Origin of the sequence: Janthinobacterium aquaticum (assembly GCF_009208565.1) — a bacterium.
GTDB lineage: Bacteria > Pseudomonadota > Gammaproteobacteria > Burkholderiales > Burkholderiaceae_D > Janthinobacterium.
Genome location: NZ_WFLK01000002.1, coordinates 57,672 through 115,342, shown reverse-complemented (window position 1 = coordinate 115,342; position 57,671 = coordinate 57,672). Strand labels below are relative to the sequence as shown.

Here is a 57,671-nt window from a genome sequence, read left to right as displayed (position 1 = left end):
GCACCGCTTTGGCCGGCGAGCAGACGCCGTGGGTATTCGGTGCTTCGCCGGTGGCATACGACGACAGCGCGCAGCGCCCTTCGACCATCACGCACAGGCTGCCGAAACCGAATACTTCGATCTCCACCGGCGTTTTGGCAATCAACTGCTCGACCTGCGTCATCGACAGCACGCGCGGCAGCACCGCACGCGCCACGCCGAAGTGCTCGTGATAGAAATTGATCGCTTCAAAGTTGGTGGCCGAGCCCTGTACCGACAGATGCAGGCGCAGATTCGGATGGTGCTGCGCTGCATACGCCATCAGGCCCGGATCGGCCACGATCACGGCGTCGATGCCGGCCTCGGCAGCGCGGTCGATGGCGCTGCGCCAGATGGCCCAGTTATGCGGCTGCGGATAGGTATTCAAGGCCAGCAGCACCTTGCGGCCCAGCTGGTGGGCATAGCGCACGCCTTCGGCAATTGCCTTTTCATCGAAATTGAGGCCGGCGAAATTGCGCGCATTGGTGGCGTCGCGAAAGCCCAGGTAGACGGTGTCGGCGCCATTGTCGACGGCCGCCTTCAGGGCCGGCAGGCTGCCGGCCGGGCAGACCAGTTCCAGCGGTCCGGCTGCATAGCTGGTGCGGTTTTTTTCAAGCTGCATGTGATGGCTTTCCTGTAACGGCTCAGGGAGCGAACTATAGCCCCGCGTCATGCGTGCAGTCCTTGACGCAGGTGAAGGAAAGGCGCCTTTGTACCCCCTACTTCCGCTGTAGAATGCCCCCTGCCATTTTGCCTGAACCCTATCTACTTGAGCCACTCCGAGACCATGCCATGACCCGCAAACCGCTGCTGATACTGCTGATGATCCTGTTCCTGACCGCCCTGCAAGTGCAATGGGCTTCGCCCGTCGAAGGCTATGACGCCGACAACATCAACGCCCTCTCACCCGAAGTGCTGGGCCTCTATCCGGGCGTGCTGATCGTGTTCCTGCTGGCCGTCTTTGCCCGCCGCGGCATGGCGCTGGTGCGCCAGGCAGGCATCTGTACGGCGCTGCTGGCCGTGTACTGGCTGCTGGCCAACTACGTCACGTTCGAGCTGCGCGTGGCCAGTTGGTCCACCTTCAGTACCGCTGAAGCCTGGCTGCATGTGCTGCCCGTTTCGATCTTCAGCATCCTGGCCTGCGGCGGCGCGTTTTTTACCACCACGCTGTTCATCCTGCGCCAGCAGCGCTGAAAACCGGGCTTTTTTCACCTGGATCAAGGATCGCGCAATCGTCGTGACGCGCGCTTTGACGCCACTACATTTAGTCGATAGTCTTTAATAAAACACCGCATGTTGTGTTTATTGGAGCTTACATGACGACGAATGCAGCAGCATCCCCACCCCGCAACGCCAGCTCGGTCGACGTGGCCGCGTCCATCAACGAATACCTGGAGCGGCGCGACTGGCGCGTCAACGCCAATGCCAACCAGGGCTATTCGCTGGGCGGGCTGATATTGAATGTCTCGGGCAAGGTGATTGCCAACTACTGGCTCGACCAGGTCTATCCGCTTGACGTAGGCGCCGCGCATCGCGAAGCGGCGCTGCATATCCACGATCTCGACATGCTGGCCGGTTATTGCGCCGGCTGGTCGCTGCGCACCTTGCTGCATGAAGGCCTGAACGGCGTGCCGGGCAAGGTCGAATCGAGCCCGCCCAAACATATGTCGTCGGCCATCGGCCAGATCGTCAATTTTCTCGGCACGCTGCAAAACGAATGGGCCGGTGCGCAGGCTTTCAGCTCGTTCGACACCTATATGGCGCCGTTTATCCGCAAGGATGGCTTGCGCTATCCTGAGGTACGCCAGTACATGCAGGAGCTGATCTACAACCTCAACGTCCCTTCGCGCTGGGGCACGCAAACGCCGTTTACCAACCTGACCTTCGACTGGGTCTGCCCGGAAGACCTGCGCGAACAGGTGCCGGTGATTGCCGGCGTGGAGATGGATTTCTGCTACGGCGAACTGCAGCAGGAAATGGACATGATCAACCGCGCCTATATCGAAATCATGATGGCCGGCGACGCCAAGGGGCGCGTATTTACCTTCCCGATCCCGACCTACAACATCACCGAAGACTTCAACTGGCACAGCGAGAACGCCGAGCGCCTGTTCGAGATGACGGCACGCTACGGCCTGCCTTACTTCCAGAATTTCATCAATTCGGAACTCAAGCCGAACATGATCCGATCGATGTGCTGCCGCCTGCAGCTGGACCTGCGCGAACTGCTCAAGCGCGGCAACGGCCTGTTCGGGTCGGCCGAGCAGACCGGCTCGCTGGGCGTGGTGACGATCAACTGCGCGCGCCTGGGCTTTCTGTGGCGCGGCGACGAGCCGGCGCTGCTGCGCGACCTGGACCGGTTGCTCGAACTGGGCAAGACCAGCCTGGAAATCAAGCGCGCCACCATCGAAGAATTGATGCAGCAGGGCCTGTTCCCGTACACCAAGCGTTACCTGGGCACGCTGCGCAACCATTTCTCCACGCTGGGCGTCAACGGCATCAACGAGATGATCCGCAATTTCAGCGGTAACACCTGGGACATCACCACACCGGACGGCCACGCACTGGCGATCCGCCTGCTCGACCATGTGCGTGCGCGCATGGTGCAGTTCCAGGAAGAGACCGGCCATATGTACAACCTGGAGGCGACACCGGCCGAAGGCACGACGTATCGTTTCGCACGCGAGGACCGCAAGCGCTATCCGGCCATCCTGCAGGCCGGCACGCCCGACAACCCGTATTACACCAATTCCTCGCAGCTGCCGGTCGGCCATACGGACGATCCGTTCGAGGCGCTGGAACTGCAGGACGCGCTGCAGCGCAAATACACGGGCGGCACCGTGCTGCACCTGTATATGACCGAAGCGCTGTCGGACGCCAACGCCTGCCGCGAGCTGGTGAAACGCGCCTTGAGCCGCTTTTCCCTGCCTTACATCACCGTCACGCCAACCTTTTCGATTTGCCCGCGCCATGGCTACCTGGCCGGCAAACATGAATTTTGCCCCACCTGCGACGCGGAGCTGCTGGCCCGCAAGCAGGCCAACCTTGCACTTGCTCTGGAGGAAACACCATGAACGCACGCCCTAAACTCACCCTCCCCCTCACCCTCGCCCCCGCCATCACCCTGCTCGACAGCGAACGTCAGCGCTGCGAAATCTGGACCCGCGTGATGGGCTACCATCGCCCGGTCGCCTCCTTCAATATCGGCAAGCAGGGCGAATTCCACGAGCGCCAGTACTTCAGCGAAGCGCGCGCCGGCGTCAATCTGCCCGCGTGCCACCGCTAGACTGTGGCAGCTGAATTGAAAGTGGGCGGCCTGACGCCCTTTTCCGCCACCGACTATCCGGGCAAGCTGGCCGCCGTGGTCTTCGTGCAGGGCTGCCCGTGGCGCTGCGGCTACTGCCACAACCCGCATCTGCAGGCGCGCACGCCAGAGGGCGTAATGCCCTGGCGCGACGTGCTCACGCTGCTGCGCCGGCGCGTGGGCCTGGTCGATGCGGTGGTGTTCAGTGGCGGCGAAGCGTGCATGGACCCACAACTGGCGCGCGCCATGCTGGACGTGAAACAGTTGGGCTTTCAGATTGGCCTGCATACGGCCTGCATTTATCCGCAGCGTTTGAACGAGGTACTGCCGCTGGTTGACTGGGTGGGTTTCGATATCAAAGCTGCTTTTGCCGATTACCGCAGCATTACCCGCGTGGCCGGCAGCGGCAATCCGGCGCGCGACTGTGCGCGGGCGATTATCGCCTCGGGCGTGGCGCACGAATGCCGCACCACCATCCACCGGCAGCTGCACTCGGAAGAACAGCTGCTGGCGCTGGCCGCCACGCTGGCGAACATGGGGGTGCAGGACTATGTGCTGCAGGCGTTTCGCGCCGAAGGCTGCAATGACGCCAGCCTGGCTGACGACAGCATGATCGGCTATCCGGCAGCGGCCACGCTGGCGCAAATCGGCGCCATGTTTCCGCGTTTTACATTCCGTAACCACGCGGTTTGACCCCGGACGCAAATAAATAGCAGAACACCAGCAAAATGGTGTGAGCGCACGACGCCAGATTGCCGCGCTTGCTGTAATGTATTGACTGCGCCAGCACTGTAGCTGGCGCATTTGATTCCTCTTGCCAGCAGCCGACCATAGCGTTATCCATGAACGATTTCACCGCCAACGAACCACCCAAAACACCCGGCCGCCACGCCGATATCCTGTACGGCGCGCCGCGCCCGGATCTGCTGCGCGGCGAAGTGCTCGCCGATATCCTTGAAGCGACGGCGCGCCGCTGTCCCGAACAGACGGCGCTGATCGAAGGGGCCAACGGCAACCACCGCATCAGCTATGCCGAACTCGATGCGCGCGCTGGCCTGGCCGCTTCGCGCCTGATCGCGGCTGGCGTCAAGCCCGGCGATATCGTCGGCCTGTGGCTACCGCGCGGCGCCCATCTGCTGCTGATGCAGGCCGCCATTGCCAAGGCCGGCGCGGCCTGGCTGCCGGTCGATGAAGATACGCCGGTCGAGCGGCTGCAGGTCTGCCTCGATGACGCCAATGGCGCAGGCGTGATCAGCTGCGAAGCCTTCGGGCCACGGCTGCTCGATGCCGGCTTTGCACAAACCGTGTGGACGGCTGAAAGCCTGCTGGCGCCGCAACGCGACGGCGAAGTGCTGCATGTGCGCGGGCCGGTACTGCCGGAACACCCGGCCTATGTGATCTATACCTCGGGCTCGACCGGCAAGCCCAAGGGCATCCTGATCAGCCAGCGCAGCATTTGCCATTTCCTGCGCAGCGAAAACGCGGTGCTGCAGGTGGCGCAGGGCGATACGGTCTATCAGGGTTTTTCGGTGGCCTTCGACATGTCGTTCGAGGAAATCTGGATCGCCTATCTGGTCGGCGCCACGCTGTGGCTGGGCCCCAAGGATATCTCGGGAGACCCGGAAGCGCTGCCGCGCGCGCTGGCCGCCAACCACGTGACCGTGCTGCATGCGGTGCCCACGCTGCTGGCGCTGTTTGCCGAGGACGTGCCGAGCCTGCGCCTGATCAACCTGGGCGGCGAAATGTGCCCCGAGTCGCTGGTCGAGCGCTGGTCGCGCCCGGGCCGCGCCATGTTCAATACCTATGGCCCGACCGAAGCGACGGTGTCGTGCAGCCTGGCGCGTCTGCAGCCGGGCGAGGTGGTGACCATCGGCACGCCGCTGCCCAACTATGGCCTGCTGGTGATTGCAGTGTCGGAGACGCCTGGCGCTTTGCAGCTGCTTGCGCGTGGCGAAACCGGCGAATTGTGCATTATCGGCCCGGGCCTGGCCGAGGGCTATCTGGGCCGGCCCGACCTGACAGTGGAAAAATTCCTGCCCAATCCATGGCAGACGGGACTTGACGATGCGCGCCTGTACCGCACCGGCGACCTGGCGCGCATCGACGCCGATGGCCAGGTGCTCTGCCTGGGCCGCGCCGACGATCAGGTCAAGATCCGCGGCTTCCGAGTTGAACTGGGCGAAATCGAAGCGGTGCTGGCGCAGCAGCCTGGCGTGGGCACGGTGGCGGTGTTGCTGCGCAAGGACGACGGCATCGACCAGCTGGTGGCCTATATCGTGGCCAGCGACGATGCGCCGCCTGACGCGCTGGCGCCAAAAACGCTGCGCGCGGCGCTCAATGTGCACCTGCCGCCGTATATGGTGCCGGGCCGTTTCGAGCTGCTGGCCGTGGTGCCGCGCCTCACTTCGGGCAAGATCGACCGCAAGGCATTGAAAGCGATGCCGCTGTCGGCGCCGCCGGCAGGCGAAGCTGGTGAATCGGATCTGCCGGAAACGCCGGGCGAAACGGCGCTTTTTGCCGCGCTGGCGCAGCTGTTCCCGGGCCAGCCGATTTTACGCAACGCGGACTTTTTCAGCGATCTTGGCGGCCACTCCTTTTTGGCCGCGCGCCTGGCGTCCACCCTGCGCGCCGATCCGCGCTATGCGCACATGACGGTGCGCGATATCTACCAGAACCGCCAGCTCGGCAAGATCGCGCTGGCGCTCGGTGAAACGCAGGAGGCGGCGGCGCCGGAGGCCGACTGGACGCCGCCATCGAGCGTCAAACGCTGGGTCTGCGGCGCGGCCCAGGCGGCGGCCGTACCGGGCCTGGTCACGCTGCGCATGGCGCAGTGGCTGGCGCCCTTCTTTACCTATCACTTCTTTACGGGCGACCCCGGCGACACGGTGGCGCGCGCGATTGCCGCCTCGATCGGCGTGTTCCTGCTCGCTACCCTGGGCGAATTTGCTATTGCGATTGCCGGCAAATGGCTGATCGCCGGCCGCCTGAAAGCAGGCAGCTATCCGCTGTGGGGCCTGACCTATTATCGCTGGTGGCTGGCCGACCGGCTGGTTGAATCGGCGCCGGCCTATCTGCTCAGTGGCTCGTCGCTTAACAGCTGGTGGCTGCGCGCGTTGGGCGCCAAAGTCGGCAAGGAAGTGGTGATCGGTTCGATGACGCTGCGTTCACCCGACCTGCTGCAGATCGGCGACAACGTCAGCGTCGGCAACGCCGTCAATTTTGAAAACGCACGCGTCGAGCGCGGCCGTCTGCTGCTGGGGCAGATCACGGTGGGCAATGATGCCTGCATCAGCTCTTATGCGATTTTGGAAGGTAACACCAGTATTGGCGACTTCGGCCACCTGGAAGGCCAGTCGGCGCTGGCCGATGGCGCCGCAGTGCCAGCCAACCGCATCTGGACCGGCTCGCCGGCGCGCGATATCGGCCAGTTCGATCCATCGCGCCAGCCGGCCAGACCAGCCGTGTCGCGCCGTCGCCTGACGGCTGAAACACTGTTCTTCTGCTTTGGCATGATCCTGATCGCCGTGCTGTTTTTTATGCCGGTGTTCCCCAGCTTTGTGCTGATCGACTGGTTCGACGAGCGTGAAATGATGCCGTGGCTGCAGGGGCGCGATGTGACCACCCAGCTGGCGCGCTACTTCCTGCTGGCCTTCCCGGCCAGCGCCGTGCTGATTGTGCTGACCGCCCTGCTGTCGGCGGCGATACGCTGGGGCGCGCTGCCACGTTTGAAGCCGGGCAGCTCGCCCGTGCACAGCAATATCTATTGCGCCAAGTGGCTGGTCAGCCATATTCAGGAATCGAGCCTGCAGGTGCTGCACGGGATTTACGCCACCGTGTTTGCGCCCTACTGGTACCGGCTGCTGGGCGCCAAGGTCGGCAAGGGTGCCGAGATTTCCACCGCGCTGGGCGTGGTGCCGGACATGCTGACGCTGGGCGACGATACCTTTATCGCCGACGCCGTGATGCTCGGCGACGAGCAGATCGACGGCGGCTGGATGACCATGCGCCCGACCGTGGTATCGCACCGCAGCTTTGTCGGCAACGGCAGCTATATCCCGGACGGCACGGTGCTGCCCGAGCATGTGCTGATCGGCGTGCATACGCATGCGCCGCGCAATGAGCAGATGCACAGCGGCGACACCTGGCTCGGCTCGCCGCCGATGCACCTGCCGGCGCGCGAACAGGTCAGCGGCTACGCCGAACACCTGACGTTTGCCCCTTCGCTGGCACGGCGCCTGGGCCGCAGCCTGATCGAGGCGTTTCGCATCGTGGCACCGCACGCGGTGGTCATTGCAGTGGGCTATACGCTGGTACTGGACGTGATGCCGCTGGCCGGCGCCGGGCGCTGGAGCGAAGTGGTGTTCGACCTGGCGGTGGCCGGCGTGGCTTACGGCATCGGCAACTTCGTGGTGGTGCTGCTGTTCAAATGGCTGCTGCTGGGACGCTACCGCAAGCACGCCGCACCGATGTGGACGCCGTTTGTGTGGATTTCGGAAGGCGTGACCAATCTGTACGAAGGCATCGCCGTGCCCAACTTCATGCGCTACCTGCGCGGCACGCCATGGCTGCCGCTGGCGTTTCGCCTGCTGGGCTGCAAAATCGGCCGCGGCGTCTATATGGACACCACCGACATTACCGAATTTGACTGCGTGCAGATCGGCGAGCACAGTGAGCTGAACGCCCTGGTCTGCCCGCAAACGCATCTGTTCGAAGACCGCGTGATGAAGATCGACCATGTGGAAATCGGCGCGCGCGTCTATCTGGGCCCGCGCAGTTCGGTGCTCTACAGCGCCAAAGTGGGCGACAATGCGCGCCTGGGACCGTTGACGCTGGTGATGAAGGGCGAGCATATTCCCGCTGGCAGCAACTGGGCTGGCTGCCCGGCGGCGCCGCTGCGCAAATGAGTCAGAAATGAGTCAATCCTCTCCGTCGCGCTCGGCGCGGCGGCAACCCACCTGGATCAGGATCACCTTGACGGCAACACTGACAACGGCGCCCACAACACCAATCAGTTCAAGCATGCTGTTTCCTTTGCAGTGATAATCGATGGAACCACTGTAATGTGTACAGGCAGGCAAATCTAATATCAAATTAGGCGCTCAAGCATCTCAAAACGGCATACACATGATTTCACTCAAGCAGTTCCGCTACTTTGTCGAGATTGTCGACGCTGGCAGCTACTCGCGCGCGGCCGAAAAACTGTATATCGCCCAGTCGGCGCTGAGCCGCCAGATCAAGGAGCTGGAAAACGAAGTGCAGGCGCTGCTGCTCACGCGCGATGCGCGCCATATCGAACTGACGCCAGCCGGCCAGCTGTTTTACGAGCGCGCCAGACGCATTTTGGACGAGATCGAGGAAACGGTGCGCCAGACACGCCATGTGGGCCAGGGCGCGCAGGGCATTATCCGCCTGCTCCATTCCAGTTCCGTCACGCTGACGCCAGCTATCGGCGCCGTGCTGGCGCGCCTGCTGGCGCAGTTTCCTGGCGTGTCGCTCGATGTATCAAAAGGTTCGTCGGAAAACCAGGCAACCGATATCGAGGAAGGCCGCGCCGACCTGGGTCTGGTGCGCCTGCCCACCTTGCGCAAGCACGCCAATATCGTCGTGCGCGAACTGTATCGCGAAAAGCTGGTGGTGGCCGTCTCGCAGCACTCGCCGCTGGCGGCGCAGCCAACGACCACCATCGCCGCGCTGCGAGACGAAGCGTTCGTGTCGATACCGCACAAGGACCGTGGCGGCCTGAGCTACCTGGTGGCCAGCCTGTGCCTGGCACAGGGCTTCTTCCCGAAAGCGGCGCGCGCGCTGTCGCGCAAGACATCGCAGCTGAACCTGATCGAAGCCAACCTGGGCATCGCCATCGTCCCCGACAGCATGCGCCTGGCCGCACCGCCCGGCGTGTGCTTTCTGAGCTTGGAAGATGAACACGCTGACTCGGTGGTCGGCCTGGTCTCGCCGCGTGAAGCCAGCGGCATGGTGGCAGCGTTTGCGCAGGCGCTGGTCGATGAAATGGTAAAACCCCCGCTTTTGCTTCACCCCTCCGCATAGAGGGCGGCATCGGCTTCGCGCACGGCCGCCATCAGCATGGCCAGTTTGAGCACGTCGAGCTGGCCGTCTGTGCGCACGCGCGAGCACAGCTCGATGCCGTAAGGACGCACCTGGCGCAGCGCACCGATCAGGGTGCGGTCATCAAGGCCGCCGGCCAGGAACACCGGGCGCGAACTGGCGCGCACCAGGCGCGCAGCCAATGGCCAATCCTGCAGCGTGCCCATATCGAGCAAAAATGCCTGCACATGCGGTGCGCAGGCGGCAAGGCGTGCGATGGCATCAGCGTGTTCAGCGTGAACCACCTGGACGCGGCGCACCTGCGGCGCGGTGCGCGCCAGCCCGGCCAGCTCGCTGCTGGGAAGCGGTTCGTTGATCTGTATGGTCGTGGGATAAACCGTGGCGATCTGCTCGGCGATAAGCGCGGCCGTACGCTCCGCTGTCATCAGGAAGGTGCTGACCGGCGGCGGCGCCCAGGCGGCAATCGCGGCCGCTTGGGCTCCAGGCAACAGGCCCAGCGCATCGGCACCGGCGGCAATCGCCAGTTGCGCCTCGTCGATCGAGGCAATACAGCAAATCTTGGTACGGGTTCTCATTGCTGCTCCAGCGGCCTCGATAAAAATGGCCAACATTACAACATGGCCCGGCGCACGACGCCATGCATATGGTCAAGCCTGCGCAGATTTGTGCCAGAATAGGCGCACCGTCCGCCATGGGAAGTGCCGCCATGCCCGTTATCGACTTTGAAGTGCGCAAGGAGTGTCCGCCGAACCTGTGCGACTGCCGCCGCGAGCAGCTGCTGCACGATGCGCAGGCCTGCCGCGATGTGCTGCGCCTGAACCTGACGGAGGAAAAGAAGCTGCTGGCCCATATCGAGGCCATCAGCAGCTACGCGCAGCTGCAAAAGCTCGGCCTGCAGCTGCAAAAAAACCTGGGCGTGGTACTGCGCATCGAAGCGGGCAGCAACGAAGTGCGCACTGTGCGCGGCTTCCAGATCGCTCTCGATGAACAGCCCGGCTTGTGCCGCAAGACCCGCGCATCGATTCCCGCCGCCATACGCCGCTGCCTGGCCGCCCACCCGGAAATCGCTTATGCAATACTGAACGAAAACGATCTGCTGGCAGGCGCCTGAACAAACGCGGGGTCAGCGAACGCCGGGGTCAGTTTGAGGTAGTCCGCAAACGCCGGGGTCAGTTCCGCCAATTCGACACGACCTCATCTGTTAATCGGCACCTTGCCTGGACAGGCAGAAATACAGCGGCGGTTGCAACACCAAACCACAGATCAAGGAAGAGTTCGTGTCTGATTGGCGGAACTGACCCCGCTTGTTCAAGCGGCGCGTATGCCGATCACTTTGCGGCCCTTGGCTTCGCGCGCGCGCAGCTGGCCGCAGCCGCCTTCGACATCCTGGCCGGCCGAGTCGCGCAGCTTGGTCAGTACGCCGCGTTCGTGCAGGCGGGCGGCGATCGCGCGCGCCTTGTCCCAGCTCGGGCGTTTGAACGGCAGGTCGTCGATGGTGTTGTACGGGATCATATTGAGCACCGCGTATTTGCCCTTGAGCAGCGCGACGATGCCATCGAGCTCGTCGTCGCCATCGTTGACGCCTTCCATCAGCGTCCACTGGTACTGCACCGGGTAGCCGGTCAGGCCGGCATAGTAGTCGCCAAAGTCCACCAGTTCGCGCGGCGACAGGCGCGGTGCGCGCGGCAGCAATTGCTCGCGCAGGTCCACCTTGGTGGTGTGCAGCGACAGCGCCAGCGCCGGCTTGACGCGCCCTTGAGGCAGGCGCTCGAAGGCGCGCGGGTCGCCGACGGTGGAAAACACCAGGTTCTTGTGGCCGATATTGCCTTCGGTACCGAGCAGCTCGATCGCCTCGAGCACGTTGGCCAGGTTGTGCGCCGGCTCGCCCATGCCCATGAACACGACTTTTTTTACGGGCCGCAAGGTGCGCGCCAGCACCACCTGCGCCACGATTTCACCGCTGGTGACCTGGCGTATCAGGCCGTCGCGCCCCGTCATGCAGAACTGGCAGCCAACCGCGCAGCCGACCTGGCTCGACACGCACAGCCCGTCGCGCGGCAGCAGCACGCTTTCCACGGTCTGGCCGTCGTGCAGGCCCACCAGCAGGCGCGCCGAACCGTCGGCACCGGGATGGGTGCTGATTACCTTGAGCATGCCCTGCAACTCGGCGTCCAGCGCCGGCAACGCCTCGCGCACGGGCAGAGGCAAAAAGTCTTCGGCGCGGCGGCGGCCCTGGTCGTGCGGCTGCGCCTGGATCCAGTCGCGCAGCACGCGCTGTTCGTGCAGGGGCTTGGCGCCCAGCGCACGCAGGCGCTGGCGGATGGTCTCGATTTGCATGGATGGTGCTGCGTTTAAACTTTCTTGACGAATTCCGTCTTCAGGCTCATCTGGCCAAAGCCGTCGATCTTGCAGTCGATATCATGGTCGGCGTCGACCAGGCGGATATTCTTGACCTTGGTGCCCATCTTGACCACGCCACCGCCGCCCTTCAGTTTCAGGTCCTTGATCACGCTGACCGTGTCACCGTCCTGCAGGATATTGCCGGACGCATCACGGTACACCTTGGCGCCCTCTTCCGGCGCGTCGGCGACCGTGGCCGACCATTCATGCGCACACTCGGGGCAGACCAGATTGCTGCCATCTTCGTAGGTATATTCGGACTTGCATTGCGGACATGCTGGAAGTGTGCTCATGTATTTCTCGGTGTAGTGAACGGCCTTGGCCGCAAAACCCGACATTATACGGGCTACGCCCCTTATCTGCGGCCTTTTTCGCCATACCTGCTTTTCCCTCGTCAAACTTTTCAAACTTGCCGCCAGGTGATGCCTGCAGTGATACAAGAATTGGTATTAGGCATCTAAAATTATTGATTGGCAAAACTACGCCAGCGGTTCTACCATCAGCCATCTGCCGGGGTTTCTCGCCCTGCGCCAGGCTCACGGCGGACCAAAAAAAATACCAGGAGACTTGTCACATGAGATTCAAGGACTTGAAAATCGGCCGCCGGCTGGCCGTCAGTTTTGGCGCCATTATTGCGTTGCTGCTGGTACTGGCGCTGGTGGCCATTACCCGCGTGAGCGAATTGGGCAGCGAAATCCGCCGCATGAACGAGGACAGCTATCCGAAAACCGTGCTGGTGCACACGATCAAAGATGACGTCAACGAAACCATGATCGCCATGCGCAATATCTTCCTGACGGTCGAAGCCGAACTGGCCAACAAGGAAGTGCAGCATGTCGAGCAGATTGCGCGCCATATCGACACCACCGTCGGCAAGCTCGAAGCGCTGCCGGCCTCGGCTGACAGCCGCAGCCGCATCACGCAACTCAATACGGCGCGCCAGCAGTTCGACAAGGTCCGGAAAGACGTGATCGCGCTGATCGCCGAAGACCGCAAATTCGAAGCCAAGAGCCTGATGCAAAAGCAGCTACTGCCGCGCCAGCAGGCGTATTTCGCAGCGCTGGAGCAATTGGTCAGCTATCAATCGCAACTGATGGAATCGTCGGGTACGGCGTCGGCAAAACAAGCCGAGCAGACGCGGCTGATCATTCTCCTGCTGGCCGCCGGCGCCACGCTGGCAGCAGTGTTCCTGGCTATCCAGGCCAGCAACAGCATTACGCGCCCGTTGCAGCAGGCACTCGACGTGGCGCGCCAGGTGGCCGCCGGCGACCTGACCAGTAATGTGGTGGTGCGTACACGCGATGAAACCGGCCAGCTGCTGCAGGCATTGAACGCCATGAACACCAGCTTGCAAGATATCGTCGGCCAGGTGCGCGGCGGCACCGATACGATTGCCGACGCTTCTCAACGCATCGCCAGCGGCAACCTCGACCTGTCGGCCCGCACCGGTCAGCAGGCCGGCTCGCTGCGCCATACGGCCGACTCGGTGGCCCAGCTGACCTCGACGGTCAAGCAGAACGCCGACCATGCCCGCGAAGCGAACCAGATGGCCACGCTGGCCTCCGAGGTCGCCGTCAAGGGCGGCGCGGTGGTGGCGCAGGTGGTCGGCACCATGGGTTCGATCAATGCCTCGTCGCAGAAGATCGTCGACATTATCAGCGTGATCGACGGCATTGCCTTCCAGACCAATATCCTGGCGCTGAACGCGGCGGTGGAAGCGGCGCGCGCCGGCGAACAGGGACGCGGCTTTGCCGTGGTGGCGTCGGAAGTGCGCAACCTGGCCCAGCGTTCGAGCCAGGCCGCGCGCGAAGTCAAGGCGCTGATCGACGATTCGGTCAGCCAGGTGGCGGCCGGCAGCAAGCTGGTCAACGAAGCTGGCGCCACCATGGACCAGATCGTCTCCAGCGTGCGCAGCGTCACCGATATCATGGCCGACATCAACGGCGCCAGCCAAGCCCAGCAGGCTGGCATCGAACAGATCAACCAGGCGATCACCGAGATGGACAAGGTCACGCGGCAGAACGCCACGCTGGTTGAACAGGCCGCGCAGGGCGCCGAATCGCTGCAGGACGAGGCGAGCCGGCTGGCACAGGTGGTCAGCCGCTTCCGCCTGCAGCGCGGCGCCATGCTGCTGCAGTAGTGCTGCAATCGCGTGGTTTGTGAGAAGATGCGGGCCTTCGCCACCGCCCGCACCAAGCATGACCATCCCTGCAAGCCACCTGCTGACTGAACGCGATGCCCGGCGCATCGCACGCCACGTAGCCCAAGCCGACGCCGGGCGCTTGCTGCATCCCGCACAACAGGCGGTGCTGCACCGGCGCAGCTGGCTGGCCATGCTGGCGCCGAAAAGCGCCGGCGGTGCCGAATTGCCGCTGCCGCAGGCGGTACGGCTGGAAGAAGCGGTAGCCGCCATCGACGGCAGCACGGGCTGGGTACTGACGCTATGCGCTGGCGCCGGCTGGTTTGCCGGTTTTCTGGCGCCGGACATGGCGCGCAATGTTATCTCCACGCGGCGCGTGTGCCTGGCCGGCAGCGGTGCTGCCGGCCGCGCCGTGCAGGAAGGCGACGGCTACCGGCTCAGCGGCAACTGGGAATACGCCAGCGGCGCACCAATGGCCAGCCACTTCACCCTCAATGCCGTGCTGCACGCCGATGGCCAACCGCTGCTGGACGAAGCTGGCGCGCCGCGCATCCGTGCCTTTATCGTGCCGGCGGCCATGGTCACCGTCACGCCGTCCTGGCGCAGCATCGGCATGCATGCCAGCGGCACGCACAGCTTTCAGATCGACAAGCAATGGGTAGGCGCAAGCCACGGCTTTGCCATCGACGCGTCTGCCGCCACCAGCGATGGTCCGCTGTACCGCTATCCTTTCGATGCGCTGGCCTATGTCACGCTGGCAGCCAATCTGGCCGGCATGGCGCGCCATTTCCTGCAACTGGCCGCGCCGTGCATGGCGCGCCGCCGGCATGCCGCAACCGGACTGCCGCTGCTGCAGGTGCCGCACGCGGCTGCCGTGCTGCAGCGGCACGACACCAGCCTCAATGCCGCCCGCAACGATTTTTACATGATGTTAGAGGACAGCTGGTGCCAGGTCGTCGATGGCGTGCTGCTCGATGCCGGGCAGCGCGAAAGCATCCGCCAGGGCGCGCTGGCCTTGTGCGCCTGCGCACGCGAGGCGGTAGACCAGCTCTACCCGTATTGCGGCCTGCAGGCAGCGCGCGAGGACAGCGACATCAACCGCGTCTGGCGCGATTTTCATACGGCCAGCCAGCACCCCTTGCTGCTGGCGTAATAGCTTGAGTGCTTCGATTGCGGCGAAGCCTCAGCGCTGCGCACTGATCTGGCGCAGTTTGCTGGCCAGCGACGCGCTCGACAATTCACCCAGATGCGTCGCCTGCAAGCGCCCTTGCGCGTCATAAAACAGCGTGATGGGCAGCGCCGATGAGCCAGCCTCATGGCCCAGCGCGCCTGGCGCATCGAGCAGCACATGCTGCAGTTCAAACTTGCTGCTTGCCAGGAAAGCATTGACAGCGGCGTCCTCTTCGCGCTGGTTGGCGTACACAAACACGATATCGCTGCGCGCCTGCTGCGCTGCGGCCAGCACCGGCATTTCGCGCCGGCATGGCGGACACCAGCTGGCCCACAGGTTGAGCACCAGCGGCCTGCCTTGCGCCAGGCCCGCCAGGCTGGCTGGTGCGCCGTCCAGCGTGCGCAAGACTGCCGCCGGCAGTGCAGCCGGTGCAGGCCTGGCCACTGCCAGCGCCAGATTGCCGGCGCCCCAGGCCAGCAGGCCGGCCAGCACGCTGATGCCGAGCGGCTTGCGCAAAACCTGGCGCGCAGCGCCCCTGCCACACCAGGCGGCATAGAGCAGCACGCCAACGATCATGTCGGGCGCCATAAACCCGCCATCGCGTATATTGATAATCGACCAGGGGTCGGCCAGATACTGCTGGTGCCAGCGCAGCACAAAACCGATGCGCGACGACAACGCCCCGGCCAGCAGCAAGCCGGACAGCATCGGCGTCACATCCGCCATGGCGCGGTAACGGTGCAGCCACCAGCCCACCAGGTAATACACGCCGATGGTAGCGAGCACCGGCAACATCATCATGGGCAGGACCAGCGGCCCGAGAGACAGCGACAGCATCAGCATTCCTTGTTCAGAAAGACCGGCCATTATGCCGCGTGTCATGCATTTTGTTCCAGCATGGAAATTGGCCATATCGTCTGCGCCACTTTGCCGTATTGGTGTATGGTGGCTTGTCGACGCGAAGAGGCAGTCCATGCGTGTTTTGCTTACTGGCAGTACCGGCTTGCTGGGCGCGGCGCTGGTGCAGCGCCTGCTTGAGCGCGGGCATCAGGTGATAGCCGCCGGGCGGCGCCCCGGCCACGACGCACGCCTGGGCTTTGCCCGTGTCGACTTTGCCGACGCCACCAGCAAGCATGACTGGCTGACGCACCTGGCCGGCATCGACGCGGTCATCAATACGGTCGGCATTTTCAACGAAAGCGGCGCGCAGCGTTTTGCTACTGTGCATGTGGCGGCCCCTTGCGCGCTGTTTGACGCCTGCGCCGAGGCTGGCGTCAAGCTGGTGATTCAACTGTCCGCGCTCGGTGCTGACGAAGCGGCCGACACCAGCTATCACCTGAGCAAAAAAGCTGCGGACGACCATCTGGCTGCGCTGGCGCAGCATACCGCTCTGCGTGCGTATATCGTGCAGCCATCACTCGTCTATGGCGAGCATGGCGCAAGTTCGGTGGTGTTTCGCATGCTGGCCAGCCTGCCCTTGACGGTGCGCCTGGGCGCGGCAACGCAGCTGGTGCAGCCGGTACACCTGGAGGACGCCGTTGGCGCCATTGTCGCCTTGTTGGACCAGTCGGAGCCACTACAGCAGCGCATTGCCCTGGTCGGCCCCACCGCCCTGCCGTTTGTCGATTACCTGGCCACCTTGCGCCGCGCCATGGGGCTGGGAAGACAGTACGTACTCACCATACCGGCGGGCATGGCGCGCGCGGCAGCAACGCTGGGCGCCAAGCTGCCCGGCTGCCTGCTGACGCCAGACAGCCTGCGCATGCTGATGCGCGATAACACAGCCGATGTCGCCACCACCACGCAGTTGCTGGGCCACCCGCCGCGCCAGCCGCAGCAATTTCTTACCGACCCGCGCACAGCGCGCACGCTGGCGCAGCTGACCTGGCTGCTGCCGATGCTGCGCCTGGCCATGGCACTGGTCTGGCTGTGGACTGCGTGGGTATCGGCGTTTGTCTATCCACGGCAGGACAGCTACGCGCTGCTTGAACGCAGCGGCATTCCGGCGGCGCTGGCGCCGCTGATGCTGTATGGCGCCAGTGCGCTCGACCTGCTGTTCGGCCTGGCCACGCTGTTCCTGGCGCGCCGCCATCGCAGCCGGCTATGGCTGGCGCAAGCGGCGCTGATCGGCTTTTACACCATCGTCATCGCCGTGCAACTGCCCGAATTTCTCTGGCACCCCTATGGGCCGCTCAGCAAGAACCTGCCCATGCTGGGCGTGCTTTGGCTGCTGTACGCGCTGGAAAAACCACCGGTTACCGAACGAGGCCCCACATGGAATACCTGATCGTCAAATGGCTGCATATTGTTTCTTCCACCCTGCTGTTCGGCACCGGCATCGGCTCGGCCTGGTATCTGCTGTTTGCCGTACTGAGCCGCAACGTCGCGGCCATCGCCGTGGTCACGCGTATCGTGGTGTTCGCCGACTGGGTATTTACCGGCACCACCATGATTGCGCAACCGGCTACCGGCTTTTACCTGGTGCATCTGGCCGGCTACCCGCTGCACAGTCCATGGCTGATGTACTCGATCGTGCTGTTCGTGATCGCCGCCCTGTGCTGGCTGCCCGTGGTCTGGCTGCAGATGCGCCTGCGCGACCTGTCCGCCGCAGCCGCAGCTGCCGGCACGCCGCTGCCGCCGGCCTTCTGGCGCTATTTCAAGGCCTGGGTGCTGCTCGGTATTCCGGCATTTTTTGCGTTTCTGGCGGTGTTTTACCTGATGGTGGCCAAGCCGGTTTAGATAATGTTACAGAAAACAATCATGCCGACAACCGTGCAGCAATCATGAAAGCTACGCCACTTCGCCTAGAGCCAGGGAAATACGTGCCCTGCCCTCCCCGAAAAAAGGCCGGGTGCCCACACTGAGCAACGGCCAACGCGGCTGACAACTGCACTTTGCCCTTGAGCGCACTGCAGTTCGACAGTGCATACAAAGGGATCCCCAAAGTTACTGGTATAGCCGACCTGTACGCCCGCATTGAACTGCACAGTCGCAACAAAATGCCAAGCTCCGCCTGGCCGGCAGCTGCACGCATCACGGCGATTGCACTTTGCGCAGATCTGCGGCCAATTACTGGCACACTATTGGACAGCCTCGTGGCACCTTGCTTCAGTTTTCGCCTTTTTGCGCCATGTCACGTTCCAGCCTGGCGTGATTGGCCAGGTACTCGGCGTGTTGTGCTTCGCTGCGTTGTGTTCCCATCTGGTTGAACAGCTCGCGCAGTTTGTCGGCCGGCAGATCGGCGCCATAACATGGCGTACCAGGCTGCTGCCGCCAGGACTGATGCAGGCCGCCGTTATCGACCGGATCAAAACCCAGTTCATCGACCAGCGCCATCACTTTTTGCTTGGCTGGCGCGTCATCGCCGGCTACCGGCAATGCAATACGGCCAGCGGTACCCTTGGCTACACCCTTGGTCACGATATGCTCAGCAAAAATATTGTTGAATACCTTGATCAGCGGGCGGCCCAGATGCTGCTGCACCCACTCGCTTTCCGTGAGATCACCGGTTTCCAGCTCCGGCATATGGCCATCGCGCAAAATCGGATAATAGTTGCTCGTGTCGATGACCGGCACGTCGGCGGGAACATCGACGAACAGGTCCTTGGGCAGGTCGGGAATATTCTTGAGCGGAATGGTGACCACGATTATTTCGCCATGACGGGCAGCTTCCTGCGCCGTCACTGCCTTCGCGCCAGTTTTTTGCGCCACGTCTTTCAGCGTTTCCGGCCCGCGCGAGTTGGCGATATAGACCGAATGTCCCAGACTGACCAGTCGCACTGCAAGGGCGCTGCCGATATGACCGGCACCAATGATTCCTACGTTCATATAGTCTTCCAATTTAAGTTGATGTTGAAAAGAAAGTTCTCCGAGCAGGTGGATTCAACAATGAAACATTTCTGTCAATTGATGAAGCTTTAGGGAAACGATCAAATACCTGTGTTCATCAAGCAAAGTTGAAGAACTGATTCGATGTTACACATCAATTGCGCGCTATATCGTACGTTTCTGCACATAAGCGACTGACCCTCGCCCCACCGTATCGCCCCCTGTAGTCATTTTCTTACGTCCAGGCAAGGGTGTGGCCGACTGGTCAGGTCATCAGCAACATTGATAATCAGATCATCACGAACACACCGTGTTCGCCCCACTCTCCGTGCGCGACCGCGCCGGAAATACTGATCAGTCTGCCTGGACAAGAAAATGCATATCATCGAAAAACGCCTGCTGCGCGGGCCCAACCTGTACGCCCGGTCTCCTGCCCTGATGGCAGTGATCGACCTGGCGCCGGAACAGGGACACGGCGGCGACGACATCGCACAACTGTATGAAGCGCTGTGCGCACGGCTGCCCGGTTTGCAGGAACAGGGCGCTGCCTCGCACCAGCGCGATGGCGGCGACTTTGCGCTCGGCCACGCACTGGAACTGGCGCTGCGCGAATTGCAGGCCATGGCCGGCGCACCGGCACAGGGCTGCCTCAGCCGCCCCGTGCGAGGGCAGCCGGCGCAGTATCGGCTGGTCAGCGGCTATAGTTTGGAACAGCTGGCCAGCGAAGCGCTGCCGGTGGCAGTCGAGATGGTCGGCGCGCTGCTGCGCCGGGAAGCGTTTGAACTGGCAGCACCTTTGGCGACGCTGCGCGAACTGGTTGAGCAGCGCACCATCGGCACCAGCACCGCCGCCGTGATTGCCGCCGCGCGGCTGCGCGGCATACCGGCCACGCGGCTGTCGGAAGACTCGAACCTGTTCCAGCTGGGCTGGGGCTCGCGCCAGAAGCGCCTGCAGGCCACCATTACCGGCGACTGCGGCAACCTGTCGGTACGCATTGCCAGCGACAAGCAATTGACCAAGACGCTGCTGGCCGAAGCCGGCATTCCCGTGCCGGGCGGCGCTACCGTCACCTCGCTGGCGCAGGCGCAATCGGTGGCCGCTGGCCTGACCAAACCGGTCACCATCAAGCCGCTGGACGCCAACCACGGCAAGGGCGTGACCGTGCGCTGCACCACTGCTGAAGAAATCGCCACCGCCTACGAGCTGGCGCGCCGCCACAGCCGCCATGTGATTGTCGAGCGCTTCCTGCAGGGCCACGATTACCGCGTGCTGGTGACCGGCAACAAGGTGGCGGCCGCCGCCCTGCGCCGTCCGCCACAAGTCATCGGTGACGGCGTACGCACGATTGCCGAACTGGTGGCGGAAGAAAACCGCAATCCGGCGCGCGGCGTCGGCCACACCAATATCCTGACCCGTATCGCGCTCGACGACAGCGCCGTGCTGCTGCTGCGCGAACAGGGTTACGAGGCCGACAGCGTTGCACCTGCCGGCGCCACCGTCGTCCTGCGCGGTAACGCCAACCTGTCAAGCGGCGGCACGGCCGAAGACGTGACCGACCTGCTGCCGGCCGAGACGCGCTCGATGTGCGTGCGCGCTGCGCGCAAGGTAGGCCTGGACGTGGCCGGCATCGACGTGATCTGCCAGGATATCGCCAGGCCGCTGCGCGCCCAGGGCGGCGGCGTGATCGAAGTCAATGCTGCACCGGGCATCCGCATGCATCAGTATCCGAGCGCCGGCCAGCCGCGTGACGCTGGCGGCGCAATTGTCGAAGCCATGTACCCGCACGGCGACGGCCGCATTCCCGTGATTGCCGTTACCGGCACCAACGGCAAGACCACTACCTGTTTGATGCTGGCGCATGCGGCGCGCGAGGCTGGCCTGGGTACCGGCGTGACCACCACCGAAGGCATCTTTATCAATGGCGAGCGCATCCTGAAGGGCGACTGCGCCGGCTACTGGTCGGCGCGCACCGTGCTGACGGCGCCCGAAGTCGATTTTGCGGTACTGGAAACGGCGCGCGGCGGCATCCTCAAGCGTGGCCTGGCGTTCGATCAATGCGATGTGGCCGTGGTGCTCAATGTGGCAGCCGACCACCTGGGCATGGATGGCATCGACAATATCGGCGACCTGGCACGCGTCAAGGCCGTGGTGGCGGAAAGCGCTTCGCGCGCGGTGGTATTGAACGCCAGCGATCCGTATTGCGTGACCATGGACAGCATGCTGAAAGACGGCGTGGAACTGCTGTATTTTTCGCTCGACGCCGACGCCCCGGTACTGCTGCGCCATCTCGAGCATGGCGGGCGCGGCGCCTACTTGCAGGATGGCAAGCTGATTATTGCCGATGGCACGCGCCGCCACGCCCTGCTGGCGGCGCTTGAAATGCCCTCCTCGCTGGGCGGCCATGCGCGCTACAACATCGCCAATGCACTCGCTGCAGCCGCAGCGCTGCTGGCCAGCGGCTTTGCGCTTGAGCAGATTGCCGCATCGCTGCGCAGCTTTGTCTCGGATAGCCAGACCAATCCGCTGCGCACCAATGTGTTCCAGCTGCGCGACAACCTCACCCTGATCGTCGACTATGCACACAACCCGGCCGCTTACAGCGCGCTGGGCAGCGCGGCGCGCTCGCTGGCCGGCGAAAGCGGCAAACTGATCGGCGTGGTAACGGCGCCCGGCGACCGCCGCGACGCCGATCTGCAGGCCATCGGCGCGGCTTGCGCAGCCCACTTTGACGAACTGCTTGTGTATGAATCGGCCAGGCGCGGGCGCGCTGCCGGCGCCACCGGCGCGCTGATCACGGGCGGCATTGCCGATGCAGCCTCGCGCTGCACCCTGTGGGGCCAGATCGACGCACCGCGCGCTGCGCTCGACCAGGCCATTGCACGCTGCCGCCCCGGCGACGTGCTGGTATTCTCGTGCGCCTCGTCGCTGGCCGACCTGGTGGCGGCGATTGGCGTCAACGATCCGGCCGGTGCGCAGCAGATCGCCGAGCAATCGAACACCATGGTGCTGGCGCCATGAATACCGCGCTGCTCAAGCTGGGCGTGGCGCTGCGCGAGGCCGGCTATGCGTTTACGGCCATTTCGCCGCCGAGCCACCGGCGCGTCAATGACCGCGAAGGCAATGAGCTGGCGCGCGATCTGCGCGGTGTCTTCGGCTGGAACCGGCCTTTTGCCCAAGGCCTGCTGGCGCCGCACATCATGGCGCTGATGCGCGAGGCCGGCATACTGGACGCGCATGCGCTGGGCTACAAAAGCGCCCTGCGCGCCGCCACGCTCGATGGCAAGCTGTTTTTTCACTCCGGTTTCCCGACCAGCCAGAGCGACGCCGTTTTTTTCGGCCCCGACACCTACCGCTACGGGCAGCTGCTGCAGACGGGAATCGATGACGAGACGCGCCTGCGCGCCAGGCGCGCGGTCGATATCGGCTGTGGCGCAGGCCCGGGCGCCGTGCTGCTGGCGCAGTATCTGCCGCATGCCGAAGTCTGGGGCGTCGACATCAACCCGAAAGCGCTGGCGCTGGCGGCCGTCAACGCCGAACTGGCTGGCGCCGGCCAGGTGCGCCTGGCGCACAGCGACCTGCTGCGCGGCCTGGCCGGCCAGTTCGACGTGATCGCCGCCAACCCGCCGTTCATGCTCGACACGGACCAGCGCACCTACTGCCACGGCGGCGGCGAACTCGGTGAAGGCCTGTCGCTGGCCATCGTGGCCAGCGCAGTCGAGCGCCTTGCTGCCGGCGGCACGCTGCTGCTCTACACCTGCGTGGCCATCGTCGATGGCCGCGATCCGTTTTACTCACGCCTGCAGCAGTTGCTGCCGGCGGCGCGCTTCAACTGGCATTACCGCGAAATCGATCCCGACGTATTTGGCGGTGAACTGGGCCGCGAAGCCCATGCCCGCGCGTCGACCGAACGCATTGCCGCCGTCGCGCTACAGGCTACATCAAGACCACACTTACCCGAACAAGGACATTCATGAGCGCAGCAAAACAAGGCCACCTGATGATCATCGGCGGCCACGAAGACCGCAGCGAGGACATGACCATCCTGCAGCGCTTTATCGACTTGAGCGGCGGCAGCGACGCCAATATCGTCGTCATCTCGGCCGCCAGCCGCGTGCCCGACGACATGTGGGCGATGTACGACCAAGCGTTCGGCACACTGGGCGTGGAAAACCGCGTCCACCTTGAAATGAACTCGCGCCTCGACACCAGCAACAGCGCCATCCTGGACAAACTGGCAGCTGCCGACGGCATCTTCTTTACCGGCGGCGACCAGAAGCGGCTGCTGGCCAATATCGGCGGCACGCCGTTCGATGCCGCCATTCACTCCGCCTATGTACAGCGCGGCGCCTGCATTGCCGGCACCAGCGCCGGCGCCTCGGCCATGTCGGGCCATATGCTGGCCACCGGCCGGGCCGGGCTGCAGCCGGAAAAAGGCACGGTCAGCCTGGGCGCGGGCCTCGGCCTGCTGCACGGCGTGGTGATCGACCAGCATTTCTCGGAGCGCCACCGGCTGGCGCGCCTGCTGACGGTGGTGGCGCAAAACCCGTATCTGCTCGGTGTGGGCATTGATGAAGACACGGCGCTGATCGTCAAGCGCGGCGCCGGCATCGAAGTATGCGGTCAGGGCGCAGTCACGGTGCTGGACGGCCACGCCATGTTTTCCACCATGGCCGATGTGTCCAGTGGCGACTGCCCGCAACTGGTCGACGTGCGCCTGCACCTGCTGCCACCCGGCACCCACTACAGCGCCGGCGCGAGCAATGTGCCAGCCGCTTTGCTGCCCTTCCTGAACACGGTGACCCGTGCCATCGCGGATCATGAAGCAGACCACAAAGCAGACCACAAGGACCGCCATGAAGCTTGAATCACTGCGCTTTCTGCGCGGCCCCAACCTGCACGCCAGCGTGCCATGCATGCAGGCGGTACTGGCGCTCGATCATGGGCAGCTGACACAGTCCATGCAGGACCGGCTGGCACAGGTACTGCCTTCGCCCCCGCTGGGCGCCAGCCTGGGCGACACCGTGCGCCTGATGGTCATGGCGCTGCAGCGCCTGGCCGGCTCGCCGGTGGAGTTCAGCCAGGTCAGCGCGCTGACCGGTCAGGGCGGGCACTATCAGCTCGTTTGCGCCTATGCTTGCGAACCGGTGGCCGAAGCGGCGCTCGACACGGCACTGGCGATGCTGCAAGCGCTGGCCGACGGGCATGCTCCCGACCCGGCCACGCGCCTGGCCGCTTTTCAGCAGCTGGCGCAGCGCCATGCGGAAAGCGACGCCGTGCGCCAGTTGCGGGCCGACGCGCAGCAGCGCGGCATTCCGCTGCTGGAAAGAGAAGGCTCGCGCATGCTGCAACTGGGCTGGGGCAGCGCGCAGCGGCGGGTGCGACGCGATCAAGCCGGCCATGCCAATCCTGACAGCTTGTTCGGCAATGGCAACGGGCGCATCCCCGTGATTGCCATTACCGGCACCAACGGCAAAACCACCACCACCCGCCTGATCGGCCACGCCATTGCTGGCACCGGCGCGCGCGTCGGCATGACGACCACCGAAGGGGTGATCATCAACGGCCAGATGGTCAGCGAAGGCGACTGCACCGGCTACCAGTCGGCGCGCAAGGTGCTGGCTTCGCCCGATGTCGACTTTGCAGTGCTGGAACAGGCGCGCGGCGGCATCCTCAAGCGCGGCCTGGGTTTCGATCGCAGCGATGTGGCGGTGGTGCTCAATGTCAGCGCCGATCATCTGGGCATGGATGGCGTCGAGACGCTCGAGGACATGGCGCGCGTCAAGCAGGTGGTGGCCAATACGGCTGCGCGCGTGCTGGTGCTCAATGCCGAAGACGCACATTGTGTGGCCATCGGCCGGCAGGCGCGTGAGCACGTAGAAATCTTCTACTTTTCGCTCGATGCCGAAAACCCGGAACTGGTGCGCCATCTGGCCGCCGGCGGACGCGCGTTGTATCTGCAGGAACAGACCATGGTGCTGGCCGATGGCAGGCGCCACCTGGCCCTGTGCGATGCGCACCGGCTGCCCGTGACGCTGGCCGGCGCGGCACGCTACAACATCGCCAATGCGCTGGCGGCAGCTAGCGCACTGGTGGCGGCCGGCGTCAAGCGCAGCGCCATCGTGGCGGGCTTGGCCAGTTTTGTGTCGGATGCGCGCAGCAATCCGATGCGCTCCAATATTATCGACGTGGCCGGCATCACGGTGGTGTTCGACTTTGCCCACAACAGCGCCGCCTATACGGCGCTGGCCGGCATGGCGCGCCATCTGGCCACCGGCAAGCTGGTCGGCGTGGTATCTGCGCCGGGTGACCGGCGTGACGAAGACCTGCGCCAGATCGGCGCCGTCTGTGCGGCCGGCTTTGACCATCTGGTGATCTACGAGTCGGAAAACCGCGGCCGCCAGCAGGGGGACACGGCGCGCCTGCTGGCGCAGGGTGCGCGCGAAGGCGGCGCCCTGCATGGCAGGCTGCACTGCAAGCTCGATGTGCACCGCGCGATCCGCTTCGGGCTGGCCATGTGCGAACCGGGCGACGTGATGGTGTTCGGCTGCGCCTCGTCGCTGTCGGAACTGATCGAAGCGATACGCCCGGACATGCCGGAAATTGCCGAGCGCATTGCTGCCGAAACGCTGCAGACTGCCTGACAGACGCTGACAACCAGATGTAAGCAGTTGTAAGAGCCGTCCCACACGAACACAGGGGCAAAGCTGATTGGTAGCCCTGCTGGCGCCACCCATAATGAACCGGTGATCAACGTTCATTATGGAACTCTCTGCCATGTCCAACCTCGCCGACGCCCTGCCGATCAATGCCGCACTGAACGCCGCCCTGCCCGGCGCGGCGCAGATCGCCCAGAACGATGCCAGGGCCCTGTATTTTGCGCTCAACAAGGGCGCGCCGGACGCCGACAGCGGCGCCGCTGCGCGCGCTTATCTCGACCGCCAACTCGACCACGCACGCGCGCTGCACTCCGATATGCCGCACAACCAGGCCGCGCTGATGGACTGGATGAACCAACGCGCGCACGACGTCGGCCTGCAATACCACGCCTATCTGCAAGGACGGCGCGACGGTGCGCCACGCCGCTACTTCAGCAACCGGTCGCACGCGCTGTATTTCCTGCAAAACGTGGCACCGACCAAGCTGGTGGACGGCGCCTGGCTGTTCGGTTTGCTGGCGCACTGGAATGACCCGGACTTCCGCCCGCTGATCCAGACCTATCTGGAAGAGCTGGGCGATGGCGTACCGGAAAAAAACCATGTGGTGCTGTATAAAAAACTGCTGGCCAGCGAAGAGTGCGACCAGTGGCAGGATTTGCCGCAGGAGCAGTTCGTGCAAGGCGCGATCCAGCTGGCGCTGGCCTACAACGCCGAGCACTTCCTGCCCGAAATTATCGGCTTCAATCTCGGCTACGAGCAACTGCCACTGCATCTGCTGATCACCGCTTACGAACTCAATGAACTGGGCAGCGATCCCTATTACTTCACGCTGCATGTGACGGTCGACAATGGCAGCACCGGCCACGCCTGCAAGGCGGTGCAGGCGCTGCAACAACTGGTTCCGCAAGGGCTGGACGCCGAGGTCTTTATGCGCCGCGTGCAGGACGGCTACCGCCTCAACGACCTGGGCGCCTGCACCACCTCCGTGATCGAAGGTTTTGATTTGCAGGCCGAACTGGTACGCATCCTGGCCGCCAAGGCCGTGGCCGGCCAGAACATGCACTCGGACTACTGCCGCGTGGCAGGGCGCAGCATCAACGACTGGCTCAGCACACCGCAGCAGATTCCATCCATGCTGGGCGAACTGGAAAAGGCCGGCTGGATACAGCGCGGCGAACCGGCCGAAAACAGCCGCTTCTGGCGCCTGATCCAGAGCGAACGCGCAGAAATGTTCGGTGTTTTCAGCGCCTATGAACAACAGGTGCTGAAGGACTGGATTACCGCAGCACCAGCCGCCGATGGCCAGGCTGCACCGGCGCCGCGCATGCTCAGCTACCGCGCGCGCCAGCGCTCGCTCGACACCTTCGGCTTGCAGCAGGCGCCGCGCAGCCAGCATGGCCCGCGCGGCATTATCCGCCGCCATCAGGACGACGACCATGGCGCACTGCGCCAGCTCGAACAGCGCATTGCAGCGCGCGGCAGCAAAGAGGCCGCCATGGCGATGCTGCAGTCGCTGATGACGCCGGCCGGTCACCACAGCGCCAGCGGCCTGATGGCCACGCGCATGTTCCGTCAACTACTGGGATAAGGAAAAACATGACGCCATTGGTCTTGGTACACGGCGGCGCAGGCGCCAGGCTCGACGATCAGGACGGCTGCGTCAGCGCCGCCCATGCCGGCGTCGCTGCCTTGCGCGCCGACGGCGACGCGCTGTCGGCCGCAATTGCCGCCGTTGAAATACTCGAAGACGATCCACGCTTCAACGCCGGCAGCGGCTCGTCACTGCGACTGGACGGCCACACCATCGAGATGGACGCCGCCATCATGGACAGCCGCGGCGCGCTGGGCGCCGTGGCCTGCGTGCAGCGCGTGCGCAATCCGGTACAGCTGGCGGCGGCCGTCACGGAAACACCGCACTGGCTGCTGTGCGGCAGCGGCGCTCAGCAGTACGCGCGCCAGATCGGCCTGCCCGATTACGACCCCACCACCGCCAACGCACAACAGCGCCACCAGCAAATTCTCAACAAACTGCGCGACGGCCAGCCGCTGGTGCAGGGCTATCCCAACAGCGCCTTGACCGACCACTGGAATTTTCCGCGCCCTTGCGACCTGCCAGCGGGCGCAGCCTGCGATACGGTCGGTGCGGTGGCGCGCGAAGCGGGCGGCCACTTTGCCGTGGCCGTCTCCACCGGCGGCGCCGCGCCCGCACTGATGGGCCGCGTGGGCGACTCGCCGATTATCGGCGCCGGCTTCTATGCCGGCAAGGATGGCGCGGTCGCGGTCACCGGCATCGGCGAACAGATCGTGCGCCACCTGCTGGCGTACCGCGTCTACGAGTGGCTGGCCGGCGGCATGGCCGTCAAGCCAGCACTGGAACGCGCGCTGGCGCTGTTCGACCCAGCCATCGACATGGGCCTGATCGCAGTCACCGCCAACGACAGCGGCAGCATCAGCAACCGCCAGATGCCCACGGCAGCGGCGACGTTGCTGGGTGGGTGAGTACCGGCATCAGGCGCGGTTGCCGCCGAGTTAACGCGCCTGCGCCACAAGCACACCAGTAAAAGATGATACCCACCCAGAACGTTGGCAAAGGAACACCGGGCCAAGCGAAGACTCGCGTCCCTGGCCCGCCGTTTTTCGCCTTGTAACTTTGCATACCTGAAAAAATTATTTAGCGACCTTCACTTCGCACCATCAGCATCAGGCTCCCAGCAATTCCCCCTTGCGCACAAAGTGCATCGCCTGCGGCTGATCCACCAGCACGCACTGCTTGCCTGTGCGCCGGCAATGGTCATGCACGCGCCAATAAGCGTCGTGGCTGACGCAGCCGGTCTGGCAGATCACCAGGTCGGCTGCCACCAGGCTCGCTTCGAGCTGTTCGCTGGCGGCCTGGTCGTCGCCGGTGCCGGCATGGTGCAAAAAGCGCCCGCCGGCGCGCTCGATGGCGTGCTGGGCCTGGTTCGCGCCTTGCAGACGGCCCAGATCCTGGCCGACACACAGCACGGCTTTCTCGCGCACCGATGCCAGCATTGACGGCGCCGGCGTCCACTGCAGGCGCAGCAATTCGCGCATCAGGTCCTGCACGCGCTCACTGAGCCACTCGACCTTGCGTGCCAGGCGCATGCGCGTGGGCAAACCGGGCGCCGCCACGGCCAGCTGCACCAGTTCTTCACGCGCCAGCATCAGCCGGGTATCGCGCAGCACGATCTGCGCCTGGGCCTGCATCAGTTGCGCTTCGAGCTGCGCGATGCGCCGCGCCTGCTCGCGGCCGTATTCGCCCAGCAGGATGCGATGCTCCTGCGCGATCAGTTCTTCCTTGTCCAGCCAGCTGCCCATTGCATTCTCCTTCGGCATGCCCGATGCCATCAGATGAATTATAAATGAGAATCATTACCATTTAACAGCGGTACCAGCAGGGTTACTGCTTAGGGTGGCAGCAAGTTGCTGCGGGCGGCCAGCGCAATGGCCGCGCCCAGGCCGTAGAGCAGGCTGGAGGCGGCGCGCGCATGCTGCCAGTACAGCGGCACATCAAGCGGCGTAGCCGGCAGCAGTTCGACCAGCGCACCGCTGGCCAGATAGGGTGCTGCCAGCGCTTCGGCCTGCATGCCCCAGCCCATGCCGGCCACGGCCGCTGTCAAAAACGCCTGCGACGACGGCAACAGGTGGTGCGGCAAGGGCGGCGCCTGGCCGCATTGCTGTTGCACCCAGCGCGACTGCAGGTCGTCCTTCAGGTTGAAGCGCAGGCTGGGCGCACGCGCCAGCGCTTCGGGCGTGACGCCACCGGCCAGATAGCGCTGCACGAACGCCGGGCTGGCGCAGGCCAGGTAGCGCATCGCGCCCAGTGCATTGCTGTTGCAGCCTGCGCAAGGCTGGGCCGTGGCAGTGACAGCGGCCAGCACGGCGCCATTGCGCAGCCAGCCGCTGGTATGGTCTTCGTCGTCAACCGCCACCTCCAGCAGCACCGGATGGGCGGCAGCGTATCTGGCGATGGCCGGCGCCAGCCAGGTAGCCAGGCTGTCGGCGTTGACGGCAATCGGCAGCGGCGCCGGATTGAAATGCGCGGGTGCCAGCGCCGGCAAGGCGCCGTGCAGCTCGTGTTCGAGCAGGCGCACCTGGTCGACATGCTGGCACAGGCGCCGCCCTGCTTCGGTGGCGCGACACGGCTGCTCGCGCACTACCAGCGCGCAGCCGGCGCGTTCCTCTAATGCGCGGATACGCTGCGAGATGGCCGACGGCGTCACATGCAGCGCACGCGCGGCGCGCTCGAAGCTGCCCTCGCGCACGACAGCGGCCAAGGCAGACAGGGAGGCATAGTCGAGCATTTAGCAAAACTTAATGGAATGAAGAAAAGATAGTTTGCCTTCATTTGCCCACACTGACAAGATGCACGCATGACACACCTGACCTTCCCCGTTTTTCCCGTCTATACACAAGGCCTGCTGCTGGGGCTGGGCCTGATCGTGGCCATCGGTGCGCAAAATGCCTTTGTGCTGCGCCAGGGCTTGCTGCGCGAGCATGTCGGCCTGATCGTGCTGTTCTGTGCCCTGGCCGACGCGCTGCTGATCGGCGCCGGCGTACTGGGCATGGGCCAGGCGCTGGGCGACCGCCCTGCCCTGGCGCGCGCACTGGCGCTGGCCGGCGCCGTATTCCTGGCTGCCTATGGCTGGCAAGCCCTCAAGCGCGCGCGCCACGCCAGTGCACTCACGGCAGCAAGTAACGGCGTGCCGCTGAGTCGTCTGGCAGCACTGGCACAGGCAGCTGCCTTTACACTGCTCAACCCGCACGTCTATCTCGACACGGTGCTGCTGGTGGGCAGCATCGGCGCGCAGCACCCGCCGCTGTTGAGGCCGTGGTTTATCGCCGGCGCCAGCAGCGCCAGCGTGCTGTGGTTTTCGGCACTGGGCTATGGCTCGCGCAAGCTGGCGCCGCTGTTTGCGCGCCCGCGCGCCTGGCAGGTGCTCGACAGCCTGATCGGCGCCATGATGTGGCTGCTGGCGCTGCTTCTGCTGCGCCAGGCGTTGTGGGACTGAGCGCGAGAGCCGGACGCTAGTTGTAGCTGTCGCCTATATCGAGCACAAAGCCCAGCGTGGTGCCGCCGTCGGCATTGCGTTCGATGACCAGCACGCTGCCGAGCCGCGCCAGGCGCTCACGCATGCCGACAATGCCCCAGTGGCCGGCCAGGCCGGAGCGCATGACATCGGGCGCAATGCCGACGCCGTTGTCTGTGACCGACACCTCCAGCAGCGTGTCGGTAATCATGATCGTGGCAACGATATGAGTGGCGCCGGAATGCGTCAGGGCGTTAATCACCGCTTCCTTGAAGACCTGGCAGATTTCCCTGGTAATGTCGGGACGCAGCCGCACCATCTTGCGCGACACCAGCAGTTTGAGGCGGCCGCCACGGGTCGGCTCGTACATTTTTATATCATCGTGGAGCTCGGCGATGATCTGGGTTGCCGACTGGCCATCGCGCAGCGCCATGACTTCATCACGGGTGCTGGCAACGAGCTTTTCAGCCTGGCTCAGTGCCGACTCGAGGATGCGTTCTTCCTGGCTATCCTTGGGCAGGCGCGTGAGGATGGTGGCGCATTTCAGAATCAGGGCATACACCCCCTGCAGCAGATCGTCGTGCAGGCTTCTGGCGATGCGCTCACGCTCTTCGAGCCTGGTGGCGTTGCGCTCGGCCGAGCGTGCCGCCACGGTGCGCAGGCGCCAGCGGTGAAACGCGATCAGCACCAGCACCAGCAATAGTGCCGCAATCAGGCGAAACCAGACAGTCTGCCAGACCATCGGCAGTATTTCGAAGTTCAGCCTGGCCCCTTCCATATTCCAGACCCCATCCTCATTGGCGGCAATCACCTGGAAGCTGTAGCTGCCCGGGTAAAGATTGGTGTAGCGGGCCAGGCGTTCTCCCGCGCCCTCGCGCCAGGCCTGGTCGACGCCACTGAGTTTGTATTTGATCTTCACATTTTCCGGTATCGACATGGCGGTCACGGCATACCGGATATCGAGCGCGGTGGTGCCGGCAGGCAGGCTGATATCGCCTTTGGGCTCCAGTTCAACGTCGCCATGGCGCAGGTTCAATATCAACACATCGGGCGCACGCCGGTTGCGCCGGATGGCCAGCGGATCGATCCAGCCAACCTGGTTGGCGGTGGCGTAGAAAATGCGGCCATCGGGCGCCACGGCCAGCGTGGGCAAGGGCCCGACCTGGCTGGCAACGCCACGCACGCCGTCTGTTACGGAAAAGCTTTCCCACTTGAGCTTTTGCAGCGGATGACTCCAGAACTTGTTCAGTTCCGCCTGCTCGATCTGATAGATGCCGTCCACGCTGTGCGCCCACAGATTGCGCTGCTGGTCCAGCGCCATGCCGGTCACCCCGCGAAACATCTTGACGTGCTCGGGCAACAAGGCCTTGTTGCCGCGCGCATTGATCCATACGATGCCTTTTTCACCGCCAGCGAGCAGCTTGCCATCAATTTCCAGCAGGCTTTGCACATTGCCGATTCCGCTGGCCTCATCGATAGGTATCCTGCGCATGACGCCATCGACCAACTCGCCAAGCCGGTTTTCAGTGTAGCCAAACCAGACCCGCCCCGAGTAGCCGGCGTAAGCGATGATCGGTATGGCGTCGGCGCCCATCACCGACGTGTCGACACGGGTCCAGAGCCCGTCTCGGAAGCGGTACAGTCCGGCACGCGTGATCGAGACCCACACGTTGCTCTTTGCATCGACCGCGATGGACTGCACGGTGCTGCTGGCCGGCAAACCAGCGGGCAGCGGCCATTGCTCCACGCCACGTGAAGTAAGGTGATAGAGCCTGGCGCGCGAGCCGGCCCACAAACTGTCATCGTTTTCACGCCAGATCGCGGCAATATCCTGCAGATCCCACTGTTTGACATAGCCTGAATCGGTGATGCGCCGGATGCCGCCGCCTCCCAGCGAGGCGACCACCATGCTTTTGCCCAGACCCTGATGAACCAGATGGCTGTACAGATTGTTTTGCGTCGGATACTCCCTGATGCGCTGCATGCGATAGCGCTCGACACCGCCAAAAGTGCCGATCCAGAGATTATCCTCGCGATCGAGCAGCGTGCTGATGACGGCACTCTTGTCGGCGCGCGCTGCATCGTAGGATTGCGCGGTCACCCACTGGCCGTTCTGGCTGCTGGTCAGGCGCACCATGCCGCGCTTGTCGCTGAACCAGGCCCAGACGGTCGCATTGGGCCCGTCAAAAACACTGTCGTAAGGCGAAGCAATCCGGTCTTTCAACTGATTTTTCTGGCCCGATTCAAGCTGAACCCGGGCCAGCTCCGGCGTGGTCACGATCAGCTTGCCCTGGACCAGTTCAAGCGCACTGTCGTCGGCCACCTCCATCACGTACGAGAACTGCATGCTGCTTCTCGGGCGCGCAAACAGCTTGGTTCCTATCGACGTCCAGAGGGTGCCGGCACTGTCTTCCTTGAGATCGTAGACTTTGCCGCGCGCCAGATTCTGATCGGCCAGGATATGCCAGGTGCCATCATCAAGCGTCGCCAGGCCGGCGCTGGTGGCCGCATAGATTTGCCCATCCGATGTCTGCAGCACCTGGCGTATGGTGCCCTGGGGCAGGCCGTTGCGGCTATCGTAAAAGGTGCTCCGGTCATGGCGTATGATCGACAAGCCGCCAAACTGGTAAGCGACGACCAGGCCATCACCGAGAGACCTGACCAGATTGAGTATGTTCGATTTGAGCGCATGCCCATATACCTGGTCGACACGCGAGAACTTTTCGCCATCAAAGCGATACAGACCTTCCGCGGTGGCGAACCACAGCAAGCCGTCGTCAGTCTGCGCGATTGAACGCACGCCGGAAGGCGCGCCGTCAACCGGCGTCCAGGCGCGGTGTTCATACCCGATGCCGGACTGTGCCGGGGCAGCAGTGACAGCAGTGGCAAAGGGCCAACACCACATCAGGAACAGAAAAACGACAACTTGCCGCACTTTTTTCCTTCCTTACATTCGCTCAGGGACGGGAAGTATAGTTGGCCGGCGTCCAGGTCCAGCTTTTTCCATTGGCGCGGATATAGCCCACGCCAGGGAACTGCAGATGGGCGGCAGCAACCAGATCGTCTTCTTTGGCAATCGTCTTGAACATGGCGGCGCGTGCCGATGCGGCCTGCGCCGGATCGCTGTCGAATCCGATCGTCACGCCAGGATTGTCGAACTGCACCGCCGCAACGTGGATCAGGTCGCCCAGTATCACCAGCTTCTTGCCTTTGCTCTCCAGGATGTAAGTGGTATGGCCTGCCGTATGACCGTAGGTAGATACCGACTTGATGCCCGGCACCACCTCGCCATTGTGCTCGAAGGGCTTGAATTTTCCCGCCGCGATGTAGGGTTGCACGGAAACCTCGGCACCCTGGAAGAAGCCGATGAAGTCTTTCGGTGCCTTGGCCTTGATGTCGGCATTGAGCCAGTAATCGGCGTCGCGCTTGTCGGCATGCACTACCGCATTCGGGAACGCCAGTTTGCCATTGGCAACCAGGCCGCCGATATGGTCAGGGTGGAAGTGGGTAATGAGAATATCGTCAACCTGCTCGGGCGCGTAGCCCGACGCTTTCAAATTGTCCACCAGTTTGCCCAGGGTGGGGCCGAACAAGGTGCCGCTGCCGGCGTCAACCAGGATCAGCTTGCTGCCGGTATTGATCAGAAACGCGTTGGTGGAGGTCGTCGCTGGCGAGCCGACATGGGCTTTGGTCAGCGCAGCGAGGGTTTTTTGCTTGTCGTTTTTTAACAAATCGACCATCGGCAAGTCTGCCGTACCATCGCTCAGGGGCGTCACCTCGACATCGCCCACCATGATGCGCGCATAGCCTGGCATGCCGATCGGCGACAGTGGTGCCGCGGCGCTGGCATGGCCTGCGCAGGCCAGTGCCACTGCTGCTGCCAGGGCCGAGAACGCAGCTTTCGTTTGCAGAATGTTTTTCATGATCAATTTCTCACGTGGATTTTGGATCATTCACATTAGCACCACAATAGCATCTTGCCACTGGCAAGCAGTCCAGTTTTTTTCTGGCCCAAGCTGTGGCATGCATCTGCGTCCCGGCTACTCCTTCAAGCCCAGCACATTGGCCAGGCGATTGAGGTCACCCTCCTCGCGGATGATTTCCGCCATCAGTTCAGGCAACGGCATATTGCCCCATTTGACCGCCCGGCGCAGCAGATAGGGGGTGGGGCTGTGCGGCTCGACGGCGCTCAGGTAATCGGCCAGCGCCTCCAGCGTTGCATAGGCTTCCTTGCGGTTCTTCCAGGCCCCGGCCATCACCAACGGCGCCGCCTGCGCTTCTTCAAGCTGTCCATCTTCGCTTTGCCACTGCTCGTCGCTGCTTGCTTGTGCCATGATTTCTTCCTTGGTTTTCTCCGGCGCCTGCTCGACCATCAACTGCGCCAGCACGCGCTCGGCGGCGATCAGCGTGCCTTTCAGGCGCGACAGATTGGGCGAACTCGAACCGAGATGGATCTCGACAAACGCACACATGGTCTCCAGGCAGTTCAGGCAGCGCTTGAGCACTTCACGCCGCTGCGCCATTTCGCGGCCCAGGCGCTGGTGCGCATAGGCCACCACATCGGCACGCGTCCACGGCGCGTCTTCTGCGCCGGGATTGTCAGTGGTATGGCCAGGCCCGGCCAGTTCGACGGCAATCATGCGATCCCAGTCGGTCAGCGTGACTGCCGGCGGCTTGCGGCCGGTAATCTGCAGCAGCGGCACATGCAGGCGCAAGGTGGCCGACAGCGAGGCGTTCATCCATTCGAGCGGCGCCACGCGGGCGTCCTCGTCGTTATCTTCGATCAGCGGATGCAGCGGCTCCCACATCTGGCGTACCAGCAGGTCGATCAGGCTCAGGCCACGGTACAACCCTTCGAAACCGGACTGGCGGACCCATGCTTCGAGCAGCCAGGCGGCAATCTGCAGATCCTTGGAGCGGTTGGCCAGCATGTCGACGCAGCGCGCCTCGATCAGCGGCCAGTCGGCGCGCTTGAGCGGACGCTCCCAGCTACCCATCGGCAGGGTCGGATCGTCCTCCTCGCGCGCCAGCCGGATTTCCGTAAAAACCGGATCGTAGCGCAGCGCCGGACCACAGGGAAGCTCCCTGCTGATCGGGCGCAGCAGCAGGTCGATCTGCTGCTGGTGCTCCAGGCTCATCAGGGTATGCGGAATCGGCAGGCTCGGTGGGTTCATGGGCGGCATCGGGGTAGGAAAATCTGGCGCGCGCTCATCGGAAATAAGCTGGCGTGCCTTGTCATAAAGGGTGCGCAAATTGACCATAGCGTGTCTGCCTAGCCGAGCATCTTGCTCAGTTCACGCACGAAAAACTTGGCGGCAATCGGTGACGTCAGGCGGTGCAGGCCATCGACCGTCACGCCAGGCGGAAAATAGATCTTTTCCGACAGCGCGCACAGCCTGCCGGTATCAAAGCCGTCATCGACTTCATGCAGGGCGATGGCGGCATGGTCGGAATTATCATCAAGCAGTGCCTGGAACGGATTGGGCCCCGCGTAATGCGAAGGCCAGCCATCGTCGACACATGGATGCAGATTATAAAAGCCCATCGGCGGATAGCCAAACAGGCGTGCATCGATGCGCTGGCCGAACGTGGCGGCGATGCAGATATCGGGGCGCCACTGCTGTTCGTACAGGTGATAGAACTCGGGCGTCTTGACACGCCCTTTCCAGGCCGGCAGGCCATGCTGCGCCGCCAGCTGTTCGACCATGGTTTCTTCCTCGGGCGTGTGCGGATAAGCCCACACGCGGCGCTCGCGGCTGATGAAACCGGCCGCCACGTCATCAGTCGCCACGCCGACCACGCTCACCTGCGCGGCCAGCGGCCCCTTGAGCAACTCGCTCAGAACTTGAAAGCCGCGGTGAAAACTGCCGAAAACGGCAATGCGGACGGGTTGCTTCATGAATGTTACGCCTTTAAGAGTGAGTCTGTGTCGGCTTACCAGGTCGGTATCCTGGCTGGAAAAACGCTGGGCCATGCCAGCGGCGCACGCTTGCCGGGCGCGCTCACGCTCAGGCGCACATAGACCCTGGCGCGTGTATCGCGCGTGCCGATGCGCGCGCCGTCACCGACGGCCGTCATCGGGAATTCAAAGCGCAGCAACTGCGAGCGCGCGGCGCTGGCCGCTGCATCGTTATCGCGGTAAGCGCCGGCAAAGCTGAGCAGCGACCAGGGGTCGGTAAAGCGGTAGCTGACGGTGCGCTCTTCCACGCTCATGCCCGGATGCCCTGCTTCGGCCTTCGGTATTACCGGACCGTCCTGCGCCACGCGCAGCGTCAGGGTCACCGGCATGCCCGGCTCCCAGCGCAGCGGGCGTGGCGTGTCGCGCTGGCGCAGCGTCTGGCCGCCGATGCCGAGCGACCAGTCGATGATCTTGTTGCCATCGATCTCGGCGGTGGTATTGGCGCGGAACTCCACACTCACATCAAGGCCGCCGGTCTGCCCCTCCTCGCCCTGGTACAGCGGCGACAGGAAGTCGCGCACGCGCTGCATCTGCTCGTCCACCTTGCGCAGCGAGCCGGCCATGGCCGGACGCGCCGTATCGCGCTCGGCGGCCACCGTCTGCGCATGGGCGCGGTCAAACAGCTTGAGCACCTTGCCCACCTCGTCGACATCGGCTGCCAGCACGCGCTCGGCGGCAACGCCACGCGTGCCCACCTCGACGGCCGGCGCGCGGAACGGCGCGCGGCCGGCCAGTTCGCGGTTGAAGGTGTCGGCAAAGGTATTCCAGGCTTCCTGGTAGCGGCTGGCCGACAACTCGCGGCAGCGCGCCTGCAGGCCCGCTTGCAGGGCTTGCAGACGCTCGGCATACAGATCGCCGCCACGCCGGCTGAAGGCGCGCGCCGACAGCACATCGAGACAGTTGCCGACATCTAGTTCGGCTGCCCCGTTGAGCACGAACTGCTCCAGCGCCATCAGGCTGCTGGTCGGGCTTTTCAGGCGATAGCGGCTCAGGTCCGAGACGCTGGCCTGCCAGCGCGCCACCAGCGGATTGCCCGACTGGGCGCCGCCCAGTTGCAGCAGCAGCGCTTCGGCATCCTTGTTGATGGCTTCGATGAACGACTGCTGCTGCGAGATATAGGCATTGAGGCCGGCCGCGTCGCTGGCGCCAAATGCATGCAGCAGCGGGCCTTTTTCACCGTTCCAGCTGCGGAAGGCGCGGTCGCGCGGTACGTAGACCTGGGCGCGCGACAGCGTGTCGTCGAGCAGCTGCAGGCGCGACAGCGCATCGGTGGACAGCACCCGGCTCAGCGCTTCGGCGGTGTCGGGCGCCCCCATGTCCTGCAGCCAGGCGCGCACGCGCAGCGCACGGCCACGGTCGATATCGCTGGCCGGCGCCTGTACTTCGCGCGATGAAACAAAGTAGGCCTGCGACAGCAGGTCGCGCGCCGTTTCCAGCAGGCCTGCGTCGACAAAAGCCGCACTGGCACTATGGAGCGAAGCGGGGAACTTGGGCAGCAGCTCGACCTGGAAACGCCGGCGCGCTTCGGCCAGCGCCAGCACCTGTTCCAGGCGCGCCTGGTCCCAGCTGACGGTGGCGCCGGTGGGCACGTCCGGGAAGCGGATCTGCGTATTGAACTTCATGTACGGCTGCGAAAGCAGGCTGGTCAGCACATCGAGCAAGGCCCGGCGGTCGGCGGCAAAATTCCAGCTGCGGCTGGTGTCCGACCATTCCAGGCCCGAATTGAGGCCCTGCACCAGCTGGTCCGAGGCCATGGTGGCGTCCCACTGCGAAGTGAACTGGATAAAGCCCTGGTCGGCCTGCTTGCGCGTCTCGTCGGCCGGGCCTTTGCCCAGCAGGCTCAAGGCTTCGATGCGCTGCAGCAGATTGTCCCAGGCCGGACCCAGCGCCAGCGTGGTGCTGTGCATCCAGGCGCCCTTGCCTGGCGCCAGATGCGCCTCCTGGCTGCGCAGCGCATTGCGCAGATTTTGCCAGACCAGCAGCGTGGCGGCCGGATCGGCAGCACGGGGGCCGGTATCGAACAGCTCGACCGAAGCGGCGCTGATCGCCTGCTCGGCCTTGAGCAGGCCATTGTCGGCAAACAGGCGCTGGGTGGTACGCCTGACGGCCAGGCGCAGCGAGCAGGCGGCCGCTTCCTGCAGCGGCTCCATGGTCAGCGACGACATGTTCTGCGCCACCTGGCGAAACAGCGCGGCCGTGCGGGCCGGATTGCCATTGAGTTCGGCGCCCAGCGCCATGCGCACCACCAGCGCCAGGTCGTCGCCGGAAGCCGGCCCCGAACGCGGCGACTTCAGGCGCATCATCGCCTGCAGCATTTTTTCCAGCTGCTCCAGGCGCGCCACATATTGCAAGGTGGCGGCAAACTCGGGCAGGTCTTCCACGTTGAGCGCGTTGGTGGCGCTGCCGGCAAGCTGCTGCCAGCCGGCAGGCAGCGTGCACTGCGCACCGATAATCAGACTGCCGGTAACCGGATCGACCGGCACGCCGGTCAGTTCGCTCACGCGCGCATACGAGGCGCGGCGCAAGGGATCGAAGGCATTTTCGGCAAAGCCGTTTTCCATGCGCTGCTGCAGCCGCTCATGCAGGCTGTCGAACCAGGGCCAGGAACCGGGCATGAAGAAGGCGGACAGGTGGGCCGAGCCCATCTGTTCGATATTGAGCAGCGCATCGAGTGCGCGCTGGCGGCTTTCGGCCGGATCGATGACGCTGCGGCTGCCGGCGTCGGCGCTGCGACCCGCGTCGGCGTCGAGCCGGTGCAGATGATCGACCATTTCGCGCGACATGTAATGCAGGCGAAAGCTGGCCGCCCCCATGCCGATCAGCCACACCGTGGCCAGGCCCAGCGCACTCCAGCGCAGCACGCGCGTCATGGCCGGACGGCGCATGCGCTGCGACGAGGCCGAACGCACCAGGCCTGCTTCAGCAAAAATCTTGCGCTCGAAAATGTCGCGCAGGAACGCCGGCACGGCATTGGCCTGGCCTGGCAGCATGGCCGGCAGTCCCAGTGCGCCAGCCTCGTCCTTCGACTCGGCCGGCATCTCGCCGGCCGGCGCATTGAAGCCCACCAGCGCAAACTCGGCCTGTTCGCCCGGATCGGCCGCACTGGCCGTTTCGCTGAGCAGGACGGCGGCGTCGCCGCAATCGCCGGTCAGGTAAATGCCGCGCAACAGGAACGGTTCATGGTAGGCGCTGGGGCGCATCAGTTCTTCGGCAAACATCTTCAGGCCGGCGCGCAGGCGCTCGACCTGGGTCGGCAGCAGGAAGTAGGCGCTGCTGTCGGAGCCGGCCGGCTCGAGTGCGCACAGTTCGGCGCCGGTATCGGCCAGCGAGCGCACCATCTCGTTCATGGCGATATCGACCCATTGCCCCTGGAACGGCGCCGACAGTTCGTAGGCCGACGACCAGCCCAGCATGGAGCGGCGCAGCGGCTCGGGCAAGGCAGCGGCAAAACGCGAGAAGCCGGGAATGGTCTCGCAGTCGGCAATGGCGATATAGATCGGGAAACGCAGCGCCAGGCGGTTTTGCGCCAGCCACAGGCGGCGGTGGATCGCCTTGGCCTTGGCGATCAGCTCGACATGGGCCTGGCCGTCCACGTCCAGGAAAGCGGCAGCGGGGATGGCCAGCACGATGGCGTCAAACGGACGGTCGGGGCGATAACTGCGGCACAGGCCCAGGAAATCGTCCCAGGTGCTGTTGGCGCTGGCCGCCTCGGGGTCGGGCGAGCCGAGGTAATCGGACTGCAGCTGGATCGCCACCCCCTGGTCGAAGAAATTCCAGCTGATGCCCTGCCCGCTGGCCGTCAGCGTGCTGTCGGCGCTAAGCGCGCTTTGCAGACCCGATTGCACCAGTGGCAGTTCGCGCCCGTGCTTGCCTTCGTTGAGCACCAGCGTCCAGCTCAGGTTGTAGCGCTCCGAGCGCACCGCCAGATTGCTCTCGATCAGTTCGACCGCCACGCGAAACGACTGCTTGAGCGAGTCGGCGCTCAGCAGGCGCGGCTTGGCCGCTGCCGGCAGGTCCGACTGCTGCGCGCCCTTCATGGCGGCCCAGATCACCACGCCCAGCAACAGCAGTACCAGCAGCGTCAGCACCAGCAGCGTGACGATGGCGGTGTTATCCGATAAAAAATTAAACAAGATGGCGTCCCCGTAAGCAGGTCATAAAGTTACCGCCAGTGCGCTGCGCACCGGCCAGGATTGCCACAGCCACAGCAGCTCGGACAAACCGAGCAGCATCAGGAAGGCCAGCAAGGCAATCAGGCCGGTCCGGTTAAAGCGCGGCATGCGCCCGGCCGTCAGATGCGACAGGGTGCTGGCATAAGCCTGCTCGGACAGTGTGCGGTCGCGCCCTTGCAGGTCGGCCGGACGCTGGTAGACGAACTGGAACAGCTCGCGCCGGTATTCGGCAATCTTGTCCTGCTTGAGGCCGCGAAAACGGCCCTGGAAGCCCAGCGAGAGCAGGTACAGATAGAGCCGCCCCAGGTTGCGGCGCGACGCTTCGCGGTCGCGCAGCAGCTGATCCAGGTCGTGAAACACGCGCTCGCCGGCAAAGCTGGACTTGAACAGCGTTGCCTCGACCAGCACATGGCGCCAGTAGGTGCGCCCGGCCCACTCGATATTGAGCAGCACTTCGTCGGCCAGCGCCGCTTTCAGGAACCGTCCCTGCACTTCGGCCTCGATGCCTGACTTGCCGCCGATGCGGCGCGCTTCAAGTGTCTGCAATTCGATCAGTTGGCACAGCTTGCGGCTCAGCGCCTCGGCAGCCGGACGCGCCTCGGCTTCGGACAGGCGCGTGGCCGCCTGCGCCGACAGCGCCAGTACTTCGTAGAAATCGCGGAACTGGATCGAGGCCAGGTCGACGCCTTCGCTCATCGCGCTGCGCCAGCCAGCCGGCGCCGGCGCGGCATTGCCTGCGCCCGATTGCATGCTCATGGCTTACCCCTTGATGAACAGGACGATTTCCTGCGGGCGCTGGGCCAGCAGGCTTTCATTGGAATTGCTGATCAGCAGCGGCTGGCCCGGCACGATAAAGCTCTCCGTCACCTCGATGCTGAACAGCACATAGCCGGTGCTCGAACGCAGGCCCAGCTCTTCGGCCACATCGATTTTCAAGCGCGGCGCACCGCTGACGCGGCGATCGGTCAGCAAGGTCCAGACGGTTTTCGAGCCGATGGCCGCGCCCTTTATCCACTGCTCCGCTTCGCTTTCGGGGCGCCCACGCAGGCCGATCACGATGCGCTGGCCGGCCAGCCATTCGGGCTGCATGTCGAGCGCAAAGACCCGGCCGTCAAAGTCGAAGGTACAGGTTTTCCAGTCCTGGCTCACTTCGGCCACCAGGTCCGACAGCGCCGACAGCACCGCCTCGAACGCCGGCGCGCAGTCGGCATGGTCGTAGGCCGGCGGCATGGTCGGCACCACGCCCGGGCGCAGCGTGGCCAGCGGCCCGAGCTGGGCGCATAGCGCCAGGTACAGCGGCAGCGGCTGCACCACCGGGCAATACAGCAGCGCTTCAAGCAGCGGCAAATTGAGCGTCAGGCTCGACAGGCGCGCCTTTTGCTCCAGCATGGCCAGCCGGTCTTCGGTGCGCGAGGACGGATTGGCCGTCTGGCGCGCCAGGAACAGCGCCTTGTTGCGCATCAGCGTGGCCACGTGCAGCGCGCGCTGGCGGATGGGTGCATCGGCCGACAGCTCGAGCAGCGCCGGCACGAACGCGCCGATGCGCACCACTTCGTTGACCTTGTTGACCGTCATCAGGCGCAAGCTGGTGTAGCCGAACGGCGGCACGTCGCCCGCCGTCAGGGCCAGGTTGACGGCCATACGCGGCACTTCGGCCGGCAGCGCCTCCGACACTTCGTCCTCGACGGGAGCGGTCTGCACCGGACGGAACATGGCCGGCTGGCCGGGCTGGCGCAGCGAACGCGTATTGCCCAGCACCAAGTAGACGTCGACGTCGCGCTGCGCCATGTCGGCCGCGAACGGCGTCAGGTCCAGCTCCAGGCTGGCACCCTGCGCGCTGTCGGCGTCGAAACTGACCGCCATGCCATTGGGCAAGATTGCCTCGATGCGCACCACGCGCAGCAGGCCCTTGTTCAGGCGCGCCTCGTCGACCAGCAGCTTGCGCACGCCCCAGCCATAAGGATTGGCGGCCAGCGATTGCCAGGCCAGCAGCGCATCGAGACGCGCGCCTTCCTGTTGAAAATGCTGCGGCGTCAGCAGCATGCCTTCATGCCACTGGATACGGTTGGAAAGTTGGGTCTGCATCATGTCGGTAATAAATAGTCTCGTGCTGTCTTTTACTGGGCTGCGCCAGGCTTGATTTCGGTGGCGGCAAAGCCCTGCTCGTCAAGCTGCACCATATAGCCGCGCGCCGACAGCAGCAGCCGGCTGCGGTGTTCGCCCGGCGTGGCGTAGCCGGCATACACCAGCGCGCCCCACACTTTTTCAGAGCGCCACAATCTGTCGTTGAGCGCCAGGCTCTGGCCGGGCACCAGCTCATAGGAAAAGACGGTCAGTGCATTGGGAAAGCTGCGCTGTACGTCGCTGCGGGTGGCAAACCATTTGGCCGCCGGCATGGCAAGCAGGGACTCGAGCACCGTGCTGTCCTTGACCAGCACGATGTCTACGGCCACGGCACTGTTGGCGTTGGCGTCTTCGGCTGCGCGCAGGGCCAGCGTCTGCCAGTCGGGCGCCACCGGGCGCGGCCCCAGGCCGAGCAGCGAACGGGTGCCGTCGACCACCCCGCAGCCAGCGAGCATAGCGGCGCCCAGCAGCACCAGCATGCTGCGGCGCTTCATCGGGCACTCCGCGATAAGGGAGGGATCACTGTCATGTGTGTTCGATCTCAAAAGTTTCAGGAAGCTGCGTTCAAACCGGCCCCGACGCCTGCGCAGAAAACTGCCAGCAGTGCCAACGCGACCAGGAAATAGCTCAGGATTAATTGCTTGCGGCTAAATACCAGCTTTAGCGACGCTGGTTGCCATGCTTCGGAAACTTGCCCATTATTAATATACAGACCATCTGCAACCAACGCAATCAAGGCTGACGAGATTAATAAAGAAAGCAAGTTTCGTGGTCCTTCGCATAACACTTCAACCAGGATAAACACCGGCAGCACGGCTTCCAGCGGCAAGCCCATCGAGGCCAGCACGAAGCTGCCCAGGATCAGCGATTTGGCGCCGGGAATGCCGACCGACCACAAGGCAGCGCTCCATGAGAGCACGCAGATCGACACTACCTCGCCGGCACTGAGCGTATGGTGGTACAGATTGGCAATGAAAATGGCCAGCACGGCAAAGAACATGGCTTCGCCGGCTTTGAGAAAGACCGGGGCGATGGGCGAGCTCAGCTCCACCAGCGCGCGGCTGAAACCGAACTGCGAACTCATTACCTGGATAAAGCCGGGCACCGCCGCCGTGGCCACCGGCGAAAACAGGCACACCGTAATGGGCTCGCGCAGCGCCAGCAGTACCGGCCACGGGGCTTTTTTCAGGCGCCAGCACAAAACGCCGATCGCCATGGCGCTCACCAGCAGGGCAGCGAGCAGGAATGCCAGCAGAAAGCCCGACAGCAGCGTAATGGCCTGCAAACCGGCAGTGGCGGTGGCAGCGGCCGCCAGCACGAAGGCGGCCACCGGCAGCAGCGCGTTGAAGCGGTGTACCAGCGACTCGAGCGCGCGATAAGCGCCCTCCAGAATACCGCTCAGCGACTCCGACATGCGCGGCGCCTGTACCGCCACCGCAGCGCCGAAGCACAGCACGCCGATCAGCACCGCTGGCGCAGCGCCATAGGCCAGCGCGCCAAACAGATTGTCGGGCACCAGCGCGGCCACGTCCCAGCTGACGGCCTGGCTGGCAGCGTCGCCATGCATGGCCATGTGCACGCCCTGCTCGGCGCCCAGTGCCAGCTGGCCCAGTTGCGTGGACTGCGCCGGCGACAGGCCGCCGGCGCCGGTCACGCTGGCCACCAGCACGCCGATCACGGTGCATAAAAACATCGCCAGCAAGGCCAGCACGATCATCTTGACCAGCACGCGCCCGGCGCCCGGCACGCTGGCCAGGCGCTGGGTACCGAAATACACGGCCAGGATCACAAACGGAAATGCGGCCATCTGTATCAGCGACATGAACAGCGCCGACAGGGCCGACAGCCATGGCGCACTGCCCGGCATCAGCACGCCGAGCCAGCCGCCCAGCAGCACCAGGCCGAACATGACGACCGGATGGCGCACGATCTCGCCGATCTGGATGTTGGCCGGCTTGATGGCGGCAGGAAGGGTCAGCATCGGCGGGCCTAGAGCTTGACGGGCGGCGCGCACACCGCCGCCACCGAAGCACAACTGCCGATGACGGTCACGGCCGTGCGCGCCATGGCGCACAGCGGATCGACCGCCACCAGCAGCACGAAGGCAGCCTCGAACGGCAAGGCCAGGTAGGCGCAGATGCTGCCCACCAGCGTGATGGTCACGATGCCGCTCATGCCGGCTGCCGCAAAACCGGACAGCACCGAGGCCAGCGCCAGCAGGCCCAGGTCATACGGCGACAGCGCGCGGCCATACAGCGCCGCGATAAACAACGTGGCGCAGACAAAATAGGCAATCGCACCCACGCGCAGCAGCGAAATGCTCAGTGGCACCAGCAGTTCGACGCGCGCGCGGGCAAACTGCAGCTTGCCGGCCAGCGCATCGACCATCGCCGGCATGCAGGTGGCGCTGCTGTTGGTGGCCACGCCCAGCGCAAACGGTTCACGCATGGCCTTGAACACCAGGCCATACGGCACGCCGGCGCGGCGCGCGATAAAGCCCATCGACAGCGCCAGCAGCATCGCACTGATCAGCAGGAACACCACCACGAAACTGCCCATGGCGCGCAGCGGCTGCAGGCCGGTGTGGGCAACCTGGCTGGCCGCCATGCAGAACAGGATCAGCGGCACCGGCAGGTTGATCCAGCGCGTCAGCGTCTGGCAGGCGTGATAAACGGTGGCCAGGGCGTCATTCAGGCCGGTGGAAATACGGCTCGGCACCTGGCCGGCCGCAAAGCCGAACAGCAGCGCAAACACCAGCGCCTTGAGTGTTTCGCCATTGGCCAGCGAAGCGAAAATGTTTTGCGGGATCAGCGCCTGCAGCAGGTCCTTGATATCGGTGGCGGGCGCCGCCTCGGCCTTGACGTTGCTCATCGACATGATGGTATTGCTGCCCTGATCGTCATCGCTGATGATACGCCCCAGTGCCGCGCGCGTTTCGAGCGGCAGGTTGCCGCCGGGGCGCACCAGCAGCGTGGCCGCTGCCGACAGCGTGGCCGCCGCCAGCGACGCGGCCAGGAACACCACCACCACGCGCTTGAAGATGCGCGCCGCGCCGCCGTCACGGTACAAATTTTGCAGGCTGAAGATCACGGCCGAGAGCATAAACGGCAGCACGATCATTTTCAGCAGGTCGACATAGACCACGCCGACAAAAGCCAGCATGGCCGACCAGGACGGCGCGGCCCAGCCGGCCAGGCCGCCGGCCACCACGCAGGCCAGCACCGTCAGGGGATTGAGCGCCCATTTCTGGTAGCGCTGCATGCTCGTTGGAATATCCACGTCTCGGCTTCTTATTTGATCGATTTGAGCACACTGCTGGCGGTCGGCTTTTCGCCGCGCTGTGCAATGACTTCGTTGATAAAGGCCAGCAAGGTATCGTCGCCGATGCCCACCATGATGCGCTGCGATGAATCGAGGTCGTCAAAGGTCACCGTGCGCAGCGACAGCGCCAGGCCAGGGTCGGCGCGCAGTATCTGCATCACCTCCAGTTCGTCGCGGTAGGCGGCCACCACCTCGCCCTGCTTGACGGCCTTGATCACATCAGCCCAGGTCGGATAGCTGACCAGCTTTGCCTGCGGGAAATTACGTTGGCCAAATTCGACCCAGGCCGAGTTGCCGATCACGCCCAGGCGGCCGCTGAAGTTGCGGATCACCTGTGGCAGCGGCTGGTCGCCGGCCATTTCGGCAAAGCGCATGCGGTTGATCAGCAGCGCGTGGCCCAGGCGCATGTAGACATCGGAAAAATGCACGATCTGGGCCCGCTTTAGCGTGCGCGCCATGCGGCTGATGCCCATGTCGGCCTGGCCGATGGCGACCGTTTCGGCGACGCCATCGAAGGTTTGCGCACTGCGATCAAAACGTACCGGCACGCCCAGTTCCTTGCCGATGCGCAGCGCCAGGTCGACGTCGGTACCGGCCAGCTTGCCGTTCTTGAGCGAGAAAAATGGCGGCGTATCGATGCCCAGCATGGCCACCACCAGTTCGCCCTGGTTGACGATGCGCGCAATATCGGGCGCCAGCAGGCGGCCATCGGCCACCGCCACCAGCTTCGAGCGGCCGGCCGGCTGCACGCTGGCGGCAACCGCCGGTGCTGGTGCTGGTGCTGGTGCATGAGCATGAACCGAGCCGGCCGGACGCGATGCGCGCGCAGCTTGCGCCTGCGCCAGCGTGACACAACCGAACAGGCACAGGGCAGCGAACGCCGCCAGCAGTGGACGCGGCGCCATCAACGCACCGCCTGCTCTGCATTGCGCAATGGCGCCGTCACCGGTGCTGCCAGCGTTGCCGCACCGGCTGCCGCACGCGACTCAAGCCGCTGTTCGGCGCGCAGCCGGGCGCGCTGGCCGGCATCGTCGAGCATGTCGACAGCGTCCTCGCGCTGGCCGGCGCTGCTGCTCTTGCCGATCTGGTAGCCCAGTGCAAACAGCAGCACCATCAGCGCAATGGCGCAAAAGATGACCAGCGAAATAAGGCGTGGCGTCAGGTTGAATTTGTATTCCATGGTCTGTTCTGTTCAGGTCGTTTGCTTCATGGGATGGCCACCGTGAACTGGCCCGGCATCGTCACGCCGATCACGCCACCCCACATGCACATCAGTTTCGAGGAATTGTTCAGTGCCGGCATATTGCCGATCAGCACCGTGGGCGAACCGGGCACCCATGGCGCCACGGTAGCCGGTATGCACGGCATGGGCGTGGGCACGCCCAGTGCCGCCGCCGTGGCGGCAATGACCATCGGATTGGACATCGACATGCACATGCCAAAGGGAAGGATATTGAGCATCGGCTTGCTGTCCATGATGTTGGCGTCCGGCACCACCGTCAGCACCAGATTGAGCGGCAGCACCATCATCGCGCTGGGCGCCGCGCCAAACGTACACTTGAGCAGCGCGCCCATGCAGGCTTGTTGTCCCATTTAGACTCCCCTTACCAGTTTTTGCAGCCGGTCCAGCAGCGCCGGCGTCGATTCGGCATTGCCGGTGCGCCGTCCTTTGGCATCAAACCGCGCCGGCGCGCCCACCAGTTTGCCGTCGCGATAGTGCGTCTCTTCCATCAGCGTGCCGTCCGGCCAGTAGCGCCGCATCGGCCCGTGCAGCAGGTTGGCGCGGTAGATGCAGCGTTGCACCACGCTGCCTTCGTTGTCGAAGTCAGTGGACTCGCCGTCCAGCAGGCCGCCCTGATAGCGCGCCTGGCGCACCAGCTGACCCTGGTGATAAAACTCGGCCGGGCCATGAATCTGGCCTTCAGACAGTTGCAGGCGGGCCGTCAGGTTGCCCGCCTCGTCATACGACAGTGAAGGGCCGCTGGCCACGCCGCCCTGCATGTTCTGGCGCGAGACGCAGCGGCCGTTGACATACACTTCCATCAGCCCGTGCGCCAGGCCGGCGCGAAACTGCGACTTCTGCACCAGCTTGCCATCGTTTGCATAGGCGCTCATCGGGCCATGCATCTTGCCGTCTTCAAAATGCGTCTGCACCAGCAGCTGGCCATTCGGGCCATACTGCTCGAGCGCGCCATGGAGCACGCCGCCGCGCATCGAACAGCGCTGCAACAGCATGCCGTCGCCGTCGCGCTCCTCGATCAGCTGGATGGCGGCGGGGACGGCGGCCTCGGACACAGTAACAGGGGGCGCGTCGATCTCAGTTCACCTTGGCCAACGCGCCCTTGAGCGTCAGCATTGCGCCGGCTTCGACGGTCTGCATCGCGTCGGCCTTGCTGTTGATGATCGGCGCCAGATTATCCATCTGCACGCCGCCCTGGTTGACCAGCTTCATGCCAGCCTTGCTGGTGAGATTGGTGCCGGCCTCGTTGCTGAGCGTGGTGCCGCCCTTGGCGCTGTAGGCGGTGCCGGCCTTGGCGGTAAAGCTGGTACCCGCCTCCTGCACCACGGCCGCGCTGGACTTGATGGTGATGCCGCCGGTGACGGTAATGGTCAGCTTGCCGTCGATGGTCAGCGCGTAGTCGCCCTTGACCTTGTGGGTAAAACTGGCCGCGTTGTCATGCGTCTCGGCGCCCGTTACGTCAAGCGCGCGGGTGCCTTTCACCTTGTGTACTTCCTTGCCCTTCTGCACATCGACCGTGCGATCGCCCTCCTGCAAGGTATGCACTTCGGCGCCCTTCTTGACGGTGGTGGTCAGCGCATCTTCTATTTCGGCCAGCCAATCCTTCTGCGCGTGCAGATACAGCTCCTCGGCGTCCTTCTTGTCTTCAAAGCGCAACTCGTTGCCGGCCGTGCCCTGCTTGGAGCTGCGGCTGCGCAGCACGCTTTGCGTCTGGTTGGCCGGCAGCGTGACGGGCGTGGCGTTTTCGCCGTTATAGACGGCGCCGGTCACCAGCGGGCGCTCCGGGTCGCCATTGAGGTAGGTGACGACCACCTCCTGGCCCACGCGCGGCAGGAACAGCGCGCCAAAGCTGTTGCCGGCGGTGGACTGGGCCACGCGCAGCCAGGTCGAACTCTGGTCATCCTTGACGCCGTCGCGGTCCCAGGGAAACTGCACCTTGATGCGGCCATGCTTGTCGGTCCAGATTTCCTCGCCGCTCGGCCCCACCACCAGCGCCGTCTCGCAGCCGACAGCGCGCGGGCGCGCCGTTTGCACCGGTGCGCGAAACGGCACGGCGGCCGGGAAGGCCTCGAAGGAATTGGTATAGAGGTCGTCGCGCGCCGTGTGATGTACGCGGCGCAGCACGAAAGCGGCATTGAGGGCAGCGACAAAGTGCCCCGACAGGGTAAATTTGCTGCCGGCGCGAAACGGATAGCAATAGCTGTCGCCGCGCAGCACTTCGGCATTGACCTGGCTGGCCTCGACGCGCAGTTTGGCCAGCGCCTTGCCGGCGGCCACTGCCGCATGGCCGGTGGCAAATTCGTATACCTTGCCGTTGCCGGTAGTAGCCGCATGGCTGCCTTCGAGCGAGGTGCTGGGCTTGGTGAAGTCGTAGTCGTTGACGGTCGCTTCTTTGATGGCGATGGTGTTTTCATGCGCAAAGCGCGATACCGTATCGAGCTCGTTGACCATGCCGGTACGCGGAAAGAAGCGCACCTTGGCGCCGCCGGCGCAGTCGGCAAAGGCAGCGCTGGCGTCGGCCAGCACCATGGTGTGGCCGGCACTGCTGAAGGTGAAGAAGTAAAAAATGCCGGCCTGCTCCATCAGCCGGCTGATGAAATCAAACGCGGTTTCATCGTATTGCACGCAATAATCGAGCGCCGTGTAGGTCTGCGTGGTCTGGTCGTCGAAGGTGACGGCAAAGTCGCCGAGCACCGCCGCAATAATCTGCGTGACGGTCTTGGCCTGGTAGATCTTGCGGTCGCGCGACAGCGTCAGCAGCCACAGGGCCGGCACCAGTTCGGCTTCGTAGCTGGCAAAGTCGCGGTCGTAGCCGCTCTGGATAAAGCGCGACACCATGCCCGTCACGTAGCGCTTGGCAGCGCCGTCGACGGCCAGCGTGACCGTCATGCTCTTGCCGACGATGCTGGCGGCGGCCAGACTGGTGCTGCCCGAACGCATGTGCAGATGGAACTTGAACAGCTCCGAGATGCCTTCGCTGCCTTCCATGGCGTCAAGCAGCAGGTCATCCTTGCCGAACGGCGAGGACACCGACAGCAGCCCGCCCGGCTGTGCAAAATCGCTTCTCATGAGGCTGCGCGCGGGGCGTCGTCGCGAAAGGCGTAGCGGAACTGCTGGTCCGGCCCCACGCTCATGTGAACGGCCGTAAACGGCAGCAGGCGCGACATGCGCTCAAGCACCAGCGACGAGAGCACCGGCAGCACCGTCTGCGTGAGGATGAAATCGATATTGCGCGCGCCGCTGTCGACTTCCGTGCAGCGCGCCGTCACCGTTTCGGTCACCTGGTCGTCCCAGGTGAAGCGCGCATGGTGGTTCTCGGCAAAGCGCGCCGCCAGCTTGGCCAGCTTCAGGTCGACGATATTGCCGATCTGCGCGTCGCCCAGCGGGTAGTAAGGCACCAGTACCAGGCGCCCAAGGAAAGCCGGACTGAACTGGCGCAGCAGGGCCGGGCGCAGCTGTTCGGCCAGCGCGGCCACTTCGGGTCGTCTTCCCTGGCTGCAGGCCTGGGTAATGACGTCCTGCGCTGCGTTCGAGGTCAGCAGGATCAGCGTGTTCTTGAAGTCGATGCTGACGCCCTCGCCGTCTTCCATGGTGCCCTTGTCGAACACCTGGAAAAACAGCTCCAGCACATCGGGATGGGCTTTTTCCATTTCATCGAGCAGCACCACGCTGTACGGACGGCGTCGCACCGCCTCGGTCAGCACGCCGCCCTTGCCGTAGCCGACATAACCGGGCGGCGCCCCCTTCAGACTGGAAATCGAATGGGCTTCCTGGAATTCGGACATATTGATGGTGACCATATTGCGCTCGCCGCCATAGAGCATGTCGGCCAGCGCAAAGGCCGTTTCGGTCTTGCCCACACCGCTCGGGCCGACCAGCATGAACACGCCGACCGGTTTGCCCGGGTCATCGAGTTCGGCGCGGAAGGTGCGCACGCGGCGTGCAATGGCGTCGAGCGCCTGGTCCTGCCCCACCACGCGTTCGCACAGGCGCTCTTTCAACTGCAGCACGGTATGGATTTCATCGGCCAGCATCTTGCCCACCGGGATGCCGGTCCAGCCGGAAATCACGCCGGCCACCATGCGCGAATCGACGCATACCGGCACCAGCGGCTCGTCGTCCTGGATCGCTTCGAGCCCTTTTTGCAGGCGTTGCAGCTGGTCGCCGCGCGAGCGCCGCTCGTCTTCATCGACGGCGACGCCTTCGGCGGTGGTGTCTGCGGCGATCTCGCGGCGCAGCGCCAGGATTTCTGCCACCGCGCCACGCTCGTCGGCCAGCTTGGCAGCGAGCGCCGCCTGGCGCGCGCGCAGGGACGCCAGTTGCTTGTCCAGTTTGGCCATCGCATCGCTGCGCTCTTCGCCACGCGCGTGGGCGCTGCGGGCAATGCGCAGCGATTCGCCGGCGAGCACGATGTCATGCTCGAGCGCTTCGAGCTGCGCCGGCACGCCGGACTGGCCGATGGCCACGCGCGCGCAGGCGGTATCGAGCACGCTGATGGCCTTGTCGGGCAACTGGCGCCCGGTGATATAACGGTGCGACAGGCGTACCGCATCCATCACCGCTTCATCAAGAATTTCCACGCCGTGGTGGCGCTCCAGCGTGGCCACCATGCCGCGCAGCATGCCCATGGCCGCTTCCGGCTCCGGCTCTTCCACCTTGACCACCTGGAAACGCCGCGCCAGTGCCGGATCGCGCTCCACATACTTTTTATATTCCGCCCAGGTAGTGGCGGCAATGGTGCGCAGCTCGCCGCGCGCCAGTGCCGGCTTGAGCAGATTGGCCGCGTCGCCCTGTCCTTCCATGCCGCCCGCGCCGATCAGCTGGTGCGCTTCATCGATAAACAGGATGATCGGCGTGGCCGAGGCGCGCACCTCGGCGATCACCGCCTTGAGGCGGTTCTCGAATTCGCCCTTGACGCCGGCGCCGGCCTGCAGCAGCGCCAGGTCCAGCGAACGCACCACCGCGTTGGCCAGCGACGGCGGCACCAGGCCCTGCGCAATGCGCTGGGCAAAGCCTTCCACCACGGCCGTCTTGCCCACGCCGGCCTCGCCGGTCAGGATCGGGTTGTTCTGGCGACGGCGCAGCAAAATATCGATAATCTGGCGAATCTCTCCATCGCGCCCGCGGATCGGATCGATGCCGCCGGCGCGCGCCAGCGCCGTCAGGTCCTGCGTGTACTGATCGAGTGCCGGGGTGGCGCCGCTGCCGCTGGCGGCAGGTGCTGCGGGCATGCCCGGCAACGCCGGCACGCGCGATGCACCGGCGTCTTCGCTCGACTCTGCCAACAGGGCCGGCAGTTCATTTTTCAACTGCTGGCGCGCAATTTTCAGCAGGTCCGGCGCACTGTCGATCAGCATGCCGCGCAGCGCGTCCGCTTCGAGCATGGCCAGCAGCACGGTGCCCGAGCGTACCTGCTCGCCGCCGAGCAGCATCGAGCCCAGCATCCACGCCTCCTGGAACAGCACGATGAAATGTGGCGACAGCGCCGGCGTGCGGCCGTTGCCGCGCTTGAAGCCGTCCATGCTCTTTTGCAGCTGCGCCGAGACCGCACTGTCGCTGACGCCAAAGCGGCGCAGGATCACCGCCAGGTCGGGCGCCTGGGCGTCCAGCAGGGCAAACAGCAGATGCTCGAGCTCGACATTGAAATGCGTCTGCTTGACGCACAGTTCGGCGGCCTGCCCCATGGCGCGCTTGCACTCGGGGTTGAGCTTTAACAGCAGCGTGCGGATATCGATGTCCATGCGTCAGGTTCTTTCAGGCGCGTCGGCGCTCAGCATGAAGCGCGGTTGTTGATAGCTGGCGCGGCTCGCTTGCGCACCAGGACTGCACAGCCAGCTGCTCAGGCCCAACCTGGGCGGCAAGACCGCTGCGCCAGCGACGATGCTGGCACCCTGGCCAGCGCCGTCACTGACGGCAGCCGGCGAAGCCAGCCGCGTGAGCGGGCGCTGCGCCAGTTGCAGCTTGAGCTGCACCGCGATGTCGCTTTGCAGATGGCGCGCTACCAGCCAGCACAGCAGCGCGTGGTCCTTGCCGCCCTTGAGCAGCGCAGCGAACTGTCCTGGCGCCAGCGGCGGCGCATCGAGCGCCATGCCGGCGCCCTGGTCCCAGGCGCGCGCACCGAGGCTGGCGCCCATGCCCAGTCCGGCCATGCGACGCAAGCCGCCTGACGGGCTGCGGCCATGCAGGCGCGCGCGGTCCGACAGCGCCAGCACATGCCAGCCGCCGACGAACTGCTTGCCGGTAAAACGGATGCCCAGACGGTCGCGCACCACCGCCAGCAGCGACGCCATCGAGCGTGGCGCGGCGCCTTGCACGGCAGCGTGGCGCAGCCAGACCTGTTCGCCATGCGGGCCGCGCACGCCTTCGTCGCGTCCCAGGCTGGCCAGCGCATCGAGGCAGCGTATCAGCGGCGCCTGGTCCAGCGCGCCTGCGCTGAGCGCCAGGTGATGCTTGCGCCGGCTGCGGTACAGGAACGACAGCAGGCGCTGATTGAAGATATCGAGAAACTCGAGCGCGGCCGGGTCGCGCAGGCGGCGCCGTTCCAGCAGCATTTCGGTGTAGGGCATCGGCAGCGGGCCGTTGGCGCCGGCGAGCGACAGCACGCTGGAAGTCAGCGTCAGCGGCGGCCCGGGCCGGGTACTGTCCTGCACGGCCGCGATGTCGCTGCCGGCAAAGGCCAGCTCGACCTGCGCCACTAGGCGCACCGCTTCATCGCGCCCGACCGAAGTGCCCAGCGGCGCGCACTGCGGCGCACTGCGCTCGATGATGCTGAGCGCCTGGAACAGGTTGAATCCGTGCGGCGCCTCGCGCAGCTGGCTGATCAGGTCAGGCATTGGCGTCCACTCATGGCAGGCCACTGCATCCACGGTTCGCCGGCACGCCAGACGGCCAGGCGGACAAACGAATTGGCGCTCGTGTAAAGGGCAAAAAAGCGCGACAGCACGCCCGCCAGTACCAAAGGCGAGGTGCCGACAAACGCATCGGCGTCAAATTCAAGCACGATATCGGTGCCCCTGCAGTGGCCGCGCCAGGTATCGCGCCCGACCCGCGCCGTGGCGGCGCTGGCCACCAGGCTGGTCACGCCGCGCACCTGCGCCTGGTCGCGCGCACTGTCGCCTGCAAACAGCATCAGCATCTGCTGCAAGGTCTGCACGCCGGTGCTGCCGTCCACCAGCGAACGGTGGTTCAGGCGCAGCAGCGACACCAGCGACCATAGCGCTTTCGCTTCGAGTACCGGCGCGCGCTGGGTGCTGGGCTGGTACAGCGCGCGGATCTGCGTGGAGCTGGAAATGCCTTCGCCATAAAAGCGCGTGCCCGGCCCGACCTGCGCCGCCAGGTTACGGTTGGTACACAGCAGCTGCGCATAGACCACCGGCTCGTCTGGCAGTGTGCGCACATCGCGGCGGTCGACAAAACCCAGATAGACATCGCTGCCGCTGATGCCCTTGCGCAGGCTCATCTCGCGCCGCAGCGACCAGAACACATCGCTGGCGTCGCTGCCATCGGGAGCCGATTCGGCAAACACGCTCGGTATGCTGCGCACGCGGTCGGCGCGCGGGTCCGACACGGTCACCGACAGCACCGAATGGATCTCCATCACGGCGTCGCGCTGGTAATCGGGCATCAACAGATAATCGTAGTGGCGCTGGTCCAGGCGCAGCGGCTCGCTGGTTACCCGGAACAGGTTTACCGCCGGCACGCAGCCCAGGCGGAAGGTGTCGGCGCCCAGTTGCGACAGCACGCGCGCGCTGCGCGCAAACACAAAGCGCACGGAAAAGCCGCTGCCGCTGCCAAGACGGCCGCGCAGGCCGGCCAGGTCAAAAAACTGGAATTTGCGCGGGAAGGCAAAATACTCCTGCAGCAGCGCATACGCCGGATGGGCGTGCGCCGGCTGCGCCAGGATCGCCTCGTCCTCGGCAAAGCCGACTTCCCTGAGGTTGTCCAGGCTTAACTGCCACAGCGCGCCGTCCTGCGTTTGCAGCTCGATGCGTTCCAGTTCGCTGATCAGCATTTCATGCAGCGGCATGGTCGTGAGGAGATCGCCGGCCAGGTGCAGGCGCAGCGTATCGAGTTCCAGTTCGGCGACATCAACGCCGCTGTCGCAGCGCAGATCGAGGCGCAGCGTGCGCGGGTCTTCCAGCTTGATGGCGCCCACCGACAGCGGCCACAAGGTGGTGTCCCAGGCCACCTGGAAACGGCAGTTCTCGCCGCTATGGGCGGTGGTCGACAGCGCCGCGCCACGCGCCACCGGCATGCCGGCAGTGACCTTGCCCTGGCTGCTGTCGAGCGTCATCTGCACCACCGTCATGGCAGGCACGGGCTGGGTCAGGCTGGGACACAGATTGTCGAGCATGGCACTGGCAATGGCGGGAAAATCGCGGTCCAGGTCGCGGTGCACGCGCGCGGTCAGGAAGGCCACCGATTCGATCAGGCGTTCGGTATGCGGATCAGCCGATTCGTCGCCATTGAGCACCAGCCGCTGCGCCACCTTGGGGTAGCGCGCGGCAAAGTCGGCCGACTGCGTGCGCAGGTAGTCGAGCTCGCGGCGGTAGTATTCGAGCATGTCGTCGCTCAAGGCGTCACCCGCATGGTCATGCTGCCTGCGGCTGCAGCGCAGCCGAACGGGCGTCCACGGCAACGTTGAAATTGACGCGGCACAGCTGCGCGCCCAGCGCCACCACGGCAGAAATTTCTGCCTGCGCCGCGTGGGGACGTTCGGGATCGCCCTGCAGGCGCACGCTGACGTGCGACAGGCGTGTTTCAAAGCGCGCCAGGCAACGCTGCATCACGCTGGCCCACAACGCCAGGTCCTGTTCGGAGCGGGCCGACAGCACCATCATGTCAGGCAGGCCGAACGGCAACAGCGCAGGGTCGAGCGCGAGGTATTGTTCAATCGAGAGAGCGTTGCGGACGTTAAAAAGCCGTAACAGATCGAGCTGCAGCGACTGCTGCAGGCCGCCGCCATCGAGCAGGCGGCCGTCGGGCGACGCGCTCAGCGTGCCGGCAAGCCGGTCAAACAACGGTACCAGCGACGCCGTGATGGCTTTGGACATAGATATACACGATCAACAGAGGAGTAAGGGCCACAGGCCAAGAGCCATCCGGCCCCCGCTCGACATCAATCCGACTTCATCGTCTCCAGATTCCAGTTCCACGTGCCGGTGCCTTTGGCCGTCGAATCGGATTGTTGCTGGGTGAAGTCGCACTTGATCTTGGTAAACGACAGCGAGAACGAATCGGTCGGAATACCGCCACCGCCCGAAGTGCTGATGTTGGAAATCATGGCGTGTGTCAGCGAATAGGCGAAAAAGCCCATGTATTTGCCGTTTTCAACGCGGCCCACATACAGCGTGGCCGTGCCGATCTTGCTGCCCTGGGTACAGGCCTTGTACATTTCGGTAGTGGCCAGGTCGGACATTTTCGAGAACGACATCTCGGAAAACACCGGACGGCCCGAGGTACGCTCGGTGTTGGCCGAATCCATCTGCAGCGGGATCGAGGCGCCGTGCGAAAACGAATGCACGATGATCTTGCCCACATAACCGGTGACCTGGCAGTTACCGATAATCGATGGACCCAGGTCCAGAATAAGTACGTCAGACATTACTCGCTCCAAATTTGATAAGCAACACCGGGCGCTTTGGCAGCGGCCGGCGTTGCAGGGACTTCATTGTGACGCCAGGGTCTGGCAGCTTACGCAGTCTAGGCAGCCGAAGCCGGCAGTTGCGCCACCAGGCGGATCGAGGTGGTCAGTTCTTCCATCTGGAAGTGCGGACGCAGGAACACGGTAGCCGAATACACGCCAGGCTTGCCCGGCACTTCGGTCACGTCAACCCGGCCTTCAGCGAGCGGGAAGCGGGCTTTTTCACCCTGGGTTGCATTCGGGCTCAGCAGCACGTACGAACTGAGCCACTCACCGAGGTAGTTTTCCACGCCCTGGCGGGTCTGGAAGCTGCCGACCTTGTCGCGCATCATCACCTTGATGTAGTGCGCAAAGCGCGATGCCGCCAGCACGTATGGCAGGCGCGACGACAGGGCCGCATTGGCCTTGGCCGCATCGAGGTTATACAGCTTGGGCTTGTTGACCGTCTGGCCGCCGAAGAATGCCGCAAAATCGTTGCCCTTGGAATTGACGGCGGCAATAAAGCCCAGGTCGTTCAATTCTTTCTCGCGACGATCAGTAATCGACACTTCAGTCGGGCATTTGAGCACCACATCGCCTTCGTC

47 protein-coding genes (2 of these 47 cut by a window edge) are annotated in these 57,671 nt (G+C 64.4%); 18 read left to right on the top strand and 29 right to left on the bottom strand.

Annotation, left to right across the window (positions count from 1 at the left end; genetic code table 11):
- Positions 1–640: the 5' portion of a ubiquinone anaerobic biosynthesis protein UbiU gene (ubiU, locus tag GCM43_RS03425; RefSeq protein WP_152242122.1), read on the bottom strand. Its footprint begins 407 nt before the window's first position; only the first 640 of its 1,047 coding nucleotides appear in the window; its start codon is at positions 638–640; its stop codon lies off the left edge, out of view.
- A gap of 170 nt (positions 641–810) precedes the next feature.
- Here ubiU and GCM43_RS03420 point away from each other — a divergent pair, with 170 nt between their 5' ends.
- The 6 genes from GCM43_RS03420 (at position 811) to GCM43_RS03395 (ending at position 9,367) form a co-directional block, all read left to right on the top strand.
- Positions 811–1,212, top strand: coding sequence for a hypothetical protein (locus tag GCM43_RS03420; RefSeq protein ID WP_152242121.1), 402 nt, complete (start codon positions 811–813; stop codon positions 1,210–1,212).
- A gap of 122 nt (positions 1,213–1,334) precedes the next feature.
- Positions 1,335–3,092, top strand: coding sequence for a ribonucleoside triphosphate reductase (locus GCM43_RS03415; protein WP_152242120.1), 1,758 nt, complete (start codon positions 1,335–1,337; stop codon positions 3,090–3,092).
- Positions 3,089–3,304 carry an anaerobic ribonucleoside-triphosphate reductase gene (nrdD, locus tag GCM43_RS26360; RefSeq protein WP_152242119.1) on the top strand — a complete coding sequence of 72 codons (216 nt, stop codon included), beginning with the start codon at positions 3,089–3,091 and terminating at the stop codon, positions 3,302–3,304. The genes GCM43_RS03415 and nrdD overlap by 4 nt, the downstream gene beginning before the upstream one ends.
- A 3-nt stretch (positions 3,305–3,307) precedes the next feature.
- On the top strand, positions 3,308–4,015 hold the full coding sequence (locus GCM43_RS03405; protein ID WP_152242118.1) for an anaerobic ribonucleoside-triphosphate reductase activating protein: 708 nt from the start codon (positions 3,308–3,310) through the stop codon (positions 4,013–4,015).
- A gap of 149 nt (positions 4,016–4,164) precedes the next feature.
- Entirely contained in the window at positions 4,165–8,226 is a 4,062-nt protein-coding gene (locus GCM43_RS03400) for a Pls/PosA family non-ribosomal peptide synthetase (RefSeq protein WP_152242117.1), read from the top strand.
- 220 nt (positions 8,227–8,446) lie between these two features.
- Positions 8,447–9,367, top strand: a complete 921-nt coding sequence (locus tag GCM43_RS03395) for a LysR family transcriptional regulator (protein ID WP_152242116.1) — start codon at positions 8,447–8,449, stop codon at positions 9,365–9,367.
- Here the strand turns inward: GCM43_RS03395 and GCM43_RS03390 are convergent.
- Complete coding sequence (locus tag GCM43_RS03390) at positions 9,352–9,960, bottom strand: phosphoribosylanthranilate isomerase (protein ID WP_152242115.1); 609 nt, start codon at positions 9,958–9,960, stop codon at positions 9,352–9,354. The genes GCM43_RS03395 and GCM43_RS03390 overlap by 16 nt on opposite strands.
- A gap of 131 nt (positions 9,961–10,091) precedes the next feature.
- On the opposite strand from GCM43_RS03390, the gene GCM43_RS03385 reads away from it, so the two are divergent.
- Positions 10,092–10,496, top strand: coding sequence for a hypothetical protein (locus GCM43_RS03385; RefSeq protein ID WP_152242114.1), 405 nt, complete (start codon positions 10,092–10,094; stop codon positions 10,494–10,496).
- A gap of 197 nt (positions 10,497–10,693) precedes the next feature.
- Here the strand turns inward: GCM43_RS03385 and GCM43_RS03380 are convergent, their stop codons facing one another.
- Positions 10,694–11,722 (bottom strand): RNA methyltransferase, encoded by a 1,029-nt coding sequence (locus GCM43_RS03380; protein ID WP_152242113.1) that lies wholly within the window; start codon positions 11,720–11,722, stop codon positions 10,694–10,696.
- 14 nt (positions 11,723–11,736) lie between these two features.
- Positions 11,737–12,078 (bottom strand): zinc ribbon domain-containing protein YjdM, encoded by a 342-nt coding sequence (locus GCM43_RS03375; protein WP_152242112.1) that lies wholly within the window; start codon positions 12,076–12,078, stop codon positions 11,737–11,739.
- A 281-nt stretch (positions 12,079–12,359) separates the two neighbouring features.
- On the opposite strand from GCM43_RS03375, the gene GCM43_RS26465 reads away from it, so the two are divergent.
- Together GCM43_RS26465 and GCM43_RS03365 are read left to right on the top strand one after the other, a co-directional pair.
- Positions 12,360–13,925 carry a methyl-accepting chemotaxis protein gene (locus tag GCM43_RS26465; protein WP_152242111.1) on the top strand — a complete coding sequence of 522 codons (1,566 nt, stop codon included), beginning with the start codon at positions 12,360–12,362 and terminating at the stop codon, positions 13,923–13,925.
- Between the two features lie 58 nt (positions 13,926–13,983).
- Positions 13,984–15,078 (top strand): acyl-CoA dehydrogenase family protein, encoded by a 1,095-nt coding sequence (locus GCM43_RS03365; RefSeq protein WP_152242110.1) that lies wholly within the window; start codon positions 13,984–13,986, stop codon positions 15,076–15,078.
- A 30-nt stretch (positions 15,079–15,108) separates the two neighbouring features.
- Here GCM43_RS03365 and GCM43_RS03360 read toward each other — a convergent pair whose 3' ends face one another.
- Positions 15,109–15,933: a TlpA family protein disulfide reductase gene (locus tag GCM43_RS03360; protein WP_152242109.1), complete on the bottom strand. Its 825-nt coding sequence runs from the start codon at positions 15,931–15,933 to the stop codon at positions 15,109–15,111.
- 136 nt (positions 15,934–16,069) lie between these two features.
- Between GCM43_RS03360 and GCM43_RS03355 the strand changes: the two genes are divergently transcribed.
- Together GCM43_RS03355 and GCM43_RS03350 are read left to right on the top strand one after the other, a co-directional pair.
- Positions 16,070–17,383 (top strand): SDR family oxidoreductase, encoded by a 1,314-nt coding sequence (locus GCM43_RS03355; RefSeq protein ID WP_152242108.1) that lies wholly within the window; start codon positions 16,070–16,072, stop codon positions 17,381–17,383.
- Positions 17,371–17,835, top strand: coding sequence for a DUF2269 family protein (locus tag GCM43_RS03350; protein ID WP_152242107.1), 465 nt, complete (start codon positions 17,371–17,373; stop codon positions 17,833–17,835). Before GCM43_RS03355 ends, GCM43_RS03350 begins: the two co-directional genes overlap by 13 nt.
- A gap of 369 nt (positions 17,836–18,204) precedes the next feature.
- On the opposite strand, the gene GCM43_RS03345 is transcribed toward GCM43_RS03350, so the two are convergent.
- On the bottom strand, positions 18,205–18,924 hold the full coding sequence (locus GCM43_RS03345) for an NADPH-dependent F420 reductase (protein ID WP_152242106.1): 720 nt from the start codon (positions 18,922–18,924) through the stop codon (positions 18,205–18,207).
- A 375-nt stretch (positions 18,925–19,299) separates the two neighbouring features.
- Between GCM43_RS03345 and cphA the strand changes: the two genes are divergently transcribed.
- The 6 genes from cphA (at position 19,300) to GCM43_RS03315 (ending at position 28,079) form a co-directional block, all read left to right on the top strand.
- Positions 19,300–21,942 (top strand): cyanophycin synthetase, encoded by a 2,643-nt coding sequence (cphA, locus tag GCM43_RS03340; protein WP_152242105.1) that lies wholly within the window; start codon positions 19,300–19,302, stop codon positions 21,940–21,942.
- Positions 21,939–22,898 carry a methyltransferase gene (locus tag GCM43_RS03335; RefSeq protein WP_152242104.1) on the top strand — a complete coding sequence of 320 codons (960 nt, stop codon included), beginning with the start codon at positions 21,939–21,941 and terminating at the stop codon, positions 22,896–22,898. The genes cphA and GCM43_RS03335 overlap by 4 nt, the downstream gene beginning before the upstream one ends.
- Positions 22,895–23,788, top strand: coding sequence for a cyanophycinase (locus tag GCM43_RS03330; RefSeq protein ID WP_152242103.1), 894 nt, complete (start codon positions 22,895–22,897; stop codon positions 23,786–23,788). Before GCM43_RS03335 ends, GCM43_RS03330 begins: the two co-directional genes overlap by 4 nt.
- Positions 23,778–25,565, top strand: a complete 1,788-nt coding sequence (locus GCM43_RS03325; RefSeq protein ID WP_152242102.1) for a Mur ligase family protein — start codon at positions 23,778–23,780, stop codon at positions 25,563–25,565. Before GCM43_RS03330 ends, GCM43_RS03325 begins: the two co-directional genes overlap by 11 nt.
- Before the next feature lie 133 nt (positions 25,566–25,698).
- Positions 25,699–27,168 carry an iron-containing redox enzyme family protein gene (locus GCM43_RS03320; protein WP_152242101.1) on the top strand — a complete coding sequence of 490 codons (1,470 nt, stop codon included), beginning with the start codon at positions 25,699–25,701 and terminating at the stop codon, positions 27,166–27,168.
- An 8-nt stretch (positions 27,169–27,176) separates the two neighbouring features.
- Positions 27,177–28,079 (top strand): isoaspartyl peptidase/L-asparaginase, encoded by a 903-nt coding sequence (locus GCM43_RS03315; protein ID WP_152242100.1) that lies wholly within the window; start codon positions 27,177–27,179, stop codon positions 28,077–28,079.
- Positions 28,080–28,280: 201 nt separating this feature from the next.
- Here GCM43_RS03315 and GCM43_RS03310 read toward each other — a convergent pair whose 3' ends face one another.
- Together GCM43_RS03310 and GCM43_RS03305 are read right to left on the bottom strand one after the other, a co-directional pair.
- On the bottom strand, positions 28,281–28,934 hold the full coding sequence (locus GCM43_RS03310; RefSeq protein ID WP_226929300.1) for a DUF2325 domain-containing protein: 654 nt from the start codon (positions 28,932–28,934) through the stop codon (positions 28,281–28,283).
- 71 nt (positions 28,935–29,005) lie between these two features.
- Entirely contained in the window at positions 29,006–29,902 is an 897-nt protein-coding gene (locus GCM43_RS03305) for a LysR family transcriptional regulator ArgP (RefSeq protein ID WP_152242099.1), read from the bottom strand.
- A gap of 69 nt (positions 29,903–29,971) precedes the next feature.
- On the opposite strand from GCM43_RS03305, the gene GCM43_RS03300 reads away from it, so the two are divergent.
- Positions 29,972–30,610, top strand: a complete 639-nt coding sequence (locus tag GCM43_RS03300) for a LysE/ArgO family amino acid transporter (RefSeq protein ID WP_152242098.1) — start codon at positions 29,972–29,974, stop codon at positions 30,608–30,610.
- Positions 30,611–30,626: 16 nt separating this feature from the next.
- On the opposite strand, the gene GCM43_RS03295 is transcribed toward GCM43_RS03300, so the two are convergent.
- The 21 genes from GCM43_RS03295 to tssC form a co-directional block, all read right to left on the bottom strand.
- Entirely contained in the window at positions 30,627–33,533 is a 2,907-nt protein-coding gene (locus GCM43_RS03295) for a sensor histidine kinase (protein ID WP_152242097.1), read from the bottom strand.
- Positions 33,534–33,585: 52 nt separating this feature from the next.
- Positions 33,586–34,551, bottom strand: a complete 966-nt coding sequence (locus GCM43_RS03290) for an MBL fold metallo-hydrolase (protein WP_152242096.1) — start codon at positions 34,549–34,551, stop codon at positions 33,586–33,588.
- A 117-nt stretch (positions 34,552–34,668) separates the two neighbouring features.
- Positions 34,669–35,802: a type VI secretion system protein TssA gene (gene tssA, locus GCM43_RS03285; protein ID WP_226929299.1), complete on the bottom strand. Its 1,134-nt coding sequence runs from the start codon at positions 35,800–35,802 to the stop codon at positions 34,669–34,671.
- Positions 35,803–35,900: 98 nt separating this feature from the next.
- Positions 35,901–36,527 (bottom strand): formyltransferase family protein, encoded by a 627-nt coding sequence (locus tag GCM43_RS03280; protein WP_152242094.1) that lies wholly within the window; start codon positions 36,525–36,527, stop codon positions 35,901–35,903.
- Positions 36,528–36,562: 35 nt separating this feature from the next.
- On the bottom strand, positions 36,563–40,720 hold the full coding sequence (locus tag GCM43_RS03275; protein ID WP_226929298.1) for a type VI secretion system protein: 4,158 nt from the start codon (positions 40,718–40,720) through the stop codon (positions 36,563–36,565).
- 21 nt (positions 40,721–40,741) lie between these two features.
- On the bottom strand, positions 40,742–41,515 hold the full coding sequence (locus GCM43_RS03270) for a DotU family type IV/VI secretion system protein (RefSeq protein ID WP_152242092.1): 774 nt from the start codon (positions 41,513–41,515) through the stop codon (positions 40,742–40,744).
- Positions 41,516–41,518: 3 nt separating this feature from the next.
- A complete protein-coding gene (tssK, locus tag GCM43_RS03265; protein ID WP_152242091.1) occupies positions 41,519–42,847 on the bottom strand; it encodes a type VI secretion system baseplate subunit TssK in 1,329 nt (442 codons plus the stop codon).
- Positions 42,848–42,876: 29 nt separating this feature from the next.
- On the bottom strand, positions 42,877–43,377 hold the full coding sequence (locus GCM43_RS03260; protein WP_152242090.1) for a hypothetical protein: 501 nt from the start codon (positions 43,375–43,377) through the stop codon (positions 42,877–42,879).
- A gap of 56 nt (positions 43,378–43,433) precedes the next feature.
- Positions 43,434–44,864, bottom strand: coding sequence for a cation:dicarboxylate symporter family transporter (locus tag GCM43_RS03255; RefSeq protein ID WP_152242089.1), 1,431 nt, complete (start codon positions 44,862–44,864; stop codon positions 43,434–43,436).
- An 8-nt stretch (positions 44,865–44,872) separates the two neighbouring features.
- Positions 44,873–46,162 (bottom strand): dicarboxylate/amino acid:cation symporter, encoded by a 1,290-nt coding sequence (locus tag GCM43_RS03250; protein ID WP_226929297.1) that lies wholly within the window; start codon positions 46,160–46,162, stop codon positions 44,873–44,875.
- A gap of 11 nt (positions 46,163–46,173) precedes the next feature.
- Positions 46,174–47,109 carry a substrate-binding periplasmic protein gene (locus GCM43_RS03245; protein ID WP_152242088.1) on the bottom strand — a complete coding sequence of 312 codons (936 nt, stop codon included), beginning with the start codon at positions 47,107–47,109 and terminating at the stop codon, positions 46,174–46,176.
- Complete coding sequence (locus GCM43_RS03240) at positions 47,109–47,384, bottom strand: hypothetical protein (protein WP_152242087.1); 276 nt, start codon at positions 47,382–47,384, stop codon at positions 47,109–47,111. The genes GCM43_RS03245 and GCM43_RS03240 overlap by 1 nt, the downstream gene beginning before the upstream one ends.
- A 26-nt stretch (positions 47,385–47,410) precedes the next feature.
- Complete coding sequence (locus GCM43_RS03235; RefSeq protein WP_152242086.1) at positions 47,411–47,797, bottom strand: DUF4280 domain-containing protein; 387 nt, start codon at positions 47,795–47,797, stop codon at positions 47,411–47,413.
- Positions 47,798–48,499 carry a toxin-antitoxin system YwqK family antitoxin gene (locus GCM43_RS03230; protein ID WP_226929296.1) on the bottom strand — a complete coding sequence of 234 codons (702 nt, stop codon included), beginning with the start codon at positions 48,497–48,499 and terminating at the stop codon, positions 47,798–47,800. It abuts the gene before it with no gap.
- A gap of 22 nt (positions 48,500–48,521) precedes the next feature.
- Positions 48,522–50,513 (bottom strand): type VI secretion system Vgr family protein, encoded by a 1,992-nt coding sequence (locus GCM43_RS03225; RefSeq protein ID WP_152242085.1) that lies wholly within the window; start codon positions 50,511–50,513, stop codon positions 48,522–48,524.
- Entirely contained in the window at positions 50,510–53,185 is a 2,676-nt protein-coding gene (gene tssH / locus GCM43_RS03220) for a type VI secretion system ATPase TssH (RefSeq protein WP_152242084.1), read from the bottom strand. Before tssH ends, GCM43_RS03225 begins: the two co-directional genes overlap by 4 nt.
- Before the next feature lie 3 nt (positions 53,186–53,188).
- Positions 53,189–54,277, bottom strand: a complete 1,089-nt coding sequence (tssG, locus tag GCM43_RS03215; RefSeq protein WP_226929295.1) for a type VI secretion system baseplate subunit TssG — start codon at positions 54,275–54,277, stop codon at positions 53,189–53,191.
- On the bottom strand, positions 54,265–56,019 hold the full coding sequence (gene tssF / locus GCM43_RS03210) for a type VI secretion system baseplate subunit TssF (protein WP_152242083.1): 1,755 nt from the start codon (positions 56,017–56,019) through the stop codon (positions 54,265–54,267). The genes tssG and tssF overlap by 13 nt, the downstream gene beginning before the upstream one ends.
- A 16-nt stretch (positions 56,020–56,035) precedes the next feature.
- Positions 56,036–56,497, bottom strand: coding sequence for a type VI secretion system baseplate subunit TssE (tssE, locus tag GCM43_RS03205; protein ID WP_152242082.1), 462 nt, complete (start codon positions 56,495–56,497; stop codon positions 56,036–56,038).
- Between the two features lie 65 nt (positions 56,498–56,562).
- Positions 56,563–57,048, bottom strand: a complete 486-nt coding sequence (locus GCM43_RS03200) for an Hcp family type VI secretion system effector (protein WP_152242081.1) — start codon at positions 57,046–57,048, stop codon at positions 56,563–56,565.
- Between the two features lie 98 nt (positions 57,049–57,146).
- Positions 57,147–57,671, bottom strand: the final stretch of a protein-coding gene (gene tssC / locus GCM43_RS03195) for a type VI secretion system contractile sheath large subunit (RefSeq protein ID WP_152242080.1). 969 nt of this gene lie beyond the right edge of the window; the window shows 525 of its 1,494 coding nt (coding positions 970–1,494); its start codon lies beyond the right edge, outside the window; the stop codon is at positions 57,147–57,149.

Bases quoted from the DNA above. Each gene is read 5' to 3' on its own strand.
- GCM43_RS03350 (WP_152242107.1), top strand. From the start codon at position 17,371: ATGGAATACCTGATCGTCAAATGGCTGCATATTGTTTCTTCCACCCTG.
- GCM43_RS03280 (WP_152242094.1), bottom strand. From the start codon at position 36,527: ATGAAGCAACCCGTCCGCATTGCCGTTTTCGGCAGTTTTCACCGCGGC.
- GCM43_RS03310 (WP_226929300.1), bottom strand. From the start codon at position 28,934: ATGCCGAAGGAGAATGCAATGGGCAGCTGGCTGGACAAGGAAGAACTG.
- GCM43_RS03390 (WP_152242115.1), bottom strand. From the start codon at position 9,960: ATGAGAACCCGTACCAAGATTTGCTGTATTGCCTCGATCGACGAGGCG.
- GCM43_RS03400 (WP_152242117.1), top strand. From the start codon at position 4,165: ATGAACGATTTCACCGCCAACGAACCACCCAAAACACCCGGCCGCCAC.
- GCM43_RS03235 (WP_152242086.1), bottom strand. From the start codon at position 47,797: ATGGGACAACAAGCCTGCATGGGCGCGCTGCTCAAGTGTACGTTTGGC.
- GCM43_RS03395 (WP_152242116.1), top strand. From the start codon at position 8,447: ATGATTTCACTCAAGCAGTTCCGCTACTTTGTCGAGATTGTCGACGCT.
- tssA (WP_226929299.1), bottom strand. From the start codon at position 35,802: ATGAACCCACCGAGCCTGCCGATTCCGCATACCCTGATGAGCCTGGAG.
- GCM43_RS03355 (WP_152242108.1), top strand. From the start codon at position 16,070: ATGCGTGTTTTGCTTACTGGCAGTACCGGCTTGCTGGGCGCGGCGCTG.
- GCM43_RS03225 (WP_152242085.1), bottom strand. From the start codon at position 50,513: ATGAGAAGCGATTTTGCACAGCCGGGCGGGCTGCTGTCGGTGTCCTCG.
- GCM43_RS03295 (WP_152242097.1), bottom strand. From the start codon at position 33,533: ATGTGGTGTTGGCCCTTTGCCACTGCTGTCACTGCTGCCCCGGCACAG.
- GCM43_RS03305 (WP_152242099.1), bottom strand. From the start codon at position 29,902: ATGCTCGACTATGCCTCCCTGTCTGCCTTGGCCGCTGTCGTGCGCGAG.
- GCM43_RS03255 (WP_152242089.1), bottom strand. From the start codon at position 44,864: ATGCTGACCCTTCCTGCCGCCATCAAGCCGGCCAACATCCAGATCGGC.
- GCM43_RS03420 (WP_152242121.1), top strand. From the start codon at position 811: ATGACCCGCAAACCGCTGCTGATACTGCTGATGATCCTGTTCCTGACC.
- GCM43_RS03245 (WP_152242088.1), bottom strand. From the start codon at position 47,109: ATGGCGCCGCGTCCACTGCTGGCGGCGTTCGCTGCCCTGTGCCTGTTC.
- GCM43_RS03200 (WP_152242081.1), bottom strand. From the start codon at position 57,048: ATGTCTGACGTACTTATTCTGGACCTGGGTCCATCGATTATCGGTAAC.
- tssK (WP_152242091.1), bottom strand. From the start codon at position 42,847: ATGATGCAGACCCAACTTTCCAACCGTATCCAGTGGCATGAAGGCATG.
- GCM43_RS03335 (WP_152242104.1), top strand. From the start codon at position 21,939: ATGAATACCGCGCTGCTCAAGCTGGGCGTGGCGCTGCGCGAGGCCGGC.
- GCM43_RS03325 (WP_152242102.1), top strand. From the start codon at position 23,778: ATGAAGCTTGAATCACTGCGCTTTCTGCGCGGCCCCAACCTGCACGCC.
- GCM43_RS03270 (WP_152242092.1), bottom strand. From the start codon at position 41,515: ATGAGCATGCAATCGGGCGCAGGCAATGCCGCGCCGGCGCCGGCTGGC.
- GCM43_RS03415 (WP_152242120.1), top strand. From the start codon at position 1,335: ATGACGACGAATGCAGCAGCATCCCCACCCCGCAACGCCAGCTCGGTC.
- GCM43_RS03260 (WP_152242090.1), bottom strand. From the start codon at position 43,377: ATGAAGCGCCGCAGCATGCTGGTGCTGCTGGGCGCCGCTATGCTCGCT.
- GCM43_RS03365 (WP_152242110.1), top strand. From the start codon at position 13,984: ATGACCATCCCTGCAAGCCACCTGCTGACTGAACGCGATGCCCGGCGC.
- tssE (WP_152242082.1), bottom strand. From the start codon at position 56,497: ATGTCCAAAGCCATCACGGCGTCGCTGGTACCGTTGTTTGACCGGCTT.
- GCM43_RS03240 (WP_152242087.1), bottom strand. From the start codon at position 47,384: ATGGAATACAAATTCAACCTGACGCCACGCCTTATTTCGCTGGTCATC.
- GCM43_RS03315 (WP_152242100.1), top strand. From the start codon at position 27,177: ATGACGCCATTGGTCTTGGTACACGGCGGCGCAGGCGCCAGGCTCGAC.
- cphA (WP_152242105.1), top strand. From the start codon at position 19,300: ATGCATATCATCGAAAAACGCCTGCTGCGCGGGCCCAACCTGTACGCC.
- nrdD (WP_152242119.1), top strand. From the start codon at position 3,089: ATGAACGCACGCCCTAAACTCACCCTCCCCCTCACCCTCGCCCCCGCC.
- GCM43_RS03380 (WP_152242113.1), bottom strand. From the start codon at position 11,722: ATGCAAATCGAGACCATCCGCCAGCGCCTGCGTGCGCTGGGCGCCAAG.
- GCM43_RS03320 (WP_152242101.1), top strand. From the start codon at position 25,699: ATGTCCAACCTCGCCGACGCCCTGCCGATCAATGCCGCACTGAACGCC.
- GCM43_RS03375 (WP_152242112.1), bottom strand. From the start codon at position 12,078: ATGAGCACACTTCCAGCATGTCCGCAATGCAAGTCCGAATATACCTAC.
- GCM43_RS03300 (WP_152242098.1), top strand. From the start codon at position 29,972: ATGACACACCTGACCTTCCCCGTTTTTCCCGTCTATACACAAGGCCTG.
- GCM43_RS26465 (WP_152242111.1), top strand. From the start codon at position 12,360: ATGAGATTCAAGGACTTGAAAATCGGCCGCCGGCTGGCCGTCAGTTTT.
- GCM43_RS03330 (WP_152242103.1), top strand. From the start codon at position 22,895: ATGAGCGCAGCAAAACAAGGCCACCTGATGATCATCGGCGGCCACGAA.
- GCM43_RS03360 (WP_152242109.1), bottom strand. From the start codon at position 15,933: ATGCTGTCGCTGTCTCTCGGGCCGCTGGTCCTGCCCATGATGATGTTG.
- tssG (WP_226929295.1), bottom strand. From the start codon at position 54,277: ATGCCTGACCTGATCAGCCAGCTGCGCGAGGCGCCGCACGGATTCAAC.
- GCM43_RS03345 (WP_152242106.1), bottom strand. From the start codon at position 18,924: ATGAACGTAGGAATCATTGGTGCCGGTCATATCGGCAGCGCCCTTGCA.
- GCM43_RS03290 (WP_152242096.1), bottom strand. From the start codon at position 34,551: ATGAAAAACATTCTGCAAACGAAAGCTGCGTTCTCGGCCCTGGCAGCA.
- GCM43_RS03385 (WP_152242114.1), top strand. From the start codon at position 10,092: ATGCCCGTTATCGACTTTGAAGTGCGCAAGGAGTGTCCGCCGAACCTG.
- tssH (WP_152242084.1), bottom strand. From the start codon at position 53,185: ATGGACATCGATATCCGCACGCTGCTGTTAAAGCTCAACCCCGAGTGC.